The 57,671-nt window shown below is 53.2% G+C and carries 53 protein-coding genes (1 of these 53 running past the window's edge); 30 read left to right on the forward strand and 23 right to left on the reverse strand.

The window, feature by feature from the left end; genetic code table 11:
* The coding region (locus FDW96_RS11050; RefSeq protein WP_137365702.1) for an acetyltransferase at positions 1-402 on the reverse strand (402 nt) is incomplete at its 3' end.
* Between the two features lie 157 nt (positions 403-559).
* Here FDW96_RS11050 and metA point away from each other — a divergent pair.
* The 4 genes from metA (at position 560) to aceK (ending at position 6,579) form a co-directional block, all read left to right on the forward strand.
* Positions 560-1,489, forward strand: coding sequence for a homoserine O-succinyltransferase (gene metA / locus FDW96_RS11055; protein ID WP_042313076.1), 930 nt, complete (start codon positions 560-562; stop codon positions 1,487-1,489).
* Between the two features lie 268 nt (positions 1,490-1,757).
* On the forward strand, positions 1,758-3,359 hold the full coding sequence (gene aceB / locus FDW96_RS11060) for a malate synthase A (protein WP_042313075.1): 1,602 nt from the start codon (positions 1,758-1,760) through the stop codon (positions 3,357-3,359).
* Between the two features lie 31 nt (positions 3,360-3,390).
* Entirely contained in the window at positions 3,391-4,695 is a 1,305-nt protein-coding gene (aceA, locus tag FDW96_RS11065; RefSeq protein WP_042313073.1) for an isocitrate lyase, read from the forward strand.
* Between the two features lie 102 nt (positions 4,696-4,797).
* The gene (gene aceK, locus FDW96_RS11070) at positions 4,798-6,579 is read left to right on the forward strand and encodes a bifunctional isocitrate dehydrogenase kinase/phosphatase (protein WP_137365703.1); all 1,782 of its coding nucleotides are present in this window, start codon (positions 4,798-4,800) and stop codon (positions 6,577-6,579) included.
* A 44-nt stretch (positions 6,580-6,623) separates the two neighbouring features.
* Here the strand turns inward: aceK and iclR are convergent, their stop codons facing one another.
* Positions 6,624-7,448 carry a glyoxylate bypass operon transcriptional repressor IclR gene (gene iclR / locus FDW96_RS11075; RefSeq protein ID WP_038636184.1) on the reverse strand — a complete coding sequence of 275 codons (825 nt, stop codon included), beginning with the start codon at positions 7,446-7,448 and terminating at the stop codon, positions 6,624-6,626.
* 195 nt (positions 7,449-7,643) lie between these two features.
* On the opposite strand from iclR, the gene metH reads away from it, so the two are divergent.
* Positions 7,644-11,327: a methionine synthase gene (gene metH, locus FDW96_RS11080; RefSeq protein ID WP_137361098.1), complete on the forward strand. Its 3,684-nt coding sequence runs from the start codon at positions 7,644-7,646 to the stop codon at positions 11,325-11,327.
* Between the two features lie 213 nt (positions 11,328-11,540).
* Positions 11,541-13,169 (forward strand): Na/Pi cotransporter family protein, encoded by a 1,629-nt coding sequence (locus tag FDW96_RS11085; RefSeq protein ID WP_038636190.1) that lies wholly within the window; start codon positions 11,541-11,543, stop codon positions 13,167-13,169.
* A 127-nt stretch (positions 13,170-13,296) separates the two neighbouring features.
* Here the strand turns inward: FDW96_RS11085 and pepE are convergent, their stop codons facing one another.
* Positions 13,297-13,986 (reverse strand): dipeptidase PepE, encoded by a 690-nt coding sequence (gene pepE, locus FDW96_RS11090; RefSeq protein ID WP_032942056.1) that lies wholly within the window; start codon positions 13,984-13,986, stop codon positions 13,297-13,299.
* Between the two features lie 218 nt (positions 13,987-14,204).
* Here pepE and FDW96_RS11095 point away from each other — a divergent pair, with 218 nt between their 5' ends.
* The 4 genes from FDW96_RS11095 to FDW96_RS11110 all read left to right on the forward strand — a co-directional run bounded on the left by FDW96_RS11095 (position 14,205) and on the right by FDW96_RS11110 (position 17,177).
* Positions 14,205-14,525, forward strand: a complete 321-nt coding sequence (locus FDW96_RS11095; protein WP_061382710.1) for a transcriptional regulator — start codon at positions 14,205-14,207, stop codon at positions 14,523-14,525.
* A gap of 44 nt (positions 14,526-14,569) precedes the next feature.
* Positions 14,570-15,859, forward strand: a complete 1,290-nt coding sequence (locus tag FDW96_RS11100; protein WP_042313061.1) for an arsenic transporter — start codon at positions 14,570-14,572, stop codon at positions 15,857-15,859.
* Between the two features lie 12 nt (positions 15,860-15,871).
* Entirely contained in the window at positions 15,872-16,297 is a 426-nt protein-coding gene (gene arsC, locus FDW96_RS11105) for a glutaredoxin-dependent arsenate reductase (RefSeq protein ID WP_042313059.1), read from the forward strand.
* A 259-nt stretch (positions 16,298-16,556) separates the two neighbouring features.
* The gene (locus FDW96_RS11110) at positions 16,557-17,177 is read left to right on the forward strand and encodes a histidine phosphatase family protein (RefSeq protein WP_042313085.1); all 621 of its coding nucleotides are present in this window, start codon (positions 16,557-16,559) and stop codon (positions 17,175-17,177) included.
* Between the two features lie 351 nt (positions 17,178-17,528).
* On the opposite strand, the gene FDW96_RS11120 is transcribed toward FDW96_RS11110, so the two are convergent.
* The 8 genes from FDW96_RS11120 to FDW96_RS11155 form a co-directional block, all read right to left on the reverse strand.
* Entirely contained in the window at positions 17,529-18,341 is an 813-nt protein-coding gene (locus FDW96_RS11120) for a shikimate 5-dehydrogenase (RefSeq protein ID WP_042313056.1), read from the reverse strand.
* Position 18,342: 1 nt separating this feature from the next.
* Complete coding sequence (sorE, locus tag FDW96_RS11125) at positions 18,343-19,566, reverse strand: L-sorbose 1-phosphate reductase (protein WP_042313054.1); 1,224 nt, start codon at positions 19,564-19,566, stop codon at positions 18,343-18,345.
* Positions 19,567-19,634: 68 nt separating this feature from the next.
* Positions 19,635-20,459 (reverse strand): PTS system mannose/fructose/sorbose family transporter subunit IID, encoded by an 825-nt coding sequence (locus tag FDW96_RS11130; protein WP_042313051.1) that lies wholly within the window; start codon positions 20,457-20,459, stop codon positions 19,635-19,637.
* 11 nt (positions 20,460-20,470) lie between these two features.
* Positions 20,471-21,268, reverse strand: a complete 798-nt coding sequence (locus FDW96_RS11135) for a PTS mannose/fructose/sorbose transporter subunit IIC (protein WP_137365704.1) — start codon at positions 21,266-21,268, stop codon at positions 20,471-20,473.
* Positions 21,269-21,333: 65 nt separating this feature from the next.
* On the reverse strand, positions 21,334-21,828 hold the full coding sequence (locus tag FDW96_RS11140) for a mannose/fructose/sorbose PTS transporter subunit IIB (protein ID WP_032942075.1): 495 nt from the start codon (positions 21,826-21,828) through the stop codon (positions 21,334-21,336).
* Positions 21,828-22,235, reverse strand: coding sequence for a mannose/fructose/sorbose PTS transporter subunit IIA (locus FDW96_RS11145; RefSeq protein WP_137365705.1), 408 nt, complete (start codon positions 22,233-22,235; stop codon positions 21,828-21,830). The genes FDW96_RS11140 and FDW96_RS11145 overlap by 1 nt, the downstream gene beginning before the upstream one ends.
* A 9-nt stretch (positions 22,236-22,244) precedes the next feature.
* A complete protein-coding gene (locus FDW96_RS11150; RefSeq protein WP_061382704.1) occupies positions 22,245-23,051 on the reverse strand; it encodes an SDR family oxidoreductase in 807 nt (268 codons plus the stop codon).
* 70 nt (positions 23,052-23,121) lie between these two features.
* On the reverse strand, positions 23,122-24,075 hold the full coding sequence (locus tag FDW96_RS11155) for a sugar-binding transcriptional regulator (RefSeq protein ID WP_061382703.1): 954 nt from the start codon (positions 24,073-24,075) through the stop codon (positions 23,122-23,124).
* A gap of 343 nt (positions 24,076-24,418) precedes the next feature.
* Here FDW96_RS11155 and rluF point away from each other — a divergent pair, with 343 nt between their 5' ends.
* Positions 24,419-25,294: a 23S rRNA pseudouridine(2604) synthase RluF gene (gene rluF, locus FDW96_RS11160; protein ID WP_042313037.1), complete on the forward strand. Its 876-nt coding sequence runs from the start codon at positions 24,419-24,421 to the stop codon at positions 25,292-25,294.
* Here rluF and FDW96_RS11165 read toward each other — a convergent pair.
* From FDW96_RS11165 to lysC, 3 genes are all read right to left on the reverse strand, one after another.
* Complete coding sequence (locus FDW96_RS11165) at positions 25,291-25,563, reverse strand: DUF3811 domain-containing protein (RefSeq protein WP_003826541.1); 273 nt, start codon at positions 25,561-25,563, stop codon at positions 25,291-25,293. The genes rluF and FDW96_RS11165 overlap by 4 nt on opposite strands.
* A gap of 143 nt (positions 25,564-25,706) precedes the next feature.
* A complete protein-coding gene (gene panS / locus FDW96_RS11170; RefSeq protein WP_137361102.1) occupies positions 25,707-26,633 on the reverse strand; it encodes a ketopantoate/pantoate/pantothenate transporter PanS in 927 nt (308 codons plus the stop codon).
* A 92-nt stretch (positions 26,634-26,725) separates the two neighbouring features.
* Positions 26,726-28,075, reverse strand: coding sequence for a lysine-sensitive aspartokinase 3 (lysC, locus tag FDW96_RS11175; protein WP_042313032.1), 1,350 nt, complete (start codon positions 28,073-28,075; stop codon positions 26,726-26,728).
* Between the two features lie 314 nt (positions 28,076-28,389).
* On the opposite strand from lysC, the gene pgi reads away from it, so the two are divergent.
* From pgi to FDW96_RS11200, 5 genes are all read left to right on the forward strand, one after another.
* Entirely contained in the window at positions 28,390-30,039 is a 1,650-nt protein-coding gene (gene pgi, locus FDW96_RS11180) for a glucose-6-phosphate isomerase (protein ID WP_042313030.1), read from the forward strand.
* 421 nt (positions 30,040-30,460) lie between these two features.
* Positions 30,461-30,703, forward strand: coding sequence for an exopolysaccharide production protein YjbE (gene yjbE, locus FDW96_RS11185; protein WP_003826562.1), 243 nt, complete (start codon positions 30,461-30,463; stop codon positions 30,701-30,703).
* A gap of 117 nt (positions 30,704-30,820) precedes the next feature.
* Positions 30,821-31,459, forward strand: coding sequence for a YjbF family lipoprotein (locus FDW96_RS11190; protein WP_042313028.1), 639 nt, complete (start codon positions 30,821-30,823; stop codon positions 31,457-31,459).
* A complete protein-coding gene (locus FDW96_RS11195; RefSeq protein ID WP_137365706.1) occupies positions 31,456-32,193 on the forward strand; it encodes a capsule biosynthesis GfcC D2 domain-containing protein in 738 nt (245 codons plus the stop codon). Before FDW96_RS11190 ends, FDW96_RS11195 begins: the two co-directional genes overlap by 4 nt.
* Complete coding sequence (locus FDW96_RS11200) at positions 32,193-34,289, forward strand: YjbH domain-containing protein (protein ID WP_137365707.1); 2,097 nt, start codon at positions 32,193-32,195, stop codon at positions 34,287-34,289. The genes FDW96_RS11195 and FDW96_RS11200 overlap by 1 nt, the downstream gene beginning before the upstream one ends.
* 79 nt (positions 34,290-34,368) lie before the next feature.
* Here FDW96_RS11200 and FDW96_RS11205 read toward each other — a convergent pair whose 3' ends face one another.
* Both FDW96_RS11205 and FDW96_RS11210 read right to left on the reverse strand, forming a co-directional pair.
* Positions 34,369-34,824 (reverse strand): acyltransferase, encoded by a 456-nt coding sequence (locus FDW96_RS11205; RefSeq protein ID WP_137365708.1) that lies wholly within the window; start codon positions 34,822-34,824, stop codon positions 34,369-34,371.
* A gap of 10 nt (positions 34,825-34,834) precedes the next feature.
* Entirely contained in the window at positions 34,835-35,344 is a 510-nt protein-coding gene (locus FDW96_RS11210; protein WP_137348846.1) for a GNAT family N-acetyltransferase, read from the reverse strand.
* Positions 35,345-35,483: 139 nt separating this feature from the next.
* Between FDW96_RS11210 and psiE the strand changes: the two genes are divergently transcribed.
* A complete protein-coding gene (gene psiE, locus FDW96_RS11215) occupies positions 35,484-35,894 on the forward strand; it encodes a phosphate-starvation-inducible protein PsiE (protein ID WP_003031674.1) in 411 nt (136 codons plus the stop codon).
* A gap of 45 nt (positions 35,895-35,939) precedes the next feature.
* Here psiE and xylE read toward each other — a convergent pair whose 3' ends face one another.
* The 4 genes from xylE to malE form a co-directional block, all read right to left on the reverse strand.
* The gene (gene xylE / locus FDW96_RS11220; protein ID WP_137365709.1) at positions 35,940-37,415 is read right to left on the reverse strand and encodes a D-xylose transporter XylE; all 1,476 of its coding nucleotides are present in this window, start codon (positions 37,413-37,415) and stop codon (positions 35,940-35,942) included.
* 323 nt (positions 37,416-37,738) lie between these two features.
* On the reverse strand, positions 37,739-38,629 hold the full coding sequence (gene malG / locus FDW96_RS11225) for a maltose ABC transporter permease MalG (RefSeq protein ID WP_038636242.1): 891 nt from the start codon (positions 38,627-38,629) through the stop codon (positions 37,739-37,741).
* 14 nt (positions 38,630-38,643) lie between these two features.
* Complete coding sequence (gene malF / locus FDW96_RS11230) at positions 38,644-40,188, reverse strand: maltose ABC transporter permease MalF (protein WP_042313014.1); 1,545 nt, start codon at positions 40,186-40,188, stop codon at positions 38,644-38,646.
* 130 nt (positions 40,189-40,318) lie between these two features.
* Positions 40,319-41,509: a maltose/maltodextrin ABC transporter substrate-binding protein MalE gene (malE, locus tag FDW96_RS11235; protein WP_032940895.1), complete on the reverse strand. Its 1,191-nt coding sequence runs from the start codon at positions 41,507-41,509 to the stop codon at positions 40,319-40,321.
* Between the two features lie 360 nt (positions 41,510-41,869).
* On the opposite strand from malE, the gene malK reads away from it, so the two are divergent.
* From malK to ubiA, 5 genes are all read left to right on the forward strand, one after another.
* Positions 41,870-42,979, forward strand: a complete 1,110-nt coding sequence (gene malK / locus FDW96_RS11240) for a maltose/maltodextrin ABC transporter ATP-binding protein MalK (protein WP_038636246.1) — start codon at positions 41,870-41,872, stop codon at positions 42,977-42,979.
* Positions 42,980-43,069: 90 nt separating this feature from the next.
* Positions 43,070-44,413: a maltoporin gene (locus FDW96_RS11245; RefSeq protein WP_042313008.1), complete on the forward strand. Its 1,344-nt coding sequence runs from the start codon at positions 43,070-43,072 to the stop codon at positions 44,411-44,413.
* 113 nt (positions 44,414-44,526) lie between these two features.
* The gene (gene malM / locus FDW96_RS11250) at positions 44,527-45,474 is read left to right on the forward strand and encodes a maltose operon protein MalM (RefSeq protein WP_042313006.1); all 948 of its coding nucleotides are present in this window, start codon (positions 44,527-44,529) and stop codon (positions 45,472-45,474) included.
* A 180-nt stretch (positions 45,475-45,654) separates the two neighbouring features.
* Positions 45,655-46,152 carry a chorismate lyase gene (ubiC, locus tag FDW96_RS11255; RefSeq protein WP_042313004.1) on the forward strand — a complete coding sequence of 166 codons (498 nt, stop codon included), beginning with the start codon at positions 45,655-45,657 and terminating at the stop codon, positions 46,150-46,152.
* A 13-nt stretch (positions 46,153-46,165) separates the two neighbouring features.
* The gene (ubiA, locus tag FDW96_RS11260; RefSeq protein WP_042313002.1) at positions 46,166-47,038 is read left to right on the forward strand and encodes a 4-hydroxybenzoate octaprenyltransferase; all 873 of its coding nucleotides are present in this window, start codon (positions 46,166-46,168) and stop codon (positions 47,036-47,038) included.
* Between the two features lie 54 nt (positions 47,039-47,092).
* On the opposite strand, the gene plsB is transcribed toward ubiA, so the two are convergent.
* Positions 47,093-49,513, reverse strand: a complete 2,421-nt coding sequence (gene plsB / locus FDW96_RS11265) for a glycerol-3-phosphate 1-O-acyltransferase PlsB (protein ID WP_038636254.1) — start codon at positions 49,511-49,513, stop codon at positions 47,093-47,095.
* 171 nt (positions 49,514-49,684) lie between these two features.
* Here plsB and FDW96_RS11270 point away from each other — a divergent pair, with 171 nt between their 5' ends.
* From FDW96_RS11270 to FDW96_RS11285, 4 genes are all read left to right on the forward strand, one after another.
* Positions 49,685-50,053, forward strand: coding sequence for a diacylglycerol kinase (locus FDW96_RS11270; RefSeq protein ID WP_003826594.1), 369 nt, complete (start codon positions 49,685-49,687; stop codon positions 50,051-50,053).
* 109 nt (positions 50,054-50,162) lie between these two features.
* Positions 50,163-50,771, forward strand: coding sequence for a transcriptional repressor LexA (gene lexA, locus FDW96_RS11275; protein ID WP_003826596.1), 609 nt, complete (start codon positions 50,163-50,165; stop codon positions 50,769-50,771).
* A 131-nt stretch (positions 50,772-50,902) separates the two neighbouring features.
* Positions 50,903-52,228, forward strand: coding sequence for an MATE family efflux transporter DinF (gene dinF / locus FDW96_RS11280; RefSeq protein WP_042312997.1), 1,326 nt, complete (start codon positions 50,903-50,905; stop codon positions 52,226-52,228).
* A gap of 131 nt (positions 52,229-52,359) precedes the next feature.
* On the forward strand, positions 52,360-52,569 hold the full coding sequence (locus FDW96_RS11285; RefSeq protein WP_006688302.1) for a CsbD family protein: 210 nt from the start codon (positions 52,360-52,362) through the stop codon (positions 52,567-52,569).
* A 41-nt stretch (positions 52,570-52,610) separates the two neighbouring features.
* On the opposite strand, the gene zur is transcribed toward FDW96_RS11285, so the two are convergent.
* Entirely contained in the window at positions 52,611-53,129 is a 519-nt protein-coding gene (gene zur / locus FDW96_RS11290) for a zinc uptake transcriptional repressor Zur (RefSeq protein WP_038636258.1), read from the reverse strand.
* 114 nt (positions 53,130-53,243) lie between these two features.
* On the opposite strand from zur, the gene FDW96_RS11295 reads away from it, so the two are divergent.
* The 3 genes from FDW96_RS11295 (at position 53,244) to pspG (ending at position 55,213) form a co-directional block, all read left to right on the forward strand.
* The gene (locus FDW96_RS11295; protein ID WP_038636260.1) at positions 53,244-53,732 is read left to right on the forward strand and encodes a cupin domain-containing protein; all 489 of its coding nucleotides are present in this window, start codon (positions 53,244-53,246) and stop codon (positions 53,730-53,732) included.
* 106 nt (positions 53,733-53,838) lie between these two features.
* On the forward strand, positions 53,839-54,837 hold the full coding sequence (dusA, locus tag FDW96_RS11300; RefSeq protein WP_137365710.1) for a tRNA dihydrouridine(20/20a) synthase DusA: 999 nt from the start codon (positions 53,839-53,841) through the stop codon (positions 54,835-54,837).
* Positions 54,838-54,970: 133 nt separating this feature from the next.
* On the forward strand, positions 54,971-55,213 hold the full coding sequence (pspG, locus tag FDW96_RS11305; RefSeq protein ID WP_003031713.1) for an envelope stress response protein PspG: 243 nt from the start codon (positions 54,971-54,973) through the stop codon (positions 55,211-55,213).
* Between the two features lie 301 nt (positions 55,214-55,514).
* Here pspG and FDW96_RS11310 read toward each other — a convergent pair whose 3' ends face one another.
* Positions 55,515-56,498: a quinone oxidoreductase gene (locus tag FDW96_RS11310; RefSeq protein WP_079226193.1), complete on the reverse strand. Its 984-nt coding sequence runs from the start codon at positions 56,496-56,498 to the stop codon at positions 55,515-55,517.
* Between the two features lie 64 nt (positions 56,499-56,562).
* Here FDW96_RS11310 and dnaB point away from each other — a divergent pair, with 64 nt between their 5' ends.
* Positions 56,563-57,671 carry the 5' portion of a replicative DNA helicase gene (gene dnaB / locus FDW96_RS11315; protein ID WP_003826610.1) on the forward strand. 307 nt of this gene lie beyond the right edge of the window, so only the first 1,109 of its 1,416 coding nucleotides appear in the window; its start codon is at positions 56,563-56,565; its stop codon lies off the right edge, out of view.

Raw genomic sequence — 57,671 nt, forward strand, 5'->3', positions numbered from 1 at the left:
CCCAAGATCGTCCACCTCTGTACGTCCCGTCACGCTGAATCCCATCTTCTTATAGAATCCAACCGCTTGCTCATTCTGTTCATTAACGTTAGTTGTTAACGTGGAACTCATTGATAAAGCATGTTCAATCAGCAGCTTACCAACGCCACTACCACGCACATCCGGATCGACAAACAGGGCATCTATATGCTGATCGGTCAGGAGCATAAAGGCGACTGGCTCATCCTGCCCTGTTACTGCAACCCATAGAGGGGCTTCTGGTAAAAATGAACGTACCAGCTCCTCCAGCTCAATTCGATAATCCGCAGAGAGGAAATGGTGCGTGGCATCTACTGAGCGACACCAAATAGAAACTAACTTGTCTCCTTCGTCCTGGCGCGAACGACGAATGGTAATGGTCATAGCATTCTCCTTTTTTCTTTACTGCACTATTCTACAGCAAGGAGCCGTGAAACTTTCTCAACTTGAGGATGCAGGCTCGACATTCGCATGATTCCTGGGTATCTTCAGCTGTCTGGATGTCTAAACGTTTAAACGTATGTAGTGAGGTTATCAGGTTATGCCAATTCGCGTGCAGGACGAGCTACCCGCCGTCAATTTCTTGCGTGAGGAAAACGTCTTTGTCATGACGACCTCCCGCGCTTCCGGTCAGGAAATTCGTCCACTGAAGGTGCTCATCCTTAACCTGATGCCGAAGAAGATTGAAACGGAAAACCAGTTCCTGCGTTTATTGTCTAACTCACCGCTACAGGTAGATGTTCAGCTATTGCGCATCGATGCCCGCGAGTCACGCAACACCCCAACGGAGCATCTGAATAACTTTTACTGTAATTTCGAGGATATCTGCGATCAGAACTTTGATGGACTGATTGTTACAGGGGCACCGCTGGGTCTGGTTGAGTTTAATGACGTGGCTTACTGGCCGCAGATTAAGCAAGTGCTTGAATGGGCAAAAGATCACGTTACCTCGACGCTGTTTGTCTGTTGGGCGGTGCAAGCCGCATTGAATATCCTTTATGGCATTCCCAAACAAACCCGCACGGACAAACTCTCCGGCGTGTATGAGCATCATATTCTGCATCCTCATGCGTTGCTGACGCGCGGATTTGATGACGCGTTTTTGGCCCCTCATTCGCGCTATGCCGATTTCCCTGCAGCACTTATCCGCGACTATACCGATCTCGAGATTTTTGCCGAAACGGAAGAGGGCGATGCCTATCTGTTCGCCAGTAAAGATAAACGCATTGCCTTTGTGACGGGTCATCCGGAATATGACGCGCACACGCTTGGTAGCGAATATTTTCGTGACGTTGAAGCGGGCTTATCCCCGGAAGTACCCTATAACTACTTCCCGAAAGATGACCCGCAAAACAAACCGCGGGCAACCTGGCGTAGCCATGGCAATCTGTTGTTTACCAACTGGCTCAACTATTACGTCTACCAGATCACGCCATATGATCTGCGTCACATGAATCCAACGCTGGATTAATCTTCTGTAGCAGACGATCCTTAAGCGTTTCAGCATGTTGAATCAGGCACCTTCGGGTGCCTTTTTTATTTCCGAAACGCACCTCAATGTGTAATGAAATTTTATTTATATTGTTATCAATAGGTTAATTGATAATTAAATTAAAAATGGAAATTGTTTTTGATTTTGAGATTTAAATGAGTAGTCTTAGTTGTGCTGAACGAAAACCGCACAACGATCCTTCGTTCGCATTGGGGATGTGTTTGGATCACTGACGAGGAACTACGCAATGAATCAACAGGCAACGACAACCGATGAACTGGTCTTTACCAGGCCGCGCGGCGAACAAGAACAGCAAATTCTGACCGGAGAAGCGGTGGAGTTTCTGACTGAACTGGTGACAAGATTTACGCCTAAGCGGAATAAGCTTCTGGCTGCGCGGATCCAGCAGCAGCAGGATATTGATAACGGTAAGTTGCCTGATTTTATTTCGGAAACAGCTTCCATTCGCGAGGGCGACTGGAAAATTCGCGGTATTCCTGATGATTTACTGGATCGCCGCGTAGAGATTACCGGCCCGGTTGAGCGCAAGATGGTCATCAACGCGCTGAACGCGAACGTCAAAGTCTTTATGGCTGACTTTGAAGATTCGCTGGCCCCTGAGTGGAGCAAAGTTATCGACGGGCAGATCAACCTGCGCGATGCGGTCAATGGCACCATTAGTTACACCAACGAAGCGGGTAAAATTTATCAACTCAAACCCAATCCAGCTTTATTGGTGTGTCGTGTGCGCGGTCTGCATCTGCCGGAAAAACACGTCACCTGGCGTGGCGAATCCATCCCGGGCAGCCTGTTCGATTTTGCACTCTACTTCTTCCACAACTATAAAGCGTTGCTGGCAAAAGGCAGTGGCCCGTATTTCTATCTGCCAAAAACGCAGGCCTGGCAAGAAGCTGCCTGGTGGAGTGAGGTGTTCAGCTATGCAGAGGACCGCTTTAATCTGCCGCGCGGCACTATCAAAGCGACCCTGCTGATTGAAACGTTGCCCGCTGTTTTCCAGATGGACGAAATTCTGCACGCGTTGCGTGACCATATTGTGGGCCTGAACTGTGGCCGCTGGGATTACATTTTCAGCTATATCAAAACCCTGAAGAACCACCCGGATCGCGTGCTGCCGGACCGTCAGGTAGTGACGATGGATAAGCCATTCCTCAGCGCCTACTCGCGTCTGTTGATTAAAACCTGTCACAAACGCGGCGCGTTTGCGATGGGCGGCATGGCTGCGTTCATTCCCAGTAAAGATGCCGAGCGTAACAACCAGGTTCTGACCAAGGTAAAAGCGGATAAAGCGCTGGAAGCGAATAACGGTCATGATGGTACATGGATTGCCCATCCGGGCCTGGCAGATACCGCAATGACGGTATTCAACGACGTGCTCGGAGAAAACAAAAATCAGCTGTTTGTGACGCGTGAAGAAGATGCGCCAATTACCGCTGAACAGCTGCTGGCGCCTTGTGACGGTGAGCGTACCGAAGAGGGTATGCGCGCCAACATCCGTGTCGCGGTGCAGTACATCGAGGCGTGGATCTCCGGTAACGGCTGCGTACCGATTTACGGTCTGATGGAAGATGCGGCCACCGCCGAAATCTCCCGCACCTCCATCTGGCAGTGGATCCACCACCAGAAGACGCTCAGCAACGGCAAGCCGGTGACCAAACCGCTGTTCCGCCAGATGCTGGCCGAAGAGATGTTGGTGATTCAGGACGAACTGGGCGAGCACCGCTACAGCAGCGGGCGTTTTGACGATGCCGCGCGCCTGATGGAGCAAATCACGACCTCTGATGAACTGATCGATTTCTTGACCCTGCCAGGTTACCGCCTGCTGGCTTAACTCACCACATAACAATATGGAGCATCTGCACATGAAAACCCGTACTCAACAAATCGAAGAATTACAGAAAGAGTGGACTCAACCGCGCTGGGAAGGCATCACCCGTCCGTATAGCGCGGAGGATGTGGTGAAATTACGTGGCTCGGTCAACCCGGAATGCACGCTGGCGCAGCTTGGCGCGGCGAAAATGTGGCGTCTGCTGCACGGTGAGTCGAAGAAAGGGTATATCAACAGCCTCGGCGCGCTGACCGGCGGCCAGGCGCTGCAACAAGCGAAAGCCGGTATTGAAGCGGTCTACCTTTCTGGCTGGCAGGTAGCGGCAGATGCTAACCTGGCCTCCAGCATGTATCCGGATCAATCGCTGTATCCGGCGAACTCCGTCCCGGCAGTGGTGGATCGGATCAACAATACTTTCCGTCGTGCGGATCAGATCCAATGGTCAAGTGGTATTGAGCCGAACGATCCGCGCTACGTGGATTACTTCCTGCCGATCGTTGCTGATGCGGAAGCGGGCTTTGGCGGGGTTCTGAACGCGTTTGAACTGATGAAATCGATGATTGAGGCTGGTGCAGCAGCCGTTCACTTCGAAGATCAGCTCGCATCAGTGAAAAAATGCGGTCACATGGGCGGTAAGGTGCTGGTGCCGACTCAGGAAGCTATCCAGAAACTGGTGGCTGCCCGTCTGGCAGCCGACGTAATGGGCGTGCCGACGCTGGTGATTGCGCGTACCGATGCTGACGCAGCTGATTTGATTACCTCTGACTGCGATGCCTACGACAGCGAGTTCATTACTGGCGAACGTACCTGCGAAGGCTTCTTCCGTACACATGCTGGTATTGAGCAGGCGATCAGCCGCGGTCTGGCCTACGCGCCGTATGCGGATCTGGTGTGGTGTGAAACTTCCACACCAGACCTCGAACTGGCGAAGCGCTTTGCCGATGCCATTCATGCGAAATTCCCAGGTAAACTGCTGGCCTACAACTGTTCGCCGTCGTTTAACTGGCAGAAAAATCTGGATGATAAAACCATTGCCAGCTTCCAGCAGCAGTTGTCGGACATGGGCTATAAATACCAGTTCATTACCCTGGCGGGTATTCACAGCATGTGGTTCAACATGTTCGACCTCGCGCACTCCTATGCGCAGGGTGAAGGCATGCGCCACTATGTTGAGAAGGTTCAGCAGCCAGAATTTGCGGCGGCAAAAGACGGTTACACCTTCGTGTCCCACCAGCAGGAAGTGGGTACCGGGTACTTCGATAAAGTTACCACCATCATTCAGGGCGGCGCCTCTTCCGTTACCGCGTTAACGGGTTCCACCGAAGAATCGCAGTTCTGATCAATGCCCGGTGGCGCTGCGCTTGCCGGGCCTACGAAGGGATGTAGGCCGGAAAAGCGCATGCGCCATCCGGCATGACGTTGTGCCGGATGGGAGAAATCGATGACGCGTGGCCTGGAATTACTGATTGCTCAGACTATCTTGCAAGGTTTCGACGCCCAGTACGGGCGTTTTCTGGAAGTCACCTCCGGCGCGCAGCAGCGTTTTGAACATGCCGACTGGCATGAGGTTCAGCAGGCGATGAAAAGCCGTATTCACCTTTACGATCACCATGTGGGTCTGGTGGTGGAACAGCTGCGCTGCATTACTGACGGCAAAAGTACCGACGCGGATTTTTTGCTCCGCGTGAAAGATCATTACACCCGGCTCTTGCCGGATTATCCGCGCTTCGAGATTGCGGAGAGCTTCTTTAACTCCGTTTACTGCCGGTTATTTGACCACCGCTCGCTGACTCCCGAGCGGCTGTTTATTTTTAGCTCTCAGCCAGAGCGCCGTTTTCGCACGATCCCCCGCCCGCTGGCGAAAGACTTTTTTCCTGATACCGGCTGGGAGTGGCTGCTCACCCGCGTCCTCAGCGATCTGCCTCTGCGTCTACCGTGGCAGAATAAACATCGTGATATCCACTACATCATCGAACACCTGACCGAAACGCTGGGTGCGGATGTGTTGCCGCGCTGTCATTTACAGGTGGCGAACGAACTGTTTTATCGCAATAAGGCCGCCTGGCTGGTCGGTAAGCTGATTACCCCTTCCGGGACGCTGCCGTTTTTATTGCCAATCCACCGGACTGACGAAGGCGAACTGTTTGTCGATACCTGTCTGACCACGACGGCGGAAGCGAGCATTGTGTTTGGCTTTGCCCGTTCCTATTTTATGGTTTATGCCCCGCTGCCCGCGGCGTTAGTGGAGTGGCTGCGCGAGATCCTGCCCGGTAAAACCACCGCTGAATTGTATATGGCGATTGGCTGTCAGAAACATGCGAAGACTGAAAGCTACCGCGAGTATCTGCTCTATCTCGCTGATTGCGATGAGCAATTTATCGAAGCGCCGGGGATCCGCGGCATGGTGATGCTGGTGTTTACCCTACCGGGCTTCGACCGGGTGTTTAAAATCATCAAAGACAAATTTGCGCCGCAAAAGGAGATGTCCGCCGCGCACGTCCGCGCCTGCTACCAGCTGGTGAAAGAGCACGACCGCGTCGGGCGCATGGCCGATACCCAGGAGTTTGAAAACTTTGTACTGGATAAACGGCAAATCGACCCGGCGCTGATGGCCCTGCTGCTACAGGAAGCGCCGGAAAAAATTACCGATCTCGGCGATCAGATTGTTATTCGCCATCTGTATATCGAACGGCGCATGGTGCCGCTGAATATCTGGCTGGAGCAGGTCGAAGGCCAGCAGCTGCGCGACGCGATAGAAGAGTACGGCAACGCCATTCGTCAGCTGGCCGCCGCCAATATTTTCCCGGGAGATATGCTGTTTAAGAACTTTGGCGTTACCCGCCACGGGCGCGTGGTGTTCTACGACTACGATGAAATTTGCTATATGACGGAGGTGAATTTCCGCCATATCCCACCGCCGCGCTACCCAGAGGATGAGATGAGCGCTGAACCGTGGTACAGCGTGTCGCCGGGGGATGTCTTCCCGGAAGAGTTTCGTCACTGGCTATGTGCCGACCCGCGCATCGGGCCGCTGTTTGAGGAGATGCACGCCGACCTGTTCAGCGCCGACTACTGGCGAGGGCTGCAAACGCGGATCCGTGAAGGGCACGTGGAAGATGTTTACGCTTACCGTCGTCGGCAGCGGTTTAGCGTACGTTATGAAACCGACCGTCGGCCAGATAAGGCCTTTGCGCCGCCATCCGACAATGTACGCCGCGCCTGATGGCGCTGCGCTTATCATGTTAACAAATCAGTCCCAACCCTTGCTTATCTAAACCCGCCGTACGCCAGCGTGACTTCTTTCGCTGCTTTGATCGCCATTGCGCCAAACTCGGTCACGCGGTCATCGGTAATACGTGAAATTGGCCCGGAAATGGAGATGGCGGCGAACGGCTCACGGTGTTCATCATAAATGCACGACGCCACGCAGCGCAGGCCCAGCGCGTGTTCTTCATCATCAAAGGAATAGCCGCGCTTACGCGTCTGCGCCAAATCCTCTTTCAGATGGACCGGCGACACCAGCGTGGCATGGGTATACGCGTGCAGCCCTTTGCGGTGCAGCAGGCCGGTAACCTGTTCTTCACTCAATTGAGATAAAAATGCCTTGCCCGCGCCGGAGGCGTGCATCGGCAGCTTGCCGCCGATAGGCGCAGACATGCGCATCAACTGGGTGCACTGCACCTGGTCGATAATAATGGCCTGATGGTCGCTTTGATCCAGTACGGCGAGGTTTACCGTCTCACCCGAATCTTCCATTAGTTTGCGCAGAATAGGGTGCACAATCGCCAGCAGATTGCGGCTTTGCAAAAAGCTGCTGCCGACAATAAACGCATGCGCGCCCACGGCCCAGTGGCCTAATTCGCCCACCTGGCGGACAAAACCCTGCTGCTGCATGGTGGTCAGCAGACGATGAGTCGTGGAGTTGGGCAGACCGGCCTGCTGCGCCAGCTCGGTTAGCGCCACGCTGCCGTTGGATTCCGCAATCCACTCCAGTAGCTTCAGACCCCGGGTCAAAGACTGAACCTGCCCGGTTGCAGGCGTAGTGGCAGCGGCGGGTTTTCTACCGCGTTTAGCGGGGACAGGGGCAACCATGGCGGACTCCTTTTCTGTATCGTGGAAATCATTTTCGTTTTATTCGATTATAATGCAAGAATTCCTGTACTGATCGGATGAGTGAAGCTGAACATGTCTCATGTTGGCCGTTGTTCTCTTTTCCGCCTCTCAGGTTTGTGCCAGTATGACCTGTTGAGTTTTTTTCGGTCTGGTTGAGCGTTGTCGGGAGCGAGTGTGAGCAGCAAAGTAGAACAATTACGTCAGCAGTTAAATGAACGTATTCTGGTGCTGGACGGCGGGATGGGCACCATGATCCAGGGATATCGTCTGAGCGAAGAGGATTTCCGCGGCGAGCGCTTCGCCGACTGGCCCTGCGACCTGAAGGGCAACAACGACCTGCTGGTGCTCAGCAAGCCGGAGGTGATTGCCGCGATCCATAACGCCTACTTTGAGGCGGGCGCGGATATCATCGAAACCAACACCTTTAACTCCACGACTATCGCCATGGCGGATTACCAGATGGAATCCCTGTCGGCGGAAATCAACTTTGCGGCAGCTAAACTGGCGCGCGCTTGCGCAGATGAGTGGACGGCACGCACGCCGGAAAAACCGCGCTATGTCGCGGGCGTGCTTGGTCCAACCAACCGTACGGCCTCTATCTCACCCGACGTCAACGACCCGGCATACCGCAACATTACCTTTGACCAACTGGTGGCTGCCTACCGCGAATCCACCAAAGCGCTGGTGGAAGGCGGCAGCGACCTGATTCTGATTGAAACCGTCTTCGATACCCTCAATGCTAAAGCCGCTATTTTCGCGGTAAAAACCGAGTTCGAAGCGCTGGGCGTCGAGCTGCCGATTATGCTTTCCGGTACCATTACCGACGCCTCCGGGCGTACGCTTTCCGGCCAGACCACCGAAGCGTTCTATAACTCATTGCGTCACGCCGATGCGCTGACCTTCGGTCTGAACTGCGCCTTAGGCCCGGACGAGCTGCGCCAGTACGTGCAGGAGCTGTCACGCATTGCCGAATGCTACGTCACCGCGCACCCGAACGCCGGGCTGCCGAACGCCTTCGGCGAGTACGACCTCGACGCCGACACCATGGCGACACAGATTCGCGAATGGGCCGAGGCTGGTTTCCTCAATGTGGTTGGCGGTTGTTGCGGCACCACGCCGGAACATATCGCCGCGATGAGCCGGGCGGTAGAAGGTTTACCGCCGCGCAAGTTGCCAGAAATCCCGGTGGCCTGCCGACTGTCCGGCCTTGAACCGCTGAACATTGGCGACGATAGCCTGTTTGTTAACGTCGGCGAACGTACTAACGTCACCGGCTCAGCGAAATTTAAGCGTCTGATCAAAGAAGAGAAATACAGCGAAGCGCTGGACGTCGCCCGCCAGCAGGTGGAAAGCGGCGCGCAGATTATCGACATCAACATGGATGAGGGGATGCTCGACGCCGAAGCGGCGATGGTGCGCTTCCTCAACCTGATTGCTGGCGAGCCGGACATTGCCCGCGTGCCGATTATGATCGACTCCTCCAAATGGGAAGTCATCGAAAAAGGGCTGAAGTGCATTCAGGGTAAAGGCATCGTTAACTCCATCTCGATGAAAGAGGGGGTGGAGACCTTTATCCATCACGCGAAGCTGCTGCGTCGCTACGGTGCTGCGGTGGTGGTGATGGCTTTTGACGAGCAGGGCCAGGCCGATACCCGCGCGCGTAAAATCGAGATTTGCCGCCGGGCGTACAAAATTCTCACCGAAGAGGTGGGTTTTCCGCCGGAAGACATCATCTTCGACCCGAATATTTTCGCCGTCGCCACCGGTATTGAAGAGCACAACAACTACGCGCAGGACTTTATCGGCGCCTGTGAGGACATCAAACGCGAGCTGCCGCACGCGCTGATTTCCGGCGGCGTGTCTAACGTTTCCTTCTCGTTCCGCGGCAACGACCCGGTACGTGAAGCTATCCACGCGGTATTCCTCTACTATGCGATTCGCAACGGGATGGACATGGGCATCGTCAACGCCGGACAGCTGGCGATTTATGACGATCTCCCGACTGAACTGCGCGACGCGGTTGAAGATGTGATCCTCAACCGACGTGAAGATGGTACCGAGCGTCTGCTGGAGCTGGCGGAGAAATATCGCGGCAGTAAAACCGACGACACCGCGAATGCCCAGATGGCGGAGTGGCGTAGTTGGGACGTGAAAAAGCGCCTTGAATACTCGCTGGTGAAAGGCATTACCGAATTTATCGAGCTCGACACAGAAGAAGCGCGCCAGCAGGCCGAACGCCCGATTGAGGTGATCGAAGGGCCGCTGATGGACGGCATGAACGTGGTCGGCGACTTGTTCGGCGAGGGCAAAATGTTCCTGCCGCAGGTGGTGAAATCCGCCCGCGTGATGAAGCAGGCAGTGGCTTACCTCGAACCGTATATCGAAGCCAGTAAAGAGAAAGGCTCCAGCAACGGCAAGATGGTCATCGCCACCGTGAAGGGCGACGTTCACGACATTGGCAAGAACATCGTCGGCGTGGTGCTGCAATGCAACAACTACGAAATCGTCGATCTTGGCGTGATGGTGCCCGCGGAGAAAATCCTCAGAACGGCGCGTGAAGTGAATGCCGATCTGATTGGCCTTTCCGGGCTTATCACCCCGTCGCTGGACGAAATGGTCAACGTGGCGAAAGAGATGGAGCGTCAGGGCTTCACCATCCCATTGCTGATTGGCGGCGCGACCACCTCAAAAGCGCACACCGCGGTGAAAATTGAGCAGAACTACAGCGGCCCGACGGTTTATGTGCAGAACGCCTCGCGGACCGTCGGCGTAGTCGCCGCGCTGCTCTCCGACACCCAGCGCGATGACTTTGTCGCCCGTACCCGTAAAGAGTATGAAACCGTGCGCATCCAGCATGCGCGTAAGAAACCTCGTACGCCGCCGGTAACGTTACAGGCCGCACGTGATAACGATCTTGCCTTCGACTGGGAAAGCTACACGCCGCCGGTCGCGCATCGTTTAGGCGTGCAGGAAGTCGAGGCCAGCATCGAAACGCTGCGCAATTACATCGACTGGACGCCGTTCTTTATGACCTGGTCGCTGGCCGGGAAGTATCCGCGCATCCTCGAAGATGAAGTGGTGGGCGAAGAGGCGAAGCGCCTGTTCAAAGACGCCAACGACATGCTGGATAAACTCAGCGCTGAGAAGACCCTGAACCCGCGCGGCGTGGTGGGGTTGTTCCCGGCTAACCGCGTGGGTGACGATATCGAGATTTACCGTGACGAGACGCGTACGCACGTTATCAGCGTGAGTCATCACCTGCGCCAGCAGACGGAAAAAGTCGGCTTCGCCAACTACTGCCTCTCTGACTTTGTCGCGCCGAAACTGAGCGGCAAAGCGGATTACATCGGTGCTTTCGCGGTGACCGGCGGTCTGGAGGAGGATGCGCTGGCAGACGCCTTCGAAGCGCAGCATGACGACTACAACAAGATCATGGTGAAAGCCATCGCTGACCGTCTGGCGGAAGCGTTCGCGGAATATCTGCATGAGCGCGTGCGTAAAGTCTACTGGGGTTATGCGGCGAACGAGAACCTCAGTAACGAAGAGCTGATCCGCGAAAACTACCAGGGCATTCGTCCGGCACCGGGCTACCCGGCGTGCCCGGAACATACCGAAAAGGCCACCATCTGGGAGCTGCTGGACGTCGAAGCACATACCGGGATGAAGCTCACCGAATCCTTCGCCATGTGGCCTGGCGCCTCGGTTTCCGGCTGGTATTTCAGCCATCCTGACAGCAAGTATTACGCCGTGGCGCAAATTCAGCGCGATCAGGTTGAAGATTACGCCTTCCGTAAAGGCATGAGCGTGGCGGAAGTTGAACGTTGGTTAGCGCCAAACCTCGGCTACGACGCTGACTGATTCACAAAACTGTCATCTTTCTTTACAACAAACAGGGCACTCAATGAGTGCCCTGTCTCTTTCTTACGTTTAAACCCTTATACTGAAAGAACGTTCATCGGCACTGCTTGCCGGATGGCTCATTTTTGTAGGCCTGATAAGCGTAGCGTCCTCAGGCGGTATGTCATTGCGATGAACTTCAGGAACATATAACGATAAGGAGAACCTGATTCCGTGCTAACTCTGTTACACCTGCTTTCTGCTGTCTCTATGCTGGTTTGGGGCACACATATTGTGCGTACCGGCGTGATGCGCGTCTTTGGCGCCCGTTTGCGTACCGTACTCAGCCGTAGCGTTGAAAAGAAGCCGCTCGCCTTTTGTGCGGGTATCGGCGTGACGGCGCTGGTACAAAGCAGCAACGCCACCACCATGCTGGTGACCTCATTTGTCGCCCAGGATCTCGTGGCGCTTACCCCGGCGCTGGTCATTGTGCTGGGCGCCGACGTGGGGACCGCGCTGATGGCGCGTATCCTGACCTTCGATCTCTCATGGCTATCGCCACTGCTGATTTTCATCGGCGTGATCTTTTTTCTCGGGCGTAAGCAGTCCCGCGTGGGGCAACTGGGGCGGGTTGGCATCGGGCTGGGGTTGATTTTACTGGCGCTGGAGCTGATTGTGCAGGCGGTCACGCCGATAACTCAGGCTAATGGCGTCCAGGTTATTTTCGCCTCGCTGACCGGCGATATTATGCTGGATGCGCTGATTGGCGCCATGTTCGCGGTTATCAGTTACTCCAGCCTGGCGGCGGTTTTGCTGACGGCAACCCTGACCGCTGCCAGCATTATCTCGTTTCCAGTCGCGTTGTGCCTGGTGATTGGCGCCAACCTTGGCTCCGGCCTGCTGGCGATGCTCAACAATAGCGCGGCTAACGCTGCTGCCCGTCGCGTGGCACTAGGCAGCTTGTTGTTTAAGCTGGTGGGGAGTCTGATTATCCTGCCGTTTGTTCATCCGTTGGCGAATCTTATGGATGAACTGCCGCTGCCGAAATCTGAGCTGGTCATTTATTTCCATGTTTTCTACAACCTGGTACGTTGTATAGCGATGGTGCCGTTCGCCGAACCGATGGCGCGTTTTTGTAAACGTATTATCCGTGATGAGCCGGAACTGGACGCCCACCTGAAGCCTAAGCATCTGGACATCAGCGCACTGGATACCCCAACCCTGGCCCTGGCCAATGCCGCCCGTGAAGCCCTGCGTATTGGCGATGCGATGGAGCAGATGATGGACGGGCTAAAGAAGGTGATGCACGGTGAACCGCGTGAAGAGAAAGAGTTGCGCAGGATGGCAGATGATATCAACGTGCTGTATACGGCGATTAAGCTCTATCTGGCGCGGATGCCAAAGGATGAACTGGCAGAAGAAGAGTCGCGCCGTTGGGCTGAGATTATCGAAATGTCGCTCAACCTTGAACAGGCTTCGGATATTGTTGAGCGTATGGGCAGCGAGATTGCCGACAAGTCGCTGGCAGCGCGTCGGGCATTCTCTGTCGAAGGGCTGAAAGAACTTGATGCACTGTACGATCAACTGCTCAGTAATCTGCAACTGGCGATGTCGGTATTCTTCTCTGGCGACGTGACCAGCGCCCGTCGTCTGCGCCGCAGCAAGCACCGTTTCCGCATCCTTAACCGTCGTTATTCACATGCGCACGTGGATCGTCTGCATCAGCAGAACGTGCAGAGCATTGAGACCAGTTCCCTGCACCTGGCGTTGCTGGGTGATATGCAGCGTCTGAACTCGCTATTTTGCTCTGTGGCTTACAGTGTGCTGGAACAGCCGGATGAAGACGACGAGCGCGAGTACTAACGAGGACAGGTGAAATGTTGCCCGGTGGCGCTGATGCTTACCGGGCCTACGGATAACCGTCAATGTTGTCGTCTACTTTGATGCCGGATAAGGCGAAGCCACCATCCGGCATCAGACAACAAACCAACTAAAAGCAGTGACCCGCCTCAACGGCAACCGCTTCTTCGCCCGCTTTAAAGATATAGGTGGTGTTTGGGCCGCCAAGCACGGATTGACCGTTGCTCACTTTGATCCAGTTCCCTTCCGGCAGACCAATCACCGTCAGTTCCGGTGCCACAACCAACAGCTCGCGAATACGCTGTTCACGCGTTTCGCCTTTATGGCCTTCCGGCAGCGCGTTGGTGAAGTGCGGGTTAATCTGCAGCGGGAAAAGACCCAGCGCATCAAAGCCTTTTGGATCGACAATCGGCATGTCGTTGGTGGTGCGGATGGTCTGGCAGGCAAGGTTGGAACCCGCGCTCCAGCCGATGTACAGCGCACCGCGTTTGACGACATCGACAATCGGCGCCAGCAGTCCGCGCTCGCGGCTCTCTTTCAGCAACTGGAAGGTGTTACCCCCGCCGACAATCACCAGTTCGGCGTTTTCAATGGCTGCAATCGGATCGGCAACGGTATGAATGCCAGTAACGTTAACGCCCATTGGCGCAAAGATGGCTGCCGTTTTCGCCGTGTACTCATCCCAGGTTTGCGTCACGCCGGCAAATGGAATAAACACCGCCGTGCGGCGACCGTTCAGTTGCTCTGCGATCAGCGGCAGCGCATGTTCCATCCAGCCTTTGCCCGGCAGCGTCGAGTTACTCAATAAAAGCAGTTCCATCATTTCTCCATGTAATCAGAAAATTACAAACCGCGGTAATGCTACCACTATCGATTTAACGCCTTCCTGATATGGCTCACGATGTTGGAAGGGAGGAGATAGAAGCTGAGACTATTTTTTAAGTGTCAATTATTTTTCTCCTCCCGAGAGCGCAGATGATTTCAAAATTAATATATATGATTTACCATATGTGTTCTCTAAAAGGAACGGAGAGGAAAATGCTACAACCTGTTCAGCTTTTCAAAATCCTGTCGGATGAAACACGGCTCGCCATTGTCATGCTTCTGCGGGAGTCCGGAGAACTGTGCGTGTGCGATATCTGTGCAGCTACCGCCCAATCACAGCCCAAAATATCACGCCATATGGCTATCCTTCGCGAGTCTGGGCTAGTTCTGGATCGTCGGGAAGGCAAATGGATTCACTATCGTCTGTCACCTCATATTCCTGCGTGGGCCGCTGAGACAATCACGATGTCCTGGCAGTGCCTTCGGAAGGATGTGCGAGAATGGTTGGCAAAGTCGGCCTGTACCTCCTGTTGAGGCAGAAAAACATATTCACATAATCATATATAACGGAGTTTGAAATGTTTTTGGCAGGGAGTATATTTTTACTGACGCTGGTACTGGTGATCTGGCAACCCAGAGGCCTGAGTATTGGCTGGAGCGCGAGTATCGGAGCTGCGTTGGCGCTGGGAACCGGAGTCATCCATATCGCTGATATTCCCGTTGTCTGGAATATCGTCTGGAACGCGACAGCGGCATTTATTGCGGTCATCATCATCAGCCTGCTGCTCGATGAGTCCGGCTTCTTTGAATGGGCCGCACTGCACGTCTCCCGCTGGGGTAACGGACGTGGCCGCCTTTTGTTTACGTGGATAGTCTTGCTTGGGGCCGCTGTTGCTGCGTTGTTTGCCAATGACGGCGCCGCACTGATCCTGACGCCGATTGTAATTGCGATGCTGCTCGCACTGGGATTCAGCCAGGGCACGACATTGGCCTTTGTCATGGCTGCAGGGTTTATTGCAGATACGGCCAGCCTGCCGCTCATTGTTTCTAACCTGGTGAACATCGTCTCGGCGGACTTTTTCGGTCTGGGCTTTACGCAGTATGCCTCCGTTATGATCCCCGTAGATGTGGCAGCGATTGCGGCCACGCTGGTCATGCTGCATCTCTTCTTCCGCAGGGACATTCCGGCGACGTATGACGTTTCTCTGCTGAAGACGCCCGCCAGTGTGATAAAGGATCCGGCAACGTTCAAGGCGGGCTGGATTGTCCTGTTATTGCTGCTTGTCGGTTTCTTTGTGCTGGAGCCTCTGGGGATCCCGGTCAGTGCGATAGCGGCTACTGGCGCAGCAGTACTGTTTATAGTGGCGAAAAGAGGTCATGCCATCAACACCGGAAAAGTCCTGCGCGGTGCGCCATGGCAGATCGTTATTTTTTCGCTGGGCATGTACCTGGTAGTCTATGGCCTGCGCAATGCAGGGCTCACGGAGTATCTGTCTGACGTGCTGAACCTGCTGGCAGAAAAGGGGTTATGGGCAGCAACGTTCGGCACCGGTTTCCTGACCGCGTTCCTGTCATCGGTGATGAATAATATGCCGACGGTACTGATTGGCGCGCTGTCGATTGACGGGAGTACGGCGACTGGCATCGTCAAAGAGGCAATGATTTATGCCAATGTGATTGGCTGCGATTTAGGTCCGAAAATCACTCCCATTGGCAGTCTGGCAACCCTGCTTTGGCTGCATGTGCTTGCCCAGAAAAATATAACGATTACCTGGGGATATTACTTCCGCACCGGCATTATCATGACTCTGCCCGTGCTGTTTGTCACTTTGGCCGCGCTGGCGTTACGGCTCTCCCTCACTTTGTAATGAGATACAGATATGAGCAACATTACCATCTATCACAACCCTGCCTGCGGCACTTCTCGTAACACGCTGGAGATGATCCGTAACAGCGGCAACGAACCGACGATAATTTATTATCTCGATACGCCACCGACCCGTGATGAGCTGATTAAACTTATTTCAGAAATGGGAATTACGGTGCGTGCATTACTGCGTAAGAATGTTGAGCCTTACGAACACCTGGGTCTTGATGAAGAGAAATTTAGTGATGAGCAGTTGATTGATTTCATGCTTCAACATCCGATCCTGATTAATCGGCCGGTAGTCGTTACGCCGCTCGGCACTCGTCTTTGTCGCCCTTCAGAAAGAGTGTTGGATATTCTGCCGGAAGGTCAGAAAGGAACGTTTACCAAAGAGGATGGCGAGAAGGTCATTGACGAAACGGGGAAGCGGGTTAAGTAATCGGCCCACTTCAAAATATTGGACGCCTGTTAACGTTATGCGGGCGTCCGACTCACCCAGTACGTCCGCTCTGTGCCATAAGCGGAAGTTAACTACGGATAAAATTCAGCGCCTCACACCCAGAGGCGCTGCATAACGGCAATAAGCTACACTTGTTCATTATTTCCAAAGCAGGAAAGCCTTCCGCTGCTTCAACGGTATGTGTTTGACATCGCGCAGTTGGGGCATTTTGATCAACAACGAGCATGGCCCGCTAACGATGAAATTGATACTTGTTCGACACGCAGAAACAGAGTGGAATTTGGAAGGAATTATTCAGGGGCACAGCGATAGCTCCTTGACCTGTCGGGGTTTGCGTGAAACATCCGTCCTACTAGCAGCGTTTAGTGCAAGTGAGTATCAAATAGAGCGTGTTTACGCTTCTCCGCTTGGACGTGCCTGGCAAATGGGGCAAAGCCTGGCTGAACACTTTCGCTGTTCATTGACGGCTGAACCGGCCCTTAAAGAGCAGGCCTTTGGTCAGTTTGAAGGTATGCCGTTAGAACTACTCAGACAAAAACATCCGAACGATGCAAATGCGTTATTCAGGCTTGATGCAGAGTATTGTCCACCTGGGGGGGAGTCACTGGCGCATGCTTCTCAGCGAGTTATGCGTTTTTTACAAAACCTGGAAGATACCTCATCACATCAACAAACAATATGTATTGTGTCTCACGGGCATGTCAGTCAGGGCACTCTGGCAATTCTTAAAGAAGGGACTGTCAATAGTTTCCCTCGCTATGCTCACCCCAATGCAAGTTATTCTGTTATCGACCTGATTAATGGAAAATGTATCGGCCTAAAGTGGGGGATTGCTACACATTTACGTCACCTGAATTAGTGGCTACCTTTCAATCATTGAAAACCCATCCTGCCAGAGTCATCATTATTTAAGCACAATGTCAGCTCCCCGCTCTAAACAGATCTTCAGAAAACGATACAGAATTCCGGCCACCAGACTTCAATCTCTTTCTGCTTCAGCTCTTTTCTAACCACGCGTTTAATCCAGGCTGCCAACGATCCATCGTCATCCTGCTTGGTGATGACACATGATGACAGGCATACCTGTGAAGAATATGGGTAACTGTGTGAGAGACCTGACCGCAAACAGGGCAGAACTTCGAGATGCGATTGATTTCCTGCTTAATGGCTATTTTAGAGCGCCCATCCTTGGCGCTCAGCTCCTGCTTCTTTACCCCGCCCGCGCAAATTCTGCCGCTTCGGCGATTAGCGCGTCATCCGGGCGTACGCCGGTATACAAGGCGAACTGCTCTACGGCCTGTAAGGCAATCACCTCTGCACCGCTGATGGTCTTTTTACCTAATTGTTGTGCCAGTTTGATTACCGGTGTTTCCGGCGGCAGGGCGACCACGTCAAACACCACGCTGGCGGCAGCGACCATCGCTTCGCTGTAGGCCAGTTCATCGCTCTCTTTACCGCCAGCCATACCGACGGGCGTCACGTTGACCAGAATATCGCAGGCAATCCCTTCCGGCTGAGGCTGCCACTGGAAACCGTACTGTTTTGCCAGCGCCGGGCCGCTCTCACGATTGCGGGCGGCGACGATCACATCGTGAAAACCGGCATCGCGAAACGCGGCGATAACCGCTTTACCCATTCCACCGCTGCCGCGAATTATGACGCGTGCGCTGCTATTGAGCTGGTGGCTGGCAATCAGGCTTTTTACCGCAATGTAGTCGGTGTTAAATCCTGCCAGCGTACCGTTGTCATTGACGATGGTGTTGACGGAATCAATGACTTTTGCGGAAGGATCGATGACATCCAGAAACGGCATGCAGCTCTCTTTAAACGGCATAGAAACCGCACAGCCGCGAATTTCGAGTGCGCGAACGCCTTTCACTGCGGCCTCAATATCCTGCGTAGTAAAGGCTTTATAGATAAAATTTAACCCTAATTTTTCATACAGATAGTTGTGAAAGCGCGTGCCAAAGTTACCGGGCCGACCGGCAAGCGACATGCACAACTGGGTGTCGCGGTTAATCATGTTAAATCTCCTCGGCGTGAGACAATATGTACTGTTCGGCTTCCTGCGACCAAATCCCCTGATGACGCTCCAGGATATCGCGCAAGGCTGGATCATCAATCTGGGTGAGCGCGGTTAATGGTAAGGCTTTGCCGGTGTAAACCAGTTTTTTACCGCCACCGACTTGCGGCAATTCCAGCGTTGTTTCACCAGCCGCATTCAGCCCCAGAATGTGCGTCACCACTTTTGCTGCCTGAACTTTCTTCTCTTCGATCAGTTTTACCGCTGTGCGCATATCGTCGGTATTGCCGCCAGATGTCCCAACATAATGGGTGAAGGCGTAGTGCACGTCGTAGAAGTTAATCGGCGCGCTAAACTGCTTATCCTGCGGACCGGCAAAGAAGTTCATGCAGCCATCGGCAGCCAGCAGGGAAGAGGCCAGCGTGACCAGCCCTTCGTTGGGCACAAACACAAAGATGTCATCAAATCCATGCCCGCCGCTCAACGCCATCAAGGTATCATAAGCCGCATCCTGGGCGTGGAGATAGTGGATTAACGTTTGTGGTTCTGATGGATAGTGCTTGCGGGCGTAGCTCAACTTGTCGTTATTGGTGTCGGTTACCACAAGCAGCGCAGGGTTAACCGGGCCATGCAGTGCATAGTCGATCGCCAGTAGTCCCATTGGTCCGGTACCGCCGAGGATTAACGTGCGCCCCTGCGGACGAATGCCCATCTTATGGTTATAAGTGCCTTCCTGCAGGTGATAGTTGGCGTTGAATGCGCCAATCACGCAGGATAGTGGCTCAACCAGCGAGCCTTCAAAATAGGTTTCGCCTTCGTAGGCCAACAAGCAGTCCTGCTCCATGACTTCATCAGGAATGATGACGTGCGTGGCTTCACCGCCTACCCACGGGAAGGAGTAGCCGGGACAGTCCGGGCGATCCGGCAGTTGCAGGTTAGCCTGAATGACATAGCGTTGGCCGGGCTGAAACTTATGCTGCCATTTTTTCCCCACGGCAATAATATCGCCGCAGAACTCGTGGCCAATGATGATCGGGTTGGTGGCCACATCATCCGGCACTTTTTTGTGGTTCTCGCCCTGGTTAGCCTCTTTCCAGGAAGAAAGGCACAGGCTGTCGGTCACGACCGAGGCCAGAATTTCATCGTCCTGCATTTCGGGAAGGTCGAAGGTTTCCAGGCGCAGATCGCGTTTACCATAAAGGCGTAAAGCTGTTGTTGTTTGCATTGTTACCACCTCTTCCTCTTTCGAGGACAATTTGTTGAAGTAGCCCCAGCATCGCCGGGGCGGAAAAATCAGGACAGGAAGCCCAGCGCGTTGCCGATAATCCCCAGCGCAAACAGGGCGAAGATCAGCCATACCGGATTAATTTTCTTGTTGAGCAGCCGTACCATCAGCAGCGTCAGACCCAGCGCCAGCAGGCCAGGACAGAGTTGGTCGAGGATGTTCTGCACGGTCATGGTGACGGTGGCGCCGTCTGCGCCAGGCGTTTGCGATACCACCAGCGGCACGTTGATGCTGGTCCATTTGGTGACCAGTACCCCCATCACAAACAGGCCAAGAATTGATGCGCCTTCGGTCAGTTTTTGCAGCAGGTTGCCGCCCATGTCGCTGACGATATTGACCCCTTTACGAAAGCCAAGCTGTAAGCCGTACCACTTCATGGCAAGACGTACTGCATTGAAAAGAAAGAAGAACAATAGTGGCCCGAGAATGTTTCCGGAGAGCGCCAGCGAGGCGCCGAGCGCGGCGGTAATCGGGCGCAGCGTTCCCCATACCAGCGGGTCGCCAACACCGGCCAGCGGACCCATCAGCCCAACTTTGATGCCGTTGATGGCCCCGTCGTCAATTTCCGCACCGTTCGCGCGGGCTTCTTCCATCGCGGCGGTCACGCCAATCACCGGGCCGCAAACGGCAGGTGTGGTATTGAAGAACACCAGGTGGCGCTTGAGGGCCGCAACCTGGTCCTCTTTCAGTGGATACAGGCGCTTAATAGCCGGGATCATGTCGTAGCAAAAGCCCAGCCCATGAATGCGTTCAAAGTTGAATGACGCTTGCTGGAGGTTGGAGCGAACAAACATGCTAAACAGGTCGGATTTGGTCAGTTTTTTCTGTTCCATGGTGGGCTCCATTAGTCATCAAGCTGATCGAGAGCTTGAGAAGAGGCGGGTTGCGCCTGCGGTTCGGCTTTACGCCACTGTGGGTTCAACTGGATGTAGACCAGCGCGATAATCACGCCAACCCCACCGAAAGCCAGCAGGCTCAAATCGAGATACCCTCCGGCAATAAATCCGAGGAAGAAGAAGGGCATCAGGTACTTCACGCCCATCATGCGCAGCACCATGGCGTAACCGACCACCACGATAAAGCCACCGGCAATCTGCAATCCGCGGGTGACGAATTCTGGAATGGCGTTGAGCATATTGCTGACCATATCGGCGCTGACAAACAGCGAGACGATTAATGCAGGGATGGCAACGCGCAGCGCCTGTACGCCGAGAGCGGAAACGTGCAGCATGTCGATGGTGCGAAAGCGGGCCTCTTCGGCTGCTTTATCCGCCGCGTGCTGGAACACCACGGTGATGGTACGGGCAAAGACGGTTAGTACCTGACCTGCCGCCGCGACGGGCAGGGCGATGGCGATACCGGTCGCAACGCTTTGCTGACCGACGATAACCAGAATGGCGGAGATAATACTGGCGAGCGCCGAATCGGGAGACTGCGCTGCGCCGACGTTCATCCAGCCAAGAGCAATTAACTCCAGCGTGCCGCCGAGCATAATCCCGGTTTTTAAATCACCAAGAATCAGTCCGATAACGGTACAAGCGATCAGCGGACGGTGGGTCTGGAACTCATCCAGCACGCTGCCCATTCCGGCAATACAGGAAAATAGGAATATGGCGATAATTTGTAGGGTACTTATTTCCATAATATGTCACCTTGTGAATGTGATCATCCCTGCCTGTTAAAGCATAAGTACACAGGCATTTTTATTTATTCAGCGAAAGATTGTTCTTCTATTTTTTCGAGAATATTAATAGATGGATCGGATGCGACGACGCGTAAATCCAGCGTGACGCCTAGTTTATCTAACTCACGAAACGCATTAATGTCGTCGCTGTCTAAAGAAACGGCTTTGGTTAATTGTTTTTTACCTGGTCGCCAGGCCATGCCGCCAATATTTAACGTGGCAATTTTTACCCCTTGTTTTACCATTGCTAATGCATCCTGCGGGCGGGTAAACAAATAAAAAACGGTTTCGCTCTGATATTGTGGGTTATGGTACACAGCGACCGCCTTTTCGATATTAACGACGTTAACCTTCATTCCTGGCGGGGCTGCCTGACGTAATAATGTTCGACGGACTTCATCGTTATAAACGTCGTCATTGCAAATAATAATTCGTTGGGCATTCGCCACCTTCGACCAGACGGTGGTGACCTGACCGTGAATCAAGCGGTCATCGATACGAGCAAGGGTAATGTTCATCAGAAATCCTCTTCGGTCGTTTCCAGATGTTGCCAGACGACACAGGTTTGTTGAGCAATGGTCGTCAGGTGTTCGCACAGTTCATCCACATTCATACAGCTTTGGTTGTCTACCAGTTCCAGCGCTAATGGCAGCGACAACCCGCTAATGACGCGAATGGTGGGGTTTTGCATTGCCAGCGAAGCGGCAGCATTCCAGGGACTGCCACACTGCAGATCGACGGCAATCAGCCATTCATCACTAGTGTGAATACTTACTAACTTTTCCAGCTTTCCCACGATGTTGCTGGCGTTCTCCCCAGGGACAAATGCCACCGCTTCGACGTTGACATCGCCGTAGACCATCTGTACCGATTCCAGCATGGCGCAGGCCAGATTGCCGTGAGCACAGAAGATTGCATTGACCATAAAACCTCCTTAGCCGCGCGTTTTTCCGCCCGCAATGTTAGTGGTTACTCCGGTGATATAACTGGCGCGCTCTGAGAGGAGATAACAAACAAAATCAGCGACTTCACTTAAACGTCCTGAACGACCGATCGGGATCGCGTTCTTGGTATAACCCTCACGCAACTGTTCGACGGTGATGTTGCGGGTCCAGGCCAGCGCTTCTTCATACTCGGGGGTGCGCAGACCGGTTTTTTCCAGAATGCCAGGCGCAATTCCCACCACACGAATGCCGTGTTTGCCCAACTCTTTCGACCAGGAGCGGGTAAAGCTATTCAACGCGGCTTTGGTGGCGGCATAGCAGCTTTGGCCCTCTGAACCTTCCAGCCCGCTTTCGGAAGAGACATTAACGATCACGCCGTTATGCTGTTTTACCATTTGGCGTGCCGTTGCTTGCGACATTAAGAACACACCTTTCTGGTTGATATTAACCATTTTTTCAAAAGCAGCTTCGTTGAGTTCGTATTGCCCGGCGGGTGCTTTTTCATCAACCAGTAGCCGTGGGAAGTTAACGCCAGCATTATTTACCAGTCCATCAATACGTCCGTAGCGTTGGATAATTTCAGCAACAGTATGATTAACCTCTTTGGCACTGGAAATATCCGTTGGCCAGAAATGATATCCGCTATGGCTGTCATATTTACCTTCTCCGCCATGAATATCCGCCATTTGTACATTAGCGCCTTGCGCTAATAGCTCCTCGACAATGGCCAGGCCAATTCCGGATGCACCACCGGTAACAATAATGACTTTGTCCTGCAAGTTTAACCACGTTTGCATAATAAACTCCCGATTTCAGATAAGGGGATCCCACATAAAATTAATTATGGCAGGACCAATTAGAATTTATTTACTTCAACAATAATTCAGCGGTATGACTGTTAGTGACTAAACAGTTAATATAGTTCCCACGTAATGCGCCTAATATCCCACTGTATTTTTCTTCACCCATTGCAATACCAATGGAGTAACGTGCCTGTTTTAATTTATCGGTTTCGATGGCGAGCGTCTTTTCACTCATCCTGGTCTCTACGGTCACACCGTTGATATCGTAAAAGCGCGAGCAAATGTCTCCGGCGACATGGCGGGCATGCAGGTCATCACTCTCTTCACTGCCGTAAAAAGCGTGCCAGTTGGCACCATCGCGTATTGCCGGAGACCCAATTCCGACCAGCGCGACATCCAGATTATCCCAGTAAGCGGAAATCGATTTGAAGTGCCGGGACTGCATAATGCCGTTACGGATCAGCGGGTTTTCCAGCAGTGCCGGGAAATCGGCCAGGTGTGATTCCCCTTTCAGCTTTGCCGCGGCACCGTAGGTCAGCGTATTGACGTGGTAGCGGCTTTCAAGTTTACCGGACGGTCCGCCGATAATCGGCACACAGATCAGCTGGCGTGACTGGCTGGCCGGGGATAATCCTTCAACCAATCCCCGTACCGCGCGACCCCATGAAAAACCAATAATGTCGCCGGGTTCCAGTAAGCGTTCCAGCAACTGCGCGCCGTGCACGCCCATCATATTAAGTTGTTCATCTTCCTGTTCGCTGTCGCAGGAAACTACGACCGCCTCTTTCAGGCCAAATTTCTGTTTTAGCTGCTGTTCCAGCCACAGATTTTCGTTGTAGTCGTAATTAATGGCGATGGTGACGATACCCTGCTCGCGTCCACGTTTTAGTAACCGGCTGATCGTGGTGCGATAAATACCCAGCTCGCGGGCGATTTGCGCTTGTGTCATATCCTGTTCGTAATACAGCTGCGATATTTTTACGATCAGGCGGATATCATCGCTGTTTTCCGTCGCCATTTTTGGACTCCTGCACATTTGTGCAAATCACGAAATTGCCTTCTTGATCTGATATAACCCCATCTGTTTCACATCTCAAAGCTATTTTCACTTATTTCAGCGTTAAGAACTGAACGATTGTGTTGCACATTTGATGTGGAGATTGCGCGTTGTCGGCACAGATGTGCGTGCTGCTCTAATGTATTGATTCTGCTTGTTTTCATCCAACAAAATTGCAGATATGGATTACCGACACTTTTGTGTCAAAAGGTGGGGCGGATCACAAATAGCGCTCGGGCATTTGAACACGATTATTTTTTATCGCCCACAAGGTAGGGTATATTTCGCTGTCAAAGGAGAAACTATGCTGCCCGACTCATCCATCCGATTAAATAAATACATCAGTGAAAGCGGAATCTGCTCGCGTCGCGAGGCGGATCGCTTTATCGAACAAGGGAATGTCTTCCTGAATGGTAAACGCGCCACCATTGGCGATCAGGTAAAGCCTGGCGACGTCGTAAAAGTGAATGGTCGGTTGATTGAGCCGCGTGAAGCGGAAGATCTGGTCTTTATCGCGCTGAACAAGCCAGTAGGGATTGTCAGCACCACCGAAGACAGCGAGCGCGACAACATTGTTGATTTCGTGAATCACAGCAAGCGTGTGTTCCCAATCGGTCGTCTGGACAAAGATTCCCAGGGACTTATCTTTCTGACCAACCACGGCGACCTGGTGAATAAAATCCTGCGTGCCGGTAACGATCATGAAAAAGAGTATCTGGTAACGGTAGATAAGCCGGTCACTGATGACTTTATCCGTGGGATGGGGGCCGGTGTGCCAATCCTCGGCACCGTCACCAAGAAATGTAAGGTGAAGAAAGAAGCGCCGTTTGTGTTTCGCATCACGCTGATTCAGGGGCTGAACCGTCAGATCCGTCGTATGTGCGAGCACTTTGGCTATGAAGTTACCAAACTTGAGCGTACGCGTATCATGAACGTTGGCTTGTCTGGCCTGCCGCTTGGTGAATGGCGCGACCTGACGGATGACGAACTGATCGATCTGTTCAAGCTGATTGAGAACTCGTCCTCAGAAGCCAAACCGAAGGCGAAAGCGAAGCCAAAAACCGCAGGCATTAAGCGCCCGGTAGTGAAAATCGAAAAATCTGCGGAGAAAGAGAAATCGCGCCCGGCAGCAAACGGTAAACGCTTTACCTCACCGGGGCGTAAGAAGAAAGGGCGTTAACGTCTGCCGCGCGTTGGCGTATTCGCTGACCAGGAAAACGATGCTTCCGCATCCGGTTTATAAGCCTGCTTTTTCTTTAACTGGCGGGCTTTTTTTGCTTCCGCTTCGCGCAAGGCCATCAGTTTATCGATGTACTCTTTCTTGATGCTGTTGGTCTCTGCGTTGGTCAGCAGCCGACCATGCGCGATGCGCGCGCGGTCGAGCAGCGTTTTCAGTTCACGCTGCTCGCGCTCGGTCATCTCTTTTTGGGTAATGCGGGGGAGTGCCATAGGGGTGCCCTCTGTTAGCCGATGTCCTCAGTGTACGGCAAAGTGCAGAGGCTGGGTAGGCCGGATAAGGCGTTAGCCACCATCCGGCGATTTGCACGCATTGTGCCTGATAGCGTTACGCTTATCGGGCCTACAGCCGACAATTAGCGGCGTTTTTTCTCATCAATCGGTTTACCGGACCAGTAACCCGCCAGTAGCGAACCAGAAAGGTTGTGCCAGACGGAGAACAGCGCACCGGGCAGGGCGGCAAGCGGGCCGAAATAGATTTTGCCCAGCGCAGCGGCCAGGCCTGAATTCTGCATGCCGACTTCGATAGCTAAAGTACGGCAGGTCGACTCGTCGAAACCAAACAGTTTTCCGCCCCAGTAGCCGCCGAGCAGGCCAATGGTGTTATGCAGGATAACGGCGATAATCACCACAAAGCCAACGGACGCAATGTGCGAAGCAGAGCCTGCCACAACGGCGCTGATGATCGCCAGGATGCACACCATAGAAAACGCGGGCAGATACGGCTCGACGGCTTTTACGACACGTGGGAACAGATGGTGAATGACCAGTCCCAGGGCAATCGGAATGACCACGATCTGCAGAATACTCAGCAGCATACCCATCACATCCACCTGAATATGCGCATCGACATACAGCCGTGTCAGCAGCGGTGTGGCGACGACGCCGACCAACGTTGAAACGGATGAAATAGTCACGGAGAGCGCCACATCACCTTTGGCCAGATAGATCATGACGTTAGACGCTGTTCCGCTGGCGACGCTACCGACCAGCACCATGCCTGCGGACAGTTCCGGCGGCATATTAAAAGCCAGCGCCAAAATCCATGCGGCGAGCGGCATCACCAGATAGTGCAGGAAAATACCCGCGGCGACCGGCGCAGGACGTGAGAGTACGCGTTTAAAGTCATCCACTTTCAAATGGACGCCCATGCCGAACATAATCAGCATCAGTAACGACGGCACGAATGGCCCGACAGGCGTAAAGGTGGAGGGCGTGTAATACGCAATAACAGAGAGCAGCAGCGCCCATAATGGGAACAGCCGCGTCAGAGTAGCGAGCATGTTATATTCCTTGCGATTGAAATGTGTTGTGTTGTTATAAAAAAGCCGGGTTCGAGCCCGGCTATAGTTATTATTTATCGCGTGATGAAATATTATTCAAACAAATTATGGTGCAGCTTCTGTACCACCTGTTCGGCTTCGGTTCCGGGCACCAGGAAGCACAGGTTATGGCTGGACGCGCCGTAGCAAATCATGCGGATGTTGAACGGCTCCAGTACGCCGAACACCTCTTTACCTACGCCGCAGGCTTTGGATAGGTCGTTGCCAATCAGCGCCACCAGCGCCAGGTCTTCTTCCACTTCAACCCGACACAGAGCAGACAGTTCCATCAGCAGAGACTGTGTTAACAGCGTATCGCCGGTAGACGTTGAACCGGTGGTATCCAGCGTCAGCGCCACGCTGACTTCCGATGTAGTAATTAAATCTACCGAGATGTTGTGGCGCGCCAGGATGCCGAACACTTCCGCTAAAAAGCCGCGAGAGTGCAGCATATTCAGGCTATGCAGCGTTAGCAGCGTTTGCTTACGGCGTAGCGCCAGGGCACGGAACAACGGTGGATTTTGGGTTTTATTGCATACCAGCGTACCGCCTGCTTTTGGATCCTTACTGGAGCCAACAAACACCGGGATATCGCTACGTACAGCAGGTAACAGGGTTGCCGGGTGCAGCACTTTCGCGCCGAAGGTCGCCATTTCCGCGGCTTCTTCGAAGGCGATTTCATCAATACGTTTAGCGGCTGGAACGACGCGCGGATCGGTGGTGTAAATGCCGGGAACATCGGTCCAGATATCGACGCGCGTTGCGTGCAGCGCTTCAGCCAGCAGGGCGGCCGTATAATCACTGCCGCCGCGTCCCAGCGTGGTGGTGCGGCCCTTGCTTTCGCTGCCGATAAAGCCTTGGGTAATCACCAGGCCTTCGCTCAGACGCGGGGCTAACTGGAGCGTGGTCAGTTCGGCCAGCGCTGCGACGTCGGGTTCTGCACGACCGAAACGATCGTTAGTGCGCATCACTTTACGCACGTCAAACCACTGCGCTTGGACGTTGCGCTCACGCAGGATCTCAACAAACAGGAGGGTAGACATCAGCTCACCGTGGCTGACCAGTTCGTCGGTCAGCGCGGTTGAGGTCGCCAGTGACGCCGCTTCTGCCAGCGTGGTGATGTTTTCCAGCAGGCGTTCGATCTCTTCACGAATCACGTTTGGATAACGCAGGCGTTCCAGAATATTGAACTGAATTTGACGAATGGCGTCGAGTTTTTCGAAGCGCTCGGTTGGCTCCAGCCCTTCGGCCAGCGCGACCAGCAGGTTAGTAATGCCTGCCGATGCGGAAAGCACCACTAATCGGACGTTCGCATCAGAAAGCACCACATCGGCGCTGCGATTCATGGCATCAAAATCCGCCACGCTGGTACCGCCAAACTTGGAGACAACTACATCAGTCATAACTACCTCGTGTCAGGGAGTGAATAGAGCGACCATGGCACATAAGGCAGAACAGAAACCGGTGCAGGCGCAAATGCAAATACCGTATTTATAAATAAAATGTGTAGCTTGCACTGTCAACGCTGGGATTATGCGGATTTTTCATGCTGCAACTGCGTTGAGTAACGGTACTAATAACAACGCTGATAACGGCTATACTTTTTAGCCTCGTTTGGCGGATGCCCTGGCAATGGCATTAAAACAATCACACTTTTCTGTGACTGGCGTTACAATCGATCTCAGTCACAATTCTCAAAATCAGAAGAGTATTGCTAATGAAAAACATCAATCCAACGCAGACCTCAGCCTGGCAGGCACTACAAAAACACTTTGAAGAGATGAAAGACGTTACTATCGCCGATCTGTTCGCGAAAGATAGCGATCGTTTCACCAAATTTTCCGCGACGTTTGACGATCTGATGCTGGTGGATTTCTCCAAAAACCGCATCACAGAAGAGACGCTGGCCAAACTGCAGGATCTGGCGAAAGAGACCGATTTGGCAGGCGCCATCAAGTCCATGTTCTCCGGTGAGAAAATCAACCGTACCGAAGACCGTGCCGTGCTGCACGTGGCGCTGCGTAACCGTAGCAATACCCCAATCATCGTTGACGGCAAAGATGTGATGCCGGAAGTGAACGCGGTGCTGGAGAAGATGAAATCCTTCTCAGAAGCGATCATCTCCGGAAGCTGGAAAGGCTATACCGGCAAAGCCATTACTGATGTAGTGAACATCGGTATCGGCGGTTCCGACCTTGGTCCGTTCATGGTGACCGAAGCGCTGCGTCCGTACAAAAACCATCTGAACATGCACTTTGTGTCTAACGTCGATGGGACGCACATCGCTGAAGTACTGAAGAAAGTGAACCCGGAAACCACGCTGTTCCTGGTCGCTTCTAAAACCTTCACCACCCAGGAAACCATGACTAACGCCCATAGCGCGCGCGACTGGTTCCTGAAAACCGCCGGTGATGAAAAACACGTTGCCAAGCACTTCGCAGCCCTCTCCACTAACGCGAAAGCTGTCGGCGAATTCGGTATTGATACCGCCAACATGTTTGAGTTCTGGGACTGGGTTGGCGGCCGTTACTCTCTGTGGTCAGCGATTGGTCTGTCGATCATCCTGTCCGTTGGTTTCGATAACTTCGTTGAGCTGCTGTCCGGCGCGCATGCGATGGACAAACACTTCTCCACTACCCCGGCGGAGAAAAACCTGCCGGTGCTGCTGGCGCTGATCGGGATCTGGTACAACAACTTCTTCGGCGCTGAAACCGAAGCGATCCTGCCGTATGACCAGTATATGCACCGTTTTGCGGCCTACTTTCAGCAGGGCAATATGGAATCCAACGGTAAATACGTGGACCGTAACGGCAACGCGGTAGACTACCAGACGGGCCCAATTATCTGGGGCGAGCCGGGTACTAATGGTCAGCATGCGTTCTACCAGCTGATTCACCAGGGCACCAAAATGGTACCGTGCGATTTCATCGCGCCGGCTATCACCCATAACCCGCTGTCCGACCACCATCCGAAGCTGCTGTCCAACTTCTTCGCTCAGACCGAAGCGCTGGCGTTCGGTAAATCCCGCGAGGTGGTAGAGCAGGAATACCGCGACCAGGGTAAAGATCCGGCAACGCTGGACCACGTTGTGCCGTTCAAAGTGTTCGAAGGCAACCGTCCAACCAACTCCATCCTGCTGCGCGAAATCACGCCGTTCAGCCTGGGTGCGCTGATTGCCCTGTACGAGCACAAAATCTTTACTCAGGGCGCAATCCTGAACATCTTCACTTTCGACCAGTGGGGCGTGGAGCTGGGCAAACAGCTGGCAAATCGCATCCTGCCGGAGCTGAATGATGATAAAGAGATCACCAGCCATGATTGCTCGACTAACGGTTTGATTAACCGTTATAAGTCCTGGCGCGCCTGATGACGCTGCGCTTATCCGGCCTACAGGCACACATTTGTAGGCCGGATAAGGCGTTTAGCCGCCATCCGGCATTAATGAAATATAAAAGCCGATATTAATATCGGCTTTTTTTATAAGATTGCTCCAGGATATCTACGTTGTTACTTCACTCCCTAATTGAGCTTAATCCTAAAGTAATTAACTTACCGGAATTCCATCTCTGTTATTTTCGGAATTTACGGATATTGCATATCTGATGTTTATATTTTAACTGATTGATTTTAATGTTTAATATTATTAATTAATAATGACGATTTGCTTTCTTTTCTAATTATCCTAAATTCCCGCCTGACGTAATTTGCACACTTTGGCTTGTGTATACTCGATCTCGCCCGAAATTCTTTTGGGTAAATCTCCATTCATTAAATGAAGGAAATTTGTGATGAAAAAAGTTCTGTATGGCCTTTGGGCTATATCTGCGCTTGCGGCGACCTCTGTCTATGCTGCCCCCGTTCAGGTGGGTGAAGCTGCAGGGTCGGCTGCCGCGTCGGTTTCGGCAGGAAGTTCCTCCGCTACCAGCGTGAGCACCGTAAGTTCTGCGGTGGGGGTGGCCCTTGCGGCGACCGGTGGTGGTGATGGTTCTAATACCGGAACCACAACCACGACAACCACCAGTACCCAGTAATACCGGTACGTTTAATTCTAACCACACTTCGGTGTGGTTATTTTGAATGACCAAAAACCTGCGGGATTTGTAGGCCGGGTAAGCGTTGCGCACCCGGCAATAATGCGGAGAAGTGTCGTGAAGCGACCAGCGCTCATATTGGTTTGCCTGTTACTACAGGCGTGCTCGGCCACCACCGAAGGGCTGGGCCATTCGCTGTGGGATAGTGTGTTTGGTACTCCCGGCGTTCAGATGACGGATGATGAAATCCAAAACATGCCCTACGCCAGCCAGTATATGCAGCTCAATGGTGGTCCACAGCTGTTTGTCGTACTCGCGTTTGCAGAAAACGGACAGCAGAAGTGGGTGACTCAGGATCAGGCCATTCTCGTGACGCAGCATGGGCGCATTGTGAAAACGCAGCTCGGCGGGGACAACCTGATTGAGGTGAATAATCTGGCAGCAGACCCGCTCATCAAACCCAATCAGATAACCGATGGCGCAACATGGACCCGCACGATGGGCTGGACTGAACATCAGCAGGTGCGCTATGCCACCGCCCGCTCTGTTTTCACATGGGATGGCACTGACAGCATTCAGGTCGGCAGTGATGAAACGCCAGTGCGCATCCTTGATGAAGAGATAACTACCGATCAAACGCGCTGGCATAACCGCTACTGGGTCGATAGCGAAGGGCAAATCCGTCAGTCGGAACAGTATCTGGGAGCTAACTTCTTCCCGGTGAAAACCACGCTGATTAAGGCGGCAAAATCATGATGAAACGAGCCGTAGTGGCGCTGATTTTTAGCCTGAGCGCACCCTCTGTTTTTGCTGCGGGTAATGTCAAAGTAATGATTGCAGGCAGCGCTGAACCCAAAATATTGACCGGTGCGGAGCATCTGATCGATCTGGTTGGACAGCCGCGGTTGAGTAATAGCTGGTGGCCCGGAGCGGTCATCAGCGAAGAGCGGGCAACGGCGGCGGCAGAACGCCAACAGCAGACATTACTGGCTCGTCTGGCAGCGCTGAGTGCTGAAGAAAGCGGTGACGATGCCGCGGCTATCAACACATTACGCCAGCAAATTCAGGCGCTGAAGGTGACCGGCAGACAGAAAATTAACCTTGACCCGGATGTGGTGCGCGTCAGCGAGCGAGGCAACCCGCCGTTGCAGGGCAACTACACGCTATGGGTTGGATCCCAGCCAACGGATATCACATTGTTTGGTTTGCTAAGCCGTCCGGGTAAACAACCGTTTGTGCCCGGGCGTGATGTCGCCAGCTATCTCGATGGGCAAAGTCGGCTCAGCGGTGCGGATCGCAGCTACGCGTGGGTCATCTATCCCGATGGGCGCTCGCAAAAAGTCCCTATCGCTTACTGGAACAAACGTCACGTTGAGCCGATGCCCGGCAGCATCATTTTTGTCGGACTCTCTGATGCCTTCTGGAGCAGTACCCCGGATGAAATCAATGCCGATATTCTTCACACCCTGACCCAGCGGATACCTGAATAATGAGAAAAACTTATCTGCTCAGCTTACTGGCGCTGGGCGTAAGCGTTGCCTGTCACGGTGAAACATGGCCTGCGCCCATTGGTCCATCCCAGTCCGATTTTGGCGGCGTAGGTCTGCTGCAAACCCCGACTGCACGGATGGCGCGTGAAGGGGAAATGAGCCTCAACTACCGGGACAACGATCAGTACCGCTACTACTCTGCGTCGGTGCAACTGTTCCCCTGGCTGGAAACCACGCTGCGCTATACCGATGTGCGTACCAAAAAATACAGCAGCGTAGAGTCATTTTCTGGCGATCAGACATACAAGGATAAAGCGTTTGATCTCAAACTTCGGCTGTGGGAAGAGAGCTACTGGATGCCGCAGGTGGCCGTTGGCGCGCGGGATATCGGCGGGACGGGTCTGTTTGATGCGGAGTATATCGTGGCGAACAAAGCCTGGGGCCCGTTTGATTTCTCGCTCGGTCTGGGCTGGGGATCTCTTGGCACCAGCGGCAACGTCAGCAATCCGTTTTGCTCATACAGCGATAAATTCTGTCATCGCGATAACAGCTACAAGCAGGCTGGTTCTATTGACGGCAGCCAGATGTTTCATGGTCCGGCATCGTTATTTGGCGGCGTGGAATATCAGACACCCTGGCAGCCGCTGCGCCTGAAACTGGAGTATGAAGGCAATAATTACCAGCAGGATTTTGCGGGCAAGCTGGATCAAAAGAGCAAGTTTAACGTCGGCGCTATCTATCGCGTCACCGATTGGGCCGACGTTAACCTCAGCTATGAGCGCGGGAACACCTTTATGTTTGGGTTCACGCTGCGGACTAACTTCAACGACTTGCGACCAAACTATAACGATAACGCCCGTCCGAAGTATCAGCCACAGCCGCAGGATGCGATTCTGCAACATTCGGTAGTGGCGAATCAGCTAACGCTGCTGAAATATAACGCCGGGCTGGCGGATCCTAAAATTCAGGTGCAGGGCGATACGCTGTATGTGACCGGCGAACAGGTGAAATACCGTGATTCGCGTGAAGGGATCGAACGCGCCAACCGGATCGTGATGAACGATCTTCCCGACGGGATCCGCACGATCCGTATTACCGAAAATCGCCTTAACTTGCCGCAGGTGACGACCGAAACGGAGGTTTCCAGCCTTAAGCGACACCTGGAAGGTGAGCCGTTGGGTCATGAAACACAACTGGCGCAAAAACGCGTTGAGCCTGTGGTGCCGAAAACGACTGAGCAGGGTTGGTATATTGATAAGTCTCGCTTTGATTTTCATATCGATCCGGTGCTCAATCAGTCGGTGGGCGGCCCGGAAAACTTCTATATGTACCAGTTGGGTGTAATGGGAACTGCGGATTGGTGGGTGACCGATCATCTGCTGACTACCGGGAGTTTGTTCGCCAACCTCGCCAATAACTATGACAAATTTAACTACACCAACCCGCCGCAGGATTCGCATTTACCACGCGTGCGTACTCATGTGCGTGAGTATGTACAAAACGATGTCTACGTGAATAACCTGCAGGCCAACTACTTCCAGTCACTCGGAAACGGGTTCTACGGACAGGTTTACGCTGGTTATCTGGAGACCATGTACGGCGGGGCGGGGGCAGAAGTGTTGTATCGTCCGTTAGACAGCAACTGGGCGTTTGGCATTGACGCTAACTATGTGAAACAGCGTGACTGGCGTAGCGCGCAGGATATGATGAAATTCACCGACTACAGCGTGAAGACCGGGCATTTGACGGCTTACTGGAATCCTTCATTCGCTCAGGATGTACTGGTAAAAGCCAGCGTCGGCCAGTATCTGGCGGGAGATAAGGGGGGAACGCTGGAAATTGCCAAACGCTTCGACAGCGGTGTGGTGGTAGGAGGCTATGCGACCATCACCGACGCCTCGCCGGATGAATATGGCGAGGGTGATTTTACCAAAGGGGTGTACGTTTCCGTGCCGCTGGATCTCTTCTCTTCAGGCCCAACCCGCAGCCGTGCGGCGATTGGCTGGACGCCGTTGACGCGTGACGGTGGGCAGCAGCTTGGACGTAAGTTTGGTCTATATGATATGACCAGCGACAGAAGCGAGAACTTCCGTTAATGCTTGATCGCCCGGTGCGCTGCGCTTATCCGGCCTACATTGCCGGTCGGATAAGGCATTTATGCCGCCATCCGGCAATTTACAAACGACGCAATAATTTTGCCGGGTTGCCCGCGTACACGCCTTTCTCGGTAATCGATTTTGTCACCACGCTTCCCGCGCCGATGACTGCGCCATCGCAGATTGTGACTGCCAGAATGGTCGCCCCACTGCCGATCGAGACATCATTGCCAATCGTAATTCTTCCCCAACTGGTGCGGTCGGCATTGGGTTTTCCTTGCCGAAACATATCATTGGCGAACATCACGCCATGCCCGATAAAACAGCGGGAACCGATGGTGACATATTCGCAGATGAAGGTGTGAGACTGAATTTTGCTGTCTGCGCCAATCTGCGTGTTGCCCTGGATTTCAACAAATGGTCCGACAAAAACGTTATCCTCCAGTATGCAGTCGTACAGGTTCGCCGGTTCATAAACCACTACATTCTCACCGCACGTGACGTTGCGAAAAGCGGATTGACGAATATTCACCATTTATATCCTCTTAAATCTGCTTTTCCATAACGTACAAAATGCTGGTCTGGGAGGCGGTAGTGAAAGCAATTTCCTTTACAAACGTCATCCCTTGCCGTTCATAGAACTGCCGTGCCTTAGGATTATCAGCCAGTACCTCAAGCCAGAGCCATTTTTCATCCTGCTCTTTGGCCTGGCGAATAACTTCGGCAAAAAGCTGCTCACCGTACTGTTTGCCCGTTGCATCTGGCATCAGGTAGATCTTATGTAGCAATGCCCCTGAACGCCCTTCTGGATCAACAGAGTGGCGGAGACTGTATTTGGCAAAGCCAACCGGCGCGTCGGCAAAGGCGATAAGCCAGAAGGTTCCGGGCTCGGCCAAACTGCTGGATATCGCTGGTAAGGAATATTCCTGCTCAAGATAAGCGTCGAGCTCGCTCGGGTTTTTCCACAAAGGCGCAAAGTGATGTCGATAGCTGGTATAGCCCATTGAGCTTAGCAAGCTGGCATCGTCGACGGTTGCCATTTGAATCTTAAGCATTTCTATTCCGTTCAAGATGTTAGAGTCAGAAGCATTGTTGCACTATTATTGAGCTGCACAAAACATAAACAAAAAATGTAGATCTCTGTCACATTTCTGCGTTATACAGGAACCTTGTTACTGAACAGGAGGGGCCGTTATGACGTCGCTATCTCGTCCGCGCGTGGAGTTTATCTCCACCATCTTACAGACCGTGTTGAATCTGGGGTTGTTGAGTCTGGGCCTGATCCTGGTCGTATTCCTGGGGAAAGAAACGCTGCATCTGGCAGATGTGCTGTTCGCGCCGGAACAAACCAGCAAGTATGAGCTGGTGGAAGGGCTGGTGGTTTACTTCCTCTACTTTGAATTTATCGCCTTGATTGTGAAATACTTTCAGTCAGGGTTTCACTTTCCGCTGCGCTACTTTGTCTATATCGGGATCACCGCGATTGTGCGGTTGATCATCGTCGATCATAAAGCGCCGATGGATGTGCTGATCTATTCTGCAGCGATCCTGCTGTTGGTGATCACTCTGTGGCTGTGTAATTCTAAACGGCTGAAGCGAGAGTAAAAGACAACACGCCGCAATCGGGCTGCGGCGTGTTGTATGTCAGGGTTACTGCGCAGAGGCTGGCTGGGTTTTCTCTGCTGCGGGTTCCCACAGCTCTTCAAGTTCTTCCAGCGTTTTGCCTTTGGTTTCCGGTACGAACTTCCACATAAACAGCGCCGCCAGAATACCCATACAACCGTAAATCCAGTAGGAGAAACCGTTGTGGAAATGGGAAACCAGCCACGAATTTTTGTCCATCATCGGGAAGGTCCAGGAGACAAAGTAGTTCGCCAGCCACTGAGCGGCGACGGCAATGGCGAGCGCTTTGCCACGAATCGCGTTCGGGAAGATTTCTGCCAACAGCACCCAACAAACCGGTCCCCAGGACATGGCGAATGCGGCGACGTAAAACAGCATCGACAGCAGCGCTATCAGCCCGGAAGCCTGGGTGTAAAACGCGGTGCCAAGGCTGAACATCCCAAGAGCCATACCCAATGCGCCAATTATTTGCAGCGGTTTGCGACCAAATTTGTCCACCGTCATGATTGCCAGCACGGTGAAGCTCAGGTTGATTACGCCGACAATAATAGTCTGCAAGAGCGCCACGTCGGTGCTGGCCCCTAACGTTTTAAACACTTCCGGCGCGTAGTACAGCACGACGTTAATACCGACAAACTGCTGGAAGATAGATAACATCACGCCGATGACGATTACGCCCACGCCAAACATCAACAGACGTCCGCCGGTTTTACGGCCATGCTCCAGTGACTGATTGATCTCCTGCATGGCCTGGGTGGCAAGGCTGTTGCCCATAATTTTGCGCAGAATGCCCTCCGCCTGCTCGTGTCTGCCACGCGCCATCAGCCAGCGCGGGCTTTCCGGTACGGTGTACAGCAACAGTAAAAACAGCAGGGCGGGAATGCTTTCGGAAGCAAACATATATCGCCAGCCATCGGTATTCAGCCAGTTAGCGTCACCGGAACGGGCAATGAAATAGTTAACGCAATACACCAACAGTTGGCCAAAAATAATGGCGAACTGGTTAAAGGAAACCAGTTTTCCACGAATATGCGCTGGAGCCAGTTCTGCAATATACATCGGTGAGAGCATTGAGGCTAAACCAACGCCAACGCCACCAATGATGCGATAAATAACAAATTCTGGAACGTATCCGGCCAAATAAACAGGCACGGCATTATCTGGGTTAATCGTGGTAAATCCTAATTCTGGCCACGCAGAACCAATACCGGAAATAAAGAACAGCAGGGCGGCGATTTTCAGCGAGTCCCGACGACCAAAGCGGTTACTGCAATAACCGCCCAGCGCACCGCCGATAATGCAGCCAATCAACGCGCTGGCGACGCAAAAGCCCAATAGCGAGTTAGCGGCGGATTCACTTAAATGTTGCGGGGCGACAAACACGGTATTTAAGGACTCTACCGTTCCGGATATGACGGCGGTGTCATAGCCGAATAATAGCCCTCCTAATGTTGCTACTAATGTAATCGAAAAAATATAACTGGAATTATATTGGGTGTTCATTCAGACCTGCCTTAGAGGATACAGCTCTTTTGATCAGTGTCGTGATGGTGGATTTAACAGGCAGGGAAGACAATTATCATTTTTTACATTGCAATTATGTTTTGTCTTTTCTGTGATCTTAATTCTGTTTAATTTGTCTGTTTTCAAGTGATAAATATAATTGCAGTGATGCGGGCCACGAAAGGAAATAATCGTAACAGCAATGCAAAATAACATAAAAAAGGGCGCTCCGTAGAGCGCCGAATAACAGTCACAGGTTGGGATAACATAAGTTGAGGGTTGCAGTGGCATTGCCCGTTGCCGGGCAGGTACTTCGATAAAACTTAACCTTTCACACCACCCGCCGTCAGGCCGTTGACCAGCCAGCGCTGTGCCAGCAGGAACACCAGAGTAATCGGAATGGCTGAAAGTACAGCTGCGGCGGCAAAGTCGCCCCACAAGTAGTTCTGTGGATTGAGGTACTGCTGCATACCAACCGCAAGGGTGTAGCTGTTCACATCACGCAGCAGCAGTGACGCGACCGGTACTTCGGTAATAGCGGCAATGAATGACAGAATAAATACGACCGCCAGAATCGGTACGGAAAGCGGCAGCAGTACCAGGCGGAATGCCTGCCACGGTGTGGCGCCATCCAGCGCGGCCGCTTCTTCCAGCGAACCGTCGATGGTTTCAAAATAGCCCTTAATCGTCCAGACATGCAGTGCGATACCGCCGAGATAGGCGAAGATCACCCCGCCGTGAGTGTTCAGGCCGATAAACGGAATGTACTGGCCCAGGCGGTCAAACAACGCGTACAGGGCAACCAGCGACAGTACCGCCGGGAACATCTGGAAAATCAGCATCCCTTTCAGCAGGGTCGCTTTACCCGGGAAGCGCATACGGGCAAAGGCGTAAGCACAGGTGGTGGAAAGCGTCACAATACCAATCGCGGTAATGGTGGCGACTTTCACCGAGTTCCACAGCCACAGCAGCACCGGGAATGGCGGCGGAGTGACGCGGCCATCCGCGTGTTCTACGCTAAAGCCCAGCGCCAGTTTCCAGTGTTCCCAGGAAATATTATCCGGGATCAGGCTGCCGGTAGCGAAGTTACCTTCACGCAGCGAAATGGCGATAACCATCAGCAGCGGGAACATGATCGCCGCGATAAAAATCAGCAGCCCTAAGTGCGTTGCGAATAAACGTAACTTTTGTGATTTCGGTTGGACCATAGCCATTGTCGTTATCTCCCTTAATCAAACTTCATACGCGTGGCTTTCAGGTTCACGATGGCCAGCGCGCCTACCAGCAGGAAGATCAGCGTAGCAATCGCTGCCGCCAGACCGAAGTCCTGACCGCCGCCGCCTTCAAAGGCGATACGGTAGGTGTAGCTCACGAGCAGGTCGGTGTAACCGGCAGGCGTGGTGGTGCCGAGGCGATCCGGGCCGCCGTTGGTCAACAGTTGAATCAGCACGAAGTTATTAAAGTTAAAGGCAAAGCTGGCGATCATCAGCGGCGTCAGCGGCTTAATCAGCAGCGGTAATGTAATTTTAAAGAAGTTCTGGAACGGACCCGCGCCGTCCATTGCCGAGGCTTCATATAGATCGTCAGGAATCGCTTTCAGCAGCCCCATGCACAGGATCATCATGTACGGATAACCCAGCCAGGTGTTAACGATGATAATCATCGAACGCGCGGTGGTTGGATCGCTAAACCAGGCCGGCTTGATACCAAACAGCGCGCTGAGCATCATGTTAATTTCACCAAAACTCTGGTTGAACAGTCCTTTGAAAATCAGAATCGAGATAAACGACGGTACGGCGTAGGGCAGAATCAGCAGGACGCGGTAAATCGCTTTGCCCTTCAGAGATTCCCACTGCACCAGACAGGCCAGCACCATACCCACAGCCACGGTCAGAATCACCGTCATGACTGAGAACACGACCGTCCAGACAAAGATGGCGAAGAACGGTTTCTGGATGCCCTCGTCGGTAAATACGCGGGTGAAATTGTCCCAGCCGATGGTGACGGTATAGCCCGGGCTGAGTTTTTCAGTACCCCAGCTACCGTCTGCGTTAATGGCCTGATAATAACCAATATCGTTATTAGCGCGGTACTTCACGCCGCTTTGATTGTTGGTGAGCGTCCCATCATCGGCCAGGGAGTAGAGCGGCTGCGTACCTGAGAACTGACGCAATGAACTCATGATGACTTTGCTTTCGTCCGGCAGAATAGCCGTTAGCTGAGTCAGCGCCTGACGATTCTGGGTGATGATGCGCAGTGTCGCACGTTCGCCCGCTGGCAGCGCCTCGGTTTCTTTTAACTGCAGCTTCTGTTCGCCGCCAAATTTAAAGGCGTCGGAAACATAATTTTTTCCCGTTTCACCGTCGGTGAGGGCCAGTTGCCACTCATCACCCGCCGGATACAGGCCAAAGTTGTAGGTTTTACCTGCCTGATAAGAACGATCCATCAGGACTTGTTGAGCACGTTCAAAGGTCAGCTGGTTGGTGCTGCTGTAGTTGGTAAAAGCAATGGCGATGGTACAAATGAGCGGAAACAGGACAAACAGCCCCATACCGGCCACGCCAGGATAAACATAGCGCCAGGCATAGGCTTTACGGTTAGCGAAAATATACAGGCCAACAGAGCTTAAAATTAGCGTCATGATGGCAAACAGATACTCCCCCTGAGCGTACATCAAAACAACAAGGTAACCGACCAGCAGACCAAGCAGACCCATTACTGACCATTTCAGCATGTCGCTTTGCCACCAGTGTTTCTTTTTAATGACATCCATGGGGTTCAATCCTCAACAACAATGAAAACCTGTTGGTCAGCGTGCCTGATGGCGCTGCGCTTATCAGGCCTACATACGTTGTAGGCCGGATAAGGCATGTATGCCGCCATCCGGCACGTTCACAACTGTATTACTTGGTGATACGACCCTGCGCGTCTTTCAGCGCGGCATCGACGGTCTGGCGACCGCTGGCGGCGTTGATCACTGCGGTACGCACGGCATACCAGAATGCGGACATCTGCGGGATGTTCGGCATGATTTCGCCTTTCTGGGCGTTATCCATGGTGGCCGCGATACGCGGATCTTTCGCTAACTGTTCCTGGAAGGATTTCAGCGCAACCGCGCCCAGTGGTTTGTCCTTGTTCACTTCATCCAGACCCTGGTCGGTCAACAGGTAGTTTTCGAGGAACTCTTTCGCCAGTTCTTTGTTCGGGCTGGCGGCGTTGATACCCGCACTCAGTACGCCAACGAATGGTTTAGACGGCTTGCCTTTGAAGGTTGGCAGCAGCGTGACGCCGTAGTTCACCTTGCTCTTATCGATGTTGGACCACGCCCACGGACCGTTGATGGTCATCGCGGTATCGCCTTTGTTAAAGGCCGCTTCGGCGATGGAGTAATCGGTATCCGCATTCATGTGTTTGTTTTTGATCAGGTCGACCAGGAAGGTCAGGCCCGCTTTCGCGCCAGCGCTATCCACGCCAACGTCTTTCACGTCGTACTTGCCGTTTTCAAACTTGAACGCGTAACCGCCGTCGGCGGCAATCAGCGGCCAGGTGAAGTACGGTTCTTGCAGGTTGAACATCAGCGCGGATTTACCTTTCGCTTTCAGCTCTTTATCCAGCGCCGGAATTTCTTCCCAGGTTTTCGGTGGGTTCGGAACGAGGTCTTTGTTGTAAATCAGCGACAGCGCTTCCACGGCGATCGGGTACGCAATCAGTTTGCCGTTATAGCGTACGGCATCCCAGGTGAACGGATAGAGCTTGTCCTGGAACGCTTTGTCTGGGGTGATTTCAGCCAGCAGGCCAGATTGTGCGTAGCCGCCAAAGCGGTCATGCGCCCAGAAGATGATGTCCGGGCCGTCGCCAGTCGCGGCAACCTGCGGGAACTTCTCTTCCAGCTTGTCCGGGTGCTCAATGGTAACTTTGATACCCGTGTCTTTCTCGAATTTTTTACCCACTTCAGCGAGGCCGTTATAGCCTTTGTCGCCGTTAATCCAGATGACCAGCTTACCTTCTTCAATCTTGGCGAGAGCCGAGGCGGAAAACATCATCGTCGTTAATGCAGACAATGCGAGGATGCGTGCGCCAGTTTTGATATTCATAGTTCCCATCCTGTTTGGTGATTTTGCAGAGGTGGCTTAACGGGTACTAGTTTCTTTATACGGCAACCTCTTTCCATCCTCCTTACTCCTACGCCCCACCCGCTCTTTATGTGATCTGTGTTACATAAATGTGAGTATTGCGCACTGGCGCACATAAAACCCCACCCATTTTTGCAAGCTGCATCACGAAATTCCTCTGAGGCTGGTGGTCCGGGTCTCAGACGCTGCGCTCTCATCCTCCCGCCTCCTCCCCCATAAAAAAGCTGGGGGGTGGAGGATTCACGCCCGTGAGGGATAACGCATAGTCAGTCCATCATGAATGTTGCTGTCGATGACAGGTTGTAACGAAGGGAGAAGGGCATGGCGAGCGTACAGCTGCGAAATGTAACGAAAGCCTGGGGTGACGTGGTGGTATCGAAGGATATCAATCTCGACATTCACGAAGGGGAATTCGTGGTGTTTGTCGGACCATCAGGCTGTGGTAAGTCGACCTTGCTGCGTATGATCGCCGGACTTGAAACCATCACCAGTGGCGACCTGTTTATCGGGGAGACCCGGATGAACGACATTCCGCCCGCCGAACGCGGTGTGGGTATGGTCTTCCAGTCCTATGCGTTATATCCCCATTTATCTGTCGCGGAAAACATGTCGTTTGGCCTCAAACTGGCCGGTGCGAAAAAAGAGGTAATGAACCAGCGTGTTAATCAGGTAGCTGAAGTTCTGCAACTGGCGCACCTGCTGGACCGTAAACCGAAAGCGCTTTCCGGCGGCCAACGTCAGCGTGTGGCGATTGGCCGTACGTTGGTTGCTGAGCCGCGAGTATTTCTGCTGGACGAACCGTTGTCGAACCTTGACGCCGCGTTGCGCGTCCAGATGCGTATTGAAATCTCCCGCCTGCATAAACGTCTTGGCCGCACGATGATTTACGTCACCCACGATCAGGTCGAAGCGATGACCCTGGCAGACAAAATTGTGGTGTTGGATGCCGGTCGTGTGGCGCAGGTCGGTAAACCCCTGGAGCTGTACCACTATCCTGCCGACCGCTTTGTCGCGGGCTTTATCGGTTCGCCAAAAATGAACTTCCTGCCGGTGAAAGTTACCGCAACGGCGATTGATCAGGTGCAGGTTGAATTACCAAACCGCCAGCAAGTCTGGTTACCCGTCGACAGTGCCCGCGTTCAGGTTGGCGCCAATATGTCTTTAGGTATCCGCCCGGAACATCTGCTGCCCAGCGAAATCGCCGATGTCACCCTCGAAGGTGAAGTCCAGGTGGTCGAACAACTTGGTCACGAAACACAAATTCATATCCAGATCCCCGCCATCCGTCAAAACCTGGTTTACCGCCAGAACGACGTGGTGTTGGTAGAAGAGGGTGCCACATTCGCTATCGGCCTGCCGCCAGAGCGTTGCCATCTGTTCCGTGAGGATGGCACTGCATGTCGTCGGTTGCACCAGGAGCCGGGCGTTTAAGGTCCCCATAAAAAACGAAACGCAAAACCATTCGCAGTTTTAGAAGGTGGCAGCGTTTAAAGAAAAGCAATGATCTCAGGAGATAGAACGATGATTACTCTGCGCAAACTTCCTCTGGCGGTTGCTGTGGCAGCAGGCATTATGTCTGTTCAGGCAATGGCTGTGGATTTCCATGGTTATGCTCGTTCCGGTATCGGCTGGACGGGTAGTGGCGGCGAACAACAATGTTTCCAGGCAACAGGTGCACAAAGTAAATACCGTCTCGGTAACGAATGTGAAACCTATGCGGAAATCAAATTAGGCCAGGAAGTGTGGAAAGAAGGCGATAAGAGCTTCTACTTCGACACCAACGTCGCCTACTCCGTAGCACAGCAGAATGACTGGGAAGGGACTGACCCAGCCTTCCGTGAAGCCAACGTGCAGGGTAAAAACCTGATTGAATGGCTGCCAGGCTCTACTATCTGGGCCGGTAAGCGCTTCTACCAACGTCATGACGTGCACATGATCGACTTCTACTACTGGGATATTTCAGGTCCTGGTGCCGGTATTGAAAACATCGATCTGGGCTTCGGTAAACTGTCTCTGGCCGCGAGCCGTTCTCAGGAAGCGGGTGGTTCATACGCGTTCAGCAGCCAGAATATCTATGATCGTACCAAAGACACCGCTAACGACGTATTTGACGTTCGTTTAGCGCAGTTGGCAACGAACACTGATGGTATGTTGGAACTGGGTGTTGACTACGGTCGTGCGAATACGACAGATGATTACAGCCTGGCAGACGGCGCATCAAAAGATGGCTGGATGTTCACCGCTGAACATACCCAGAGCATGCTGAAGGGCTACAACAAGTTTGTTGTTCAGTACGCGACAGACTCCATGACCACGCAGGGTAAAGGTTTGAACCAGGGTTCTTACGGTTCTTCTACCGGTGTTGATAACAACGGTAACAAAGTCGCCAATAACTTTATTAATAACAACGGTAGCCTGGTTCGTATTCTTGACCACGGCGCCATCTCCCTGGGCGACAAATGGGATCTGATGTACGTCGGTATGTACCAGAACCTCGATATGGATAACGATCTGGGTACCGAATGGTACACCGTCGGTATCCGCCCGATGTACAAATGGACGCCAATCATGAGCACCCTGATGGAAGTCGGTTACGACAACGTCAAATCTCAGCAGACTGGCGATCGCAACAGCCAGTACAAAATCACCCTCGCGCAACAGTGGCAGGCTGGCGACAGCATCTGGTCCCGCCCGGCAATTCGTGTCTTCGCAACCTATGCCAAGTGGGATGAGGAGTGGGGCTACGTCAAAAATGGTAACGACGTAACCAAATACGCAGCTGCAACGAACTCTGGTATCAGCACCACCAGCCGTGGTGACAGCGATGAGTGGTCCTTCGGTGCTCAGATGGAAATCTGGTGGTAATTCAGCACTAACCTGACGTAAAGACCGAAAGAGGGGCGTAAGCCCCTCTTGATTACGGTTTAGCGCGCTATTGCCTGGCCACCGCTGAACCCATGCTATCTGAGGTGATAACAATGAAAATGAAGAAAAGTCTCGTTGCCCTTTGTTTATCTGCAGGGTTATTTGCCAGCGCGCCTGGCATCAGCCTGGCCGATGTGAATATTGTTCCGCAGAACACTACCGCGGCGCCTGTTATTCCTACAGCTGCGTTGCAACAGCTAACCTGGACGCCCGTTGATCAATCCAAAACTCAGTCCACGCAGCTTGCGAGCGCGGGCCAGCGTTTGGATGTTGCTGGTATTACCGGTCCGGTCGCGGCCTGGAGCGTACCGGCCAATATTGGTGAGTTGACCCTGACGCTAACCAGTGAAGTAAACAAACAAACCAGCGTATTTGCGCCAAACGTCTTAATTCTTGATCAGAACATGACGCCATCTGCGTTCTTCCCCAGCAGCTATTTCACCTACCAGGAGCCTGGCGTGATGAGTGCCGATCGTCTGGAAGGCGTAATGCGTCTGACGCCAGCGCTGGGCCAGCAAAAGCTCTATGTTCTGGTCTTTACGACTGATAAAGACCTCCAACAGACCACGACCCTGCTTGATCCGGCGAAAGCTTATGCCAAGGGCGTCGGTAACGCTGTTCCAGATATTCCGGACCCGATCGCGCGTCATACCACCGATGGTCTGTTGAAATTAAAAGTCAAAACCAGCTCGTCCTCCAGTGTGTTGGTGGGGCCGCTGTTCGGTTCTTCCGGCCCTGGCCCTGTCACTGTCGGCAATACCGCAGCGCCTGCAGTGACTTATGCGGCTCCGGCAGCTGCGGTTGCCGCTCCAGCGCCGCAGCCGGTGAAGAAAAGTGAGCCGATGCTGAACGACACCGAAAGCTATTTTAATCAGGCGATTAAGGATGCCGTGGCGAAAGGCGATGTTGATAAAGCGCTGAAGCTGCTTGATGAAGCTGAACGTCTGGGATCCAAATCAGCCCGATCCACCTTTATCAGCAGTGTAAAAGGCAAGGGGTAAACATCACCCCACATTGTTGATTTTGCAACAACTGGTGCGTCTCCTGGCGCACCTTTTTTTATCCTTCAGTGCGAATTGTTACGCTTATGTTGCTCTGCCGATCACTTAATTGTGTTTGCTCACCCCGTAATGCCTTTTCTGCGATACAATGCCTTTAGGTTATAAATCGGAGAGTAAGGCATGCCACACCCTGCGTTAACGCAACTGCGTGCGCTGCGTTATTTTGATGCGATCCCGGCGCTGGACCCGCAACTGCTCGACTGGTTGTTACTGGAAGATTCCATGACCAAACGTTTTGAGCAGCAGGGCAAAGAAGTCACCGTCACGTTGATTCGCGAAGCGTTCGTTGGGCAAAATGAGGTGGCTGAAGAACTGACGCTGCTGCCCAAAGAGTCCCGCTATTGGTTACGCGAAATCCTGTTATGCGCGGATGGTGAACCCTGGCTTGCCGGGCGTACCGTGGTGCCTGAATCCACCCTGTGTGGCCCTGAACTGGCCTTACAAAACCTGGGGAAAACCCCGCTCGGACGCTACCTGTTTACGTCATCGACATTGACCCGAGATTTTATTGAGATTGGCCAAGATGCAGCGCTGTGGGGGCGTCGTTCCCGCCTGCGGCTGAGCGGTAAGCCGTTGATGCTTACCGAGCTTTTTCTGCCTGCATCGCCGTTGTACTGAGAGGAAGATAAAGATGGAGTGGAGTCTGACGCAGAATAAGCTGCTGGCGTTTCACCGCTTGATGCGTACGGATAAGCCAATCGGCGCCTTACTGCTGCTCTGGCCTACGCTGTGGGCATTATGGGTAGCAACCCCAGGTATGCCGCAACTGTGGATCCTGGCGGTTTTTGTCGCCGGCGTATGGTTAATGCGCGCCGCCGGATGCGTGGTGAATGATTATGCCGACAGGAAGTTTGACGGCCATGTTAAACGTACCGCGAATCGACCGCTGCCGAGCGGCGCAGTCACCGAGAAAGAAGCCCGAACGCTGTTTGTCGTATTGGTATTACTGGCCTTCCTGCTGGTCCTGACCCTTAATACGATGACCATTTTGTTGTCCGTTGCGGCATTAGCGCTGGCGTGGGTTTACCCGTTTATGAAGCGCTACACGCATCTACCGCAGGTGGTGCTGGGGGCGGCGTTTGGCTGGTCGATCCCGATGGCGTTCGCCGCCGTGAGCGAGTCCGTACCGCTGAGCTGCTGGCTGATGTTCCTTGCCAACATCCTCTGGGCTGTGGCCTATGATACGCAGTACGCAATGGTTGACCGCGATGATGACCTGAAGATCGGTATTAAATCGACCGCGATCCTGTTCGGCCAGAACGACAAGCTAATTATTGGTATTCTGCAGGTGGGTGTGCTGGCGCTGATGGCGCTGGTGGGCTGGCTAAACGGGTTGGGGCTGGGCTATTACTGGTCTCTGTTAGTGGCTGGGGCGCTGTTTGTGTATCAGCAGAAACTGATCGTCAACCGTGAACGTGACGCCTGCTTTAAAGCGTTTATGAACAATAACTATGTTGGTCTGGTGCTGTTCTTAGGCCTGGCAATGAGCTACTGGCATTTTTGAGTTTGGCTTAGCCTGCAAAATAAAAACCGGTCATTTTGACCGGTTTTTTTATGCTTACTCGCCTTGTGTGGCGCTCTCGATGGTCAGACGCACATCCGACGTGACCAGTTCGGCCAGCATCTGATAGATCTTCATCGTCTCTTCCGGTTCGGCATCTCCGGTATCGCTGATATATCCCTCGTCACGCAGCGTCAGCACCAGAGAACTGAACACGGCCTTGTCGAAGAATTCTGGCGCGTTAATGCCGTGCAGGACGGAAAGACGCTGAGCCACGGTGCGGCTCTCTTTCTCTAGCGTACCACGGTTGATAGACGGATTAGCGCTCAGCAGCCAGAAGGTAATAGCATAGCGCTGCAACGTCTCACGAGCACCCGCCGCCAGCAGCTGTAGCGTACGGGAGCGGGCCGGATTGATATGCAGTTCGTCATCGTCCAGGGTGATGAGTCCCTGGCGCTGCATTTCGCTGGCCAGTTCGTCGATCACGCCTGCAAGTTCGTCACGCTCCCAGCGCAGGAACAGCTCCGCTTTCAGCATCGGGTATAGCGCTTCAATATGCTGCAGCAGTGCGGCGCGTGAAATATGACGATGCTGAGTTACGATGGCCGCCATTAACGAAGGCAGTACCAGCATATGCGCAATGTTGTTGCGGTAGTACGTCATCAATACCGCCTGCTCGCGCGGCAGAATGATGATGTCGCCGATGGTGTCTTTCTCGACCTCAAACTTGTTCATCTGCAAGGCATGGTCAATCAGTTCACTGGCGCTCTGCGCAGGAACCGTCGCATCCGGGGCATACGGTACGTTGCGCAGCAGACTCAGATAGCAATCGAGTTGTTCAGTCAACTGCTCACGGGTCAGAGAGCGCTGGCGGGAAGCCAGTAACGCGGTACAGCACAGGTTCATGGCGTTGGCTGCGCCTGCGTTGTTAATGCGTACCATCAGATCGGCGGCAATGTTATTTACCGTCGGCGTCAGCCAGGCAGGACGAATAGACTCGATAGGATCGATAGATTCACGCCACTCCGGCACATGCTGGTTGAGGTAAGTCATCAACGGCATCGGCTCGCCAAAGTTAACGTAACCCTGACCCAGATTACGCAGCTTGCTTAAGCCACGCAGCATTTGCGGCAGGCTCTCTTTCTCTTTCGTCGCGCCCCGCAGTTCTTTCGCATACGTGCCCACTTCCATGACGTGCTCGTAGCCGATGTAGATCGGTACGAGGGTAATCGGACGCGTACCGCCGCGCAGCATCGCCTGAATGGTCATCGACAGCGTGCCGGTTTTCGGGTCAAGCAAACGACCAGTACGTGAACGACCGCCTTCGACAAAGTACTCAACCGAGTAGCCGCGGCTGAACAACTCGCCCAGGTATTCGCGGAAAACGGTGGAATAAAGCTTGTTGCCCTTGAAGGTACGACGAATAAAGAACGCGCCCAGGCGGCGGAAGATGGGACCTGCTGGCCAGAAATTCAGGTTGATGCCTGCCGCGATATGCGGCGGAACCAGACCCTGATGATACAGAACGTACGACAACAGCATATAGTCCATATGGCTGCGATGGCACGGAACATAGACGATTTCGTGTCCATCGTGCGCCAACTGGCGTACACGCTCTGCATTATGAACGTTAATCCCCTGATACAGACGGTTCCAGGTAAAGCCCAGAATACGGTCTGTCAGACGGATCATCTCGTAGGAGAAGTTGGCGGCAATCTCTTCCATCAACGCTATCGCATTTTGCTGCGCTTTTTCGTGGGAGATTTTTTTACTGCGCGCTTCATCTTCTACCGCACGCGCGATAGCTTTTGAGGCCAACAGTTTGTTAAACAGATCCTGACGGGCAGGGAGGCGCGGCCCGACTGCGGCCAGGCGCTGGCGAGCAAAGTGCATACGCGCTACGCGCGCCAATTTCTGGGCGATAATTTTATCTGTACCGTGTTCATCCGCCATGCGACGCAGGGAAACCGACGGGGAGAAGCGGACAAAGCTGTCGCGACCCAGCCAGGACACAGCAAAGAATTTTTGTACGCCGTTCAGCATACGCAGCGGCGGGTTGACCTCGCCTTTTTCGCGTCCAGGCGCACGGCCAAACATCACCGAAACCGGCACCATCTGTACATCCAGGTCTGGATTGCTGCGATGCAAGTCGAGATAGTTATGGAACAGCTTAATAGACTCTTCTTTTGGCGTGTAATAGGTGAAGACACGTGGGCCGCCGTGAATAAACACGTAGCGCGGCAGTAGAGTTCCGTCTATCTCCAGCGGTTCCAGGGGATCCGGGAGATCGTGCGCCAGACATTGGGCGCGCAGCGTCAGCAAGTCTGCTTTGGAGTTGTACGGTAGGACGTACATAATGGGGCGAGAAGTATCGAGCCCCAATTCCGGTGCAGGTTCCGCCGGAATAGACTTGCTTTTTACCAGCACGCTTAATGGTAAATTCAGTAATTTGTAGTAAATTCGTGGCCAGCCGGACATAAACGATGTAAAGCCTCTGGTTAATAATGCAAATGCGCTGCAAGGATATCAGAAAGTTTAGTGAATTTCTGGTGTATCCGGTCATACTTCGCGCTGCTTTGCCACACCCTGAAACAAACGGGGTAACGTTACAATGACATTGACGCTAATAATGTAAAAAGGTTCTTTTTGATGGCCAATAATACCACTGGATTCACCCGAATTATCAAAGCTGCAGGCTATTCCTGGAAAGGTTTTCGCGCCGCATGGATTAATGAAGCGGCATTTCGCCAGGAAAGCGTTGCCGTTCTGCTAGGCGTTGCCATCGCCTGCTGGCTGGACGTCGACGCCATTACGCGCGTGTTGCTGATTGGTTCCGTGATGCTGGTGATGATCGTTGAAATTCTTAACAGTGCGATAGAGGCGGTGGTTGATCGTATCGGTTCCGAGTACCACGAACTGTCTGGTCGTGCGAAAGATATGGGGTCGGCGGCGGTATTGCTGTCAATTTTTGTCGCCCTGATCACCTGGGGCATCCTGTTGTGGTCGCATTTGCGATAAAGATTCCACAACTTCATCATTCTCCTGTTTTTTGTGCAGTTTGCGGTTCCAAAATCACCTTTAGCTGTATATACTCACAGCATAACTGTATATACACCCAGGGGGCGGAATGAAAGCGTTAACGGCCAGGCAGCAAGAGGTGTTTGATCTTATTAGAGATCACATCAGCCAGACAGGTATGCCACCGACGCGTGCGGAGATCGCGCAGCGTTTGGGGTTCCGTTCCCCAAACGCTGCTGAAGAACATCTGAAAGCGTTGGCGCGTAAAGGCGTGCTGGAAATTGTATCCGGCGCATCGCGTGGTATTCGTCTGTTGCAGGAAGAAGAAGAAGGTTTACCGCTTGTAGGTCGCGTTGCGGCAGGTGAGCCACTTCTGGCGCAGCAACACATTGAAGGCCATTATCAGGTCGATCCTTCACTGTTCAAACCGAACGCCGATTTTCTGCTGCGTGTCAGCGGTATGTCGATGAAAGACATCGGGATTATGGACGGTGATTTGCTGGCTGTGCATAAAACACAGGATGTGCGTAACGGTCAGGTTGTTGTCGCGCGCATTGACGACGAAGTGACGGTGAAACGCCTGAAAAAACAGGGCAACAAGGTTGAGCTTCTGCCAGAAAACAGCGAATTCAAACCGATTGTGGTCGACCTGCGCGAGCAAAACTTCACTATTGAAGGGCTGGCGGTAGGCGTCATTCGTAACGGTGAATGGCTGTAATCACAGGTTGCTTTCCCGACAGCCGGATAAGACGTTTGCGTCGCCATCCGGCAACTAGCCCGGTGGTGCTGTGCTTACCGGGCCTGAACAACATCTTCCAGTACGTCTAACTTCTTTTCAGGCGCTATTTCATGCCTTTCTTTACCTCCTCCGACAAAGCACTCTGGCGTCTAGCCTTACCGATGATCTTCTCCAATATCACCGTTCCCTTGCTGGGATTGGTCGATACTGCGGTCATTGGTCATCTGGATAGCCCGATTTATCTTGGCGGCGTTGCCGTTGGCGCCACCGCGACCAGTTTTCTCTTTATGCTGCTGCTTTTTTTACGCATGAGCACCACGGGCCTTACCGCCCAGGCATTTGGCGCGAAAAATCCGCAGGCACTGGCGCGTGCGCTGGTGCAGCCGCTAATGCTGGCGCTGGGTGCGGGGCTGCTTATCGCACTGTTTCGTACGCCGATTATCGATCTGGCTCTGCATATTGTCGGGGGAAGTGAAGCGGTACTGGAGCAGGCCCGACGTTTCCTGGAAATCCGTTGGTTAAGCGCACCCGCGTCTCTGGCGAATCTGGTGCTGCTCGGCTGGCTGCTTGGCGTTCAGTATGCGCGGGCGCCGGTTATCCTGCTGATAGTCGGTAATGTTCTCAACATTGTGCTCGATTTATGGCTGGTAATGGGCCTGCATATGAACGTGCAGGGAGCGGCGCTGGCGACGGTCACCGCCGAATATACCACCCTGCTGATTGGCCTGATGATGGTACGTAAAGTCCTGCATATGCGCGAAATTTCGCTGGCAATGTTGAAACAGGCGTGGCGTGGCAATTTCCGCCGGTTACTGGCGCTTAACCGCGACATCATGCTGCGCTCGCTGTTGCTGCAGCTCTGTTTTGGTGCCATTACGGTGCTGGGCGCGCGTCTGGGGAGCGATATCATTGCGGTAAATGCTGTTCTGATGACTCTACTGACTTTTACCGCCTACGCGCTGGACGGGTTTGCCTACGCCGTAGAAGCGCATTCTGGTCAGGCCTATGGCGCAAGAGATGGCAGCCAGTTACTGGATGTCTGGCGCGCAGCCTGTCGACAGTCCGGTCTTGTGGCGATTCTGTTTTCGCTGGTTTATGCCCTGTTTGGCGAGCACATTATAGCGTTGCTAACCTCGCTCCCGCAGATTCAACTGCTGGCCGATCGCTATCTTATCTGGCAGGTGATTTTGCCGCTGGTTGGCGTCTGGTGTTATTTGCTGGACGGTATGTTTATCGGCGCAACACGGGCTGCAGAAATGCGCAACAGCATGGCCGTTGCCGCCGCGGGATTCGCATTAACGTTGCTGGCTCTACCGCTGCTGGGTAACCACGGCTTGTGGCTGGCGCTCACCGTATTTCTTGCCCTGCGCGGGCTTTCGCTGGCCTTTATCTGGCGACGTCACTGGCGCAACGGGACGTGGTTCGTTGAAGCCTGACGGTTAAAAATTCTGAATAGTGAATCGAATGCCGAATCAGTGACTACACTTATTCTCACGTCCAGCAGAAAAGATAGCAGAGTTGGACGAGATACTCTGGCTATTCACAACCTAACGATGAGGATTTGATGATGAATAAAGACGAAGTCGGCGGCAACTGGAAACAGTTCAAAGGTAAAGTGAAAGAGCAATGGGGCAAACTGACCGACGATGATATGACGGTCATTGAAGGCAAACGTGACCAACTGGTCGGTAAAGTCCAGGAGCGTTACGGTTATGCAAAAGATCAGGCGGAGAAAGAAGTCACTGACTGGGAAACCCGCAACGATTACCGCTGGTAATTAGTCCCCTCCTGAGAGTACAGGGATGTACGCTCTCTTGCTTAGCGACCGACTTTCTTTTTCACCAGAATTGAGTGGTCATGCTGGCATTCGCCTGGATGCCGACAGGCTTCAACCTCCACGCATGCCGGGCAGAGTCCGTGAGCTTCAATCACGTTATGCCGCAGAGCAAAGCCCATTTTTGCCGCCAGCATATGCATGATGTCTTCCACACCTTCCGCACACTCTTCTTTTACCACGCCACAGCGATCGCAAATAAACATCGCAGAACTGTGGGTCGGTTGATCGAACAGGTGACACAGCACGTAGCTGTTGGTCGATTCCACTTTATGTACAAAACCTTGTTCCAGCAGAAAATCGAGCGCACGATAAACGGTTGGCGGCTTGGCCTGCGGCTCGGTTTCCCGTAGCAGGTCGAGCAGGTCGTAAGCGCTAATGGCGCCTTCCTGCAGGCTCATCAGGCGCAGCACTTCGAGGCGCTGTGGCGTTAGCCGCACGTTGCGTTGCGCACAGAGTTTTTCAGCTTGAGCCAATAACTCCTGCGTGGTGGTTTTGTCCATTTGGCGCCTCGATTTGTGTGAAAGGTTAATCCCTTACTTTATCATGTTCTGCTTAAAACGCCGAGATCCGCCGCTGTGTGCTATACCTGACGCATCGTATTCTGGAGAATCAACATGAAAAGACCCGACTGTATTCGCCACTGGCGAGAGGTGGAGGGGGCTGATGACTCCACCTACCCCGACAGCAATGAACTTTTTGCTATTGGCGCGCCGCTTGCCCGTAAACTGGGGTTAGGAAGACTGGGTATTCATCATGAACGCCTGCCGCCGGGGCGTCGCACATCTTATCCTCATGCGGAAAGCGATGAAGAAGAGTTTATCTATGTGCTGGAAGGCTATCCGGAAGCCTGGATCAACGGTTATTTATGGAAGCTCGAGCCTGGCGACAGCGTCGGTTTTCCGGCTGGAACCGGGGTGTGTCACACCTTTATCAATAACACCAGTGAAGAGGTGCGCCTGCTGGTCGTGGGTGAGGCAAACAAAAAATATAATCGCATTTACTACCCGCTTAACCCGGTCTATGCCGCCACGCGCGAGGATCGCTGGGTGGACCATCCGCCGCAGTTTTTTGGCCCACATGACGGCAAGCCGGGGCGCAAATAACGCACTGTGAGAATATGCTGCGGTAGCCACGATGATGGGGCGCACTATCGCACCGGTCTATGCTATAGTAGCGCCCCTTTTTTAACCGGATGCTTGAATATTCGCCATGCTGCCTGAATCTCAGTCTACCGCTTTTCCCGCTCATCGTTTTTCTATCGCGCCGATGCTCGACTGGACGGACAGACATTGCCGCTACTTTTTGCGCTTACTGTCCCGCCAGACGCTGCTGTATACGGAGATGGTGACCACCGGAGCGATCATTCATGGTAAAGGCGATTATCTGGCGTATAGCGAAGAAGAACATCCGGTCGCGTTGCAACTGGGCGGGAGCGATCCGGCTGCACTGGCGCAGTGTGCGAAGCTCGCTGAACAGCGGGGTTATGACGAAATTAACCTCAACGTGGGTTGTCCTTCCGACCGCGTACAGAATGGCATGTTTGGCGCCTGTCTAATGGGGAATGCGCAACTGGTCGCTGATTGCGTCAAGGCTATGCGCGATGTGGTGTCGATTCCGGTGACGGTGAAGACCCGAATCGGCATTGATGATCAGGACAGCTACGAGTTCCTGTGCGATTTCATCAACACGGTATCTGGCAACGGCGAATGCGAGATGTTTATCATCCACGCCCGCAAGGCCTGGCTGTCTGGGTTAAGCCCGAAAGAAAACCGCGAGATCCCACCGCTGGATTATGACCGTGTTTATCAGTTAAAGCGTGATTTCCCGCATCTGACGATGTCGATCAACGGCGGTATTAAATCGCTGGAAGAAGCGAAAAAGCATCTGCAACATATGGATGGCGTGATGGTGGGGCGTGAAGCCTATCAAAATCCCGGAATTCTGGCGTCGGTCGACCGCGAAATTTTTGTTGCCGCTACCCATGATGCCGATCCGGTCGCCGTGGTGCGCGCCATGTATCCGTATATTGAGCGTGAACTGAGTCAGGGCACTTATCTGGGGCATGTCACACGCCATATGCTGGGACTGTTTCAGGGGATCCCCGGCGCACGTCAGTGGCGTCGTTACCTGAGTGAGAACGCGCATAAAGCCGGAGCCGATATTACCGTCCTGGAACATGCTTTGAAGCTGGTGGCCGATAAGCGTTAGTTTCTCACTAATAGTTAGTTAATTTCACCACGCCCTGTGCTTTGTCACGGGGCGTTTTGTTTATAAATCAGTAGATTAACTTTGGCATGTTTCTTGTAAAGGAATGGAGAGTATTTCATTTCGGGAGAGAGTCATGCTGGAACTACTTTTTGTGATTGGATTTTTTATCATGCTGATGGTCACCGGCGTATCGTTGCTGGGGGTGCTGGCCGCGCTGGTGGTAGCCACCGCCGTGATGTTTTTGGGTGGACTATTTGCCTTGATGATTAAACTGTTGCCCTGGCTGCTACTGGCCGTTGCCGTGGTGTGGGTGATCAAGGCGATAAAAGCGCCAAAAGTCCCCCAGTATCAGCGCAATAACCGCCGATTTTACTAAGGTATTGAGTGGTCCGTCACAACCTGAAACATTGCCTTTAGAACCAAATAGGAATTGATTATCAAATCTGTCACTATTGCCAGGTTAACGAATTCATCGAGCTGTACCCTACATACAGCCGAACTAAAAAAAGAAAGGGCTTCCTGCGGGAAGCCCTAATTCTTTCTTTCCCCGTCATAATTCAAACTCCAGGTGTGTTGGCTGCTTTCATTCACCCCAGTCACTTACTCCAGTAAGCTCCTGGGGATTCACTCAATTGCCGCCGTCCTGGAGCTTAAATTATTTAGGGGAAATGAGGGCGTTACGGGATCAGTAGACTCGATCCCTGCGTGGCGCGACTTTCCAGCACTTCATGGGCACGCTGCGCGTCGTGCAGCGCAAATGTCTGACCAGGTGCGACATCCACTTTTATTACCCCACTGGCAATCAATGAGAAAAGCTCATTACTGGCTTCGGTTAATTCGCGGTGGTTGGTGATGTAACCCTGCAGAGAGGGACGGGTCACGTATAGCGAACCTTTCTGATTCAGAATCCCTAAATTTACACCGGTCACTGGTCCGGACGCGTTGCCAAAACTGACCATCAGTCCGCGGCGCTGCAGACAATCGAGAGAGGCCTCCCAGGTATCTTTCCCCACCGAATCGTACACCACCCGCACTTTTTTACCGCCGGTGATCTCTTTTACCCGCTCAACAATGCTTTCTTCACGATAGTTAATTACCTGCCACGCCCCGGCCTGCTGCGCAATTTGCGCTTTTTGCGCATTGCCGACGGTGCCAATCAGTTTCGCTCCCAACGCTTTCGCCCACTGACAAGCGATCAGACCGACGCCACCTGCGGCTGCGTGGAATAAAAACGGTTCGTCAGGCTGGATTTCATAGGTTTTGCGTAACAGGTAAAAAACGGTCAGCCCCTTCAGAAACGAGGCGGCTGCCTGTTCAAATGAGATAGCGTTAGGCAGAATAGCGGCTTTATCAGCCGGCACGTTATGCACTGAGCTGTAAGCGCCAAGCGCAGACTGAGCATACACCACGCGATCGCCAGCTTTAATGTGCGTCACTTTGCTGCCAACTTTGCTGACCACGCCCGCGGCTTCGGTACCCAGACCGCTGGGCAGAGAAGGTGGTGGATAAAGACCACTGCGGATGTAGGTGTCGATGTAGTTGATCCCAATCGCTTTATTCTCGACCTGGATTTCGTTTTCCGCCGGGTCAACTGGCGTAAACTCCACAGCCTTGAGTACATCAGGCCCACCATGCTTGTGAAATTCAATACGTGTTGCCATGCTTCCTCCAAAAGAAATGTGGTAATCTTTCGACCCAATCATTATCTCGGTAACTCCATTCACTATGGCAGGAAATAAACCCTTCAACAAACAACAGACTGATGCTCGTGAGCGCGATCCCCAGGTCGCCGGGCTGAAAGTACCGCCGCACTCGATTGAAGCGGAACAGTCGGTGTTGGGCGGTTTAATGCTGGATAACGAACGCTGGGATGACGTGGCCGAACGCGTGGTGGCGGAAGATTTTTATACCCGCCCGCACCGGCATATCTTCACGGAAATGCATCGCCTGCAGGAGATGGGAAAACCCATCGATCTGATTACCCTGGCAGAGTCGCTGGAGGTTCAGGGCCAGTTGGACAGCGTCGGCGGTTTTGCGTACCTGGCTGAGTTATCGAAAAATACGCCAAGTGCGGCCAACATTAGCGCTTATGCGGATATCGTTCGCGAACGTGCCGTTGTCCGTGACATGATTTCGGTCGCGAACGAAATTGCGGAAGCCGGATTCGATCCGCAAGGACGTTCCAGTGAAGACCTGCTGGATCTCGCGGAGTCTCGCGTCTTTAAAATCGCTGAAAGTCGCGCCAACAAAGACGAAGGCCCGAAAAACATTACCGATGTGCTCGACGCCACCGTCGCGCGTATCGAGCAGCTATTCCAGCAGCCGCACGACGGCGTTACCGGGGTGAACACCGGTTATGACGACCTCAACAAAAAAACCGCTGGTTTGCAGCCGTCAGACCTCATCATCGTCGCTGCGCGTCCGTCGATGGGTAAAACGACATTTGCAATGAACCTCGTCGAAAACGCGGCGATGTTGCAGGATAAGCCAGTTCTTATCTTTAGTCTGGAAATGCCCTCAGAACAGATCATGATGCGTTCCCTGGCCTCGCTCTCACGCGTAGACCAGACCAAAATCCGTACCGGTCAACTGGATGACGAAGACTGGGCGCGAATTTCCGGAACAATGGGTATTTTGCTGGAGAAACGAAACATCTATATTGATGACTCTTCCGGCCTGACGCCAACGGAAGTGCGTTCGCGTGCCCGTCGTATCGCCCGTGAACACGGCGGTATCGGACTTATCATGATCGACTACCTGCAGCTGATGCGCGTGCCGTCGCTTTCCGACAACCGTACGCTGGAAATTGCTGAAATTTCCCGCTCGCTGAAAGC

The organism is Citrobacter sp. TBCS-15 (genome assembly GCF_005280815.1).
In the GTDB taxonomy this organism is placed as follows: domain Bacteria; phylum Pseudomonadota; class Gammaproteobacteria; order Enterobacterales; family Enterobacteriaceae; genus Citrobacter; species Citrobacter werkmanii.

Bases quoted from the DNA above. Each gene is read 5' to 3' on its own strand.
- metA (WP_042313076.1), top strand. From the start codon at position 560: ATGCCAATTCGCGTGCAGGACGAGCTACCCGCCGTCAATTTCTTGCGT.
- aceB (WP_042313075.1), top strand. From the start codon at position 1,758: ATGAATCAACAGGCAACGACAACCGATGAACTGGTCTTTACCAGGCCG.
- aceA (WP_042313073.1), top strand. From the start codon at position 3,391: ATGAAAACCCGTACTCAACAAATCGAAGAATTACAGAAAGAGTGGACT.
- aceK (WP_137365703.1), top strand. From the start codon at position 4,798: ATGACGCGTGGCCTGGAATTACTGATTGCTCAGACTATCTTGCAAGGT.
- iclR (WP_038636184.1), bottom strand. From the start codon at position 7,448: ATGGTTGCCCCTGTCCCCGCTAAACGCGGTAGAAAACCCGCCGCTGCC.
- pepE (WP_032942056.1), bottom strand. From the start codon at position 13,986: ATGGAACTGCTTTTATTGAGTAACTCGACGCTGCCGGGCAAAGGCTGG.
- FDW96_RS11095 (WP_061382710.1), top strand. From the start codon at position 14,205: ATGCTACAACCTGTTCAGCTTTTCAAAATCCTGTCGGATGAAACACGG.
- FDW96_RS11100 (WP_042313061.1), top strand. From the start codon at position 14,570: ATGTTTTTGGCAGGGAGTATATTTTTACTGACGCTGGTACTGGTGATC.
- arsC (WP_042313059.1), top strand. From the start codon at position 15,872: ATGAGCAACATTACCATCTATCACAACCCTGCCTGCGGCACTTCTCGT.
- FDW96_RS11110 (WP_042313085.1), top strand. From the start codon at position 16,557: ATGAAATTGATACTTGTTCGACACGCAGAAACAGAGTGGAATTTGGAA.
- FDW96_RS11120 (WP_042313056.1), bottom strand. From the start codon at position 18,341: ATGATTAACCGCGACACCCAGTTGTGCATGTCGCTTGCCGGTCGGCCC.
- sorE (WP_042313054.1), bottom strand. From the start codon at position 19,566: ATGCAAACAACAACAGCTTTACGCCTTTATGGTAAACGCGATCTGCGC.
- FDW96_RS11130 (WP_042313051.1), bottom strand. From the start codon at position 20,459: ATGGAACAGAAAAAACTGACCAAATCCGACCTGTTTAGCATGTTTGTT.
- FDW96_RS11135 (WP_137365704.1), bottom strand. From the start codon at position 21,268: ATGGAAATAAGTACCCTACAAATTATCGCCATATTCCTATTTTCCTGT.
- FDW96_RS11140 (WP_032942075.1), bottom strand. From the start codon at position 21,828: ATGAACATTACCCTTGCTCGTATCGATGACCGCTTGATTCACGGTCAG.
- FDW96_RS11145 (WP_137365705.1), bottom strand. From the start codon at position 22,235: ATGGTCAATGCAATCTTCTGTGCTCACGGCAATCTGGCCTGCGCCATG.
- FDW96_RS11150 (WP_061382704.1), bottom strand. From the start codon at position 23,051: ATGCAAACGTGGTTAAACTTGCAGGACAAAGTCATTATTGTTACCGGT.
- FDW96_RS11155 (WP_061382703.1), bottom strand. From the start codon at position 24,075: ATGGCGACGGAAAACAGCGATGATATCCGCCTGATCGTAAAAATATCG.
- rluF (WP_042313037.1), top strand. From the start codon at position 24,419: ATGCTGCCCGACTCATCCATCCGATTAAATAAATACATCAGTGAAAGC.
- FDW96_RS11165 (WP_003826541.1), bottom strand. From the start codon at position 25,563: ATGGCACTCCCCCGCATTACCCAAAAAGAGATGACCGAGCGCGAGCAG.
- panS (WP_137361102.1), bottom strand. From the start codon at position 26,633: ATGCTCGCTACTCTGACGCGGCTGTTCCCATTATGGGCGCTGCTGCTC.
- lysC (WP_042313032.1), bottom strand. From the start codon at position 28,075: ATGACTGATGTAGTTGTCTCCAAGTTTGGCGGTACCAGCGTGGCGGAT.
- pgi (WP_042313030.1), top strand. From the start codon at position 28,390: ATGAAAAACATCAATCCAACGCAGACCTCAGCCTGGCAGGCACTACAA.
- yjbE (WP_003826562.1), top strand. From the start codon at position 30,461: ATGAAAAAAGTTCTGTATGGCCTTTGGGCTATATCTGCGCTTGCGGCG.
- FDW96_RS11195 (WP_137365706.1), top strand. From the start codon at position 31,456: ATGATGAAACGAGCCGTAGTGGCGCTGATTTTTAGCCTGAGCGCACCC.
- FDW96_RS11200 (WP_137365707.1), top strand. From the start codon at position 32,193: ATGAGAAAAACTTATCTGCTCAGCTTACTGGCGCTGGGCGTAAGCGTT.
- FDW96_RS11205 (WP_137365708.1), bottom strand. From the start codon at position 34,824: ATGGTGAATATTCGTCAATCCGCTTTTCGCAACGTCACGTGCGGTGAG.
- FDW96_RS11210 (WP_137348846.1), bottom strand. From the start codon at position 35,344: ATGCTTAAGATTCAAATGGCAACCGTCGACGATGCCAGCTTGCTAAGC.
- psiE (WP_003031674.1), top strand. From the start codon at position 35,484: ATGACGTCGCTATCTCGTCCGCGCGTGGAGTTTATCTCCACCATCTTA.
- xylE (WP_137365709.1), bottom strand. From the start codon at position 37,415: ATGAACACCCAATATAATTCCAGTTATATTTTTTCGATTACATTAGTA.
- malG (WP_038636242.1), bottom strand. From the start codon at position 38,629: ATGGCTATGGTCCAACCGAAATCACAAAAGTTACGTTTATTCGCAACG.
- malF (WP_042313014.1), bottom strand. From the start codon at position 40,188: ATGGATGTCATTAAAAAGAAACACTGGTGGCAAAGCGACATGCTGAAA.
- malE (WP_032940895.1), bottom strand. From the start codon at position 41,509: ATGAATATCAAAACTGGCGCACGCATCCTCGCATTGTCTGCATTAACG.
- malK (WP_038636246.1), top strand. From the start codon at position 41,870: ATGGCGAGCGTACAGCTGCGAAATGTAACGAAAGCCTGGGGTGACGTG.
- FDW96_RS11245 (WP_042313008.1), top strand. From the start codon at position 43,070: ATGATTACTCTGCGCAAACTTCCTCTGGCGGTTGCTGTGGCAGCAGGC.
- malM (WP_042313006.1), top strand. From the start codon at position 44,527: ATGAAAATGAAGAAAAGTCTCGTTGCCCTTTGTTTATCTGCAGGGTTA.
- ubiC (WP_042313004.1), top strand. From the start codon at position 45,655: ATGCCACACCCTGCGTTAACGCAACTGCGTGCGCTGCGTTATTTTGAT.
- ubiA (WP_042313002.1), top strand. From the start codon at position 46,166: ATGGAGTGGAGTCTGACGCAGAATAAGCTGCTGGCGTTTCACCGCTTG.
- plsB (WP_038636254.1), bottom strand. From the start codon at position 49,513: ATGTCCGGCTGGCCACGAATTTACTACAAATTACTGAATTTACCATTA.
- FDW96_RS11270 (WP_003826594.1), top strand. From the start codon at position 49,685: ATGGCCAATAATACCACTGGATTCACCCGAATTATCAAAGCTGCAGGC.
- lexA (WP_003826596.1), top strand. From the start codon at position 50,163: ATGAAAGCGTTAACGGCCAGGCAGCAAGAGGTGTTTGATCTTATTAGA.
- dinF (WP_042312997.1), top strand. From the start codon at position 50,903: ATGCCTTTCTTTACCTCCTCCGACAAAGCACTCTGGCGTCTAGCCTTA.
- FDW96_RS11285 (WP_006688302.1), top strand. From the start codon at position 52,360: ATGAATAAAGACGAAGTCGGCGGCAACTGGAAACAGTTCAAAGGTAAA.
- zur (WP_038636258.1), bottom strand. From the start codon at position 53,129: ATGGACAAAACCACCACGCAGGAGTTATTGGCTCAAGCTGAAAAACTC.
- FDW96_RS11295 (WP_038636260.1), top strand. From the start codon at position 53,244: ATGAAAAGACCCGACTGTATTCGCCACTGGCGAGAGGTGGAGGGGGCT.
- dusA (WP_137365710.1), top strand. From the start codon at position 53,839: ATGCTGCCTGAATCTCAGTCTACCGCTTTTCCCGCTCATCGTTTTTCT.
- pspG (WP_003031713.1), top strand. From the start codon at position 54,971: ATGCTGGAACTACTTTTTGTGATTGGATTTTTTATCATGCTGATGGTC.
- FDW96_RS11310 (WP_079226193.1), bottom strand. From the start codon at position 56,498: ATGGCAACACGTATTGAATTTCACAAGCATGGTGGGCCTGATGTACTC.